The following is a 49,892-nucleotide window of genomic DNA, read 5'->3' on the forward strand; positions in this document are numbered from 1 at the left end:
CATGAAAAGCCTCCTGTTTCTTGGACTTTATTTTCGTTGTCCAAGAAACGGGAGGCAGTTCAGTAAGGCACCCTCCGGGGGCTTTCACGTATTGAGCTTATTAGCTTAGTCTTCGTTGATGAGGTCGCGGACCACGATGGTCTGGTCGCGGTCCGGGCCCACACCAATTGCAGAAATACGGCAGCCAGAAATCTCTTCCAGCTTCAGCACGTACTTGCGGGCGTTTTCGGGCAGCTCATCCAGGCTCTTCGCATCCGAAATGTTCTCGGTCCAGCCATCGTAGTACTCGAAAATCGGCTTAGCGTGGTGGAACTCGGTCTGAGTCATCGGCATCTCGTCGTGGCGCACACCGTCAACGTCGTAAGCCACGCAGACCGGGATCTTATCCAGGCCAGTCAGCACGTCCAGCTTGGTGATGAACAGGTCGGTGAAACCGTTGATGCGCACAGCCTGACGCGCCAGCACGGCGTCGTACCAGCCGCAACGACGCGGGCGGCCAGTGTTCACGCCGAACTCGCCGCCGGTGGTGCGCAGGAACTCGCCCATCTCATCGAACAGCTCAGTCGGGAAGGGGCCAGCACCCACGCGAGTGGTGTACGCCTTCTGAATACCAATCACACGGGAGATGCGGGTCGGGCCCACCCCCGAACCGACGCACGCGCCGCCGGAGGTCGGGTTGGAGGAGGTCACGAACGGGTAGGTGCCGTGGTCAACGTCCAGGAAGGTTGCCTGGCCGCCCTCCATCAGCAGGGTCTTACCCTCGTCCAGTGCCTTGTTCAGCAGCTGGGTGGTGTCCACAATCATCGGCTTCAGACGCTCGGCGTAAGACATGAAGTACTCGACAATCTCGTCAACCTCAACGTGGCGGCGGTTGTAGACCTTCACCAGCAGTTCGTTCTTCTGACGCAGTGCGCCTTCAACCTTCTGACGCAGGATCGACTCGTCCAGGATGTCCTGAACACGGATGCCGAGGCGGCCAACCTTATCCATGTAGGTCGGGCCGATACCGCGGCCGGTGGTGCCGATAGCGCGCTTGCCGAGGAAACGCTCGGTCACCTTGTCCATGGTCTGGTGGTAGGGTGCGACCAGGTGTGCGTTAGCGGAAATCTTCAGGCGGGAGGTGTCAGCGCCGCGGGCCTCAAGGCCGTCAATCTCAGCGAAAAGAGCCTCGGGGTTAACAACCACGCCGTTACCAATCACGGGGACGGCATTCTCGCTCAGAATACCCGCGGGCAGCAGCTTCAGCTCAAACTTCTGGCCGTTCACCACCACGGTGTGACCGGCGTTGTTACCGCCGTTGGGCTTGACCACGTAGTCTACGCGGGGGCCGAGCAGGTCGGTTGCCTTACCCTTACCCTCATCGCCCCACTGGGCGCCCACAATCACGACAGCTGACATTTTGTGCTCCTTGAAAGCCTTGAAGATACGCACCGGATTTCACGGCGCGGCGGCGACCTACCGCCTCATGATCCGGGTAGGCACACCTCTTCTAATGATACCGTGCCCGCCCCTTTAAGTCCCGTGTGACGGGGCGGTAGGCGTGCCGGATACGGTGCCGGTGAGCTTCACCGGGCACGGCAACGCCCCCATCCGATATTCGGACGGGGGCGCTACCGGTATGAGCTGATGAAGACTACTTGATGATCTCGATGAAGGTCATCGGGTAGGTGTACTGCTCACCGCGGTTTGCGGCCATAGCAGCCAGGCTGTGGAAGATAACCATCAGGATAGCCACAACCATCGGGACGACCCACAGGATGATGCCCAGGATGCCGAAGGTCAGAATAATCAGCAGCCAGGAAGCCATGCTGATGACCCACAGGGAGAAGTTGAAGTTGAACGCGCGGCGGGATGCTTCCTTAGTGAAACCGTAACCGGGCTTGTCCTTATAGATGAACCACATGACCAGCGGCGCGAGAATACTTGCGGATGCGAAGGACAGCAGAGACAGAATTGCAGAAGCCAGGTGCGCGAGCATCGCCATGTTCTGGTCGTCCTTGGAGGAGACTACGTAACCGTTGGGCTGCTGACCCGGCGCCTGCGAGTAGGAGGGTGCCTGCTGGGAGTACTGGTTGTACTGTTCAGGGTTCGGGTTCTGGGACATCGTTCTTTTCCTAATCTATCGATGAGTGGATACAGCTAATCGTTGAGGTGCGGCTAATCATTGAGGCGCGGCGGCAGGCTAACTCACCGTTTTCGGCGGGTGCCCGCCTCGCTCTACTTGGTCGCAACGCTCGTGATGGTTTCACCCTATCAAGGCAAAGTAAATGGAATATTAACCCTCGCCGGACAACAGACGAAGAAACCCGAATATGACACAAAAAGACGCCCCTGCCCCTCCACGCGGTGTTATGTACGTGGAGGGGCAGGTCGTTATACGGTGTGGGCTGGCCGAGGTTAGTCCTGTTTCTCTTCATCAGCGAGCGCAGGATGCGCGGCGGGCTTATGTAGTGCGGCAGCCTCGCGCTGTGCGGCGGCCTCGTGTAGCTTTGCGTGTTCTTGCTTTTTCAGAAACTCGTACACCGAGAAAGAATCCTCTTCTTCCTTCGTGAAGCCATTGACGCCCGTGTAGCCGTCCGGCAGGCGGTTGTACACGAGGTAGTACCAGAACTCGGCATGTGCCGTCTCTATTTTCTGGAGGAGTTCCCTCAGCTGATTCTTACGCTTCACCGCCTGAACAATACCCACAATCCATAGGATCGGCACCACAAACAACGATCCCACGCCGATAGTGATGAAGAAGAGCAGCATCGACATGCCAGCACTACTATCGAACATACTCACCAGAGGAACCAGCACAAACGGGTTCAGTATCAGCAGGACAATAAGCACGGTCTTCCAGAATGTGCGCTGACTCTCGATCTCTTCAATGTTGGAGCCAGCAAACGGATTATTGATGGGAACGTAGCCTACCGGCTGGATCATTGCCGCCCGCGAGGTGGGGTTCTCCTCATTCTTGACCGGGTTCAGGTGGGCAGCGCACGCCTGCATGGGTGCGGACTCGTCGTGGGAGCGGTCCAGTAGGCGCATTTCGATGAGTTTTGAGTCGGGGGTGCCGAAGAGCGGGTCGGGGATGACCGGCAGAATAGCGCCCGGTTGCAGACCGAGGTGTTCCAGCCGAACGTACTCGCCGTAGGCGTGCGTTGCCTGAGCCTGCTCTTGCTGAGCCTGTTCAGTGGAGGCGAGCGCTACCGGGTGGTTCGCCTCGTCGTCCTTGCGAGATTCGTGAGTATCTTCCGGGGTGTCTTCTGAGGTGTCTTCCGGCTCGTCGATTTTGTCGGTGTCATGAGAGTCTTCGGGTTCGTCTTCTGAGTCTTTCCGCGCGGAGTCGTAGCGCTTGGGGGCACCCGGGTAGACGTATTCATAATCGGGGTCGGGGTGTTCTAGCTCTTCGTCGTCGGATTCTTCATATAGCTCAGCGTCTTCATTTTTCTGCGTCTGCTCGCCCATGAGTAGCGTCATGTATTCCGGGACGGACTGGTCGGTGTCCCAGAGGGGCTGGTACGCCTCGTCCTTCTTTGCAGTTTCCTTCTTTTCAGTGGGGCGGTCTGCCATGGTCGTCTCCTTCGCTCACCAGACATACTCCTAGTGGCACCACCGTACCAGCGTGCGCTGGGCAGTCCCTTGAAACCTGCCTGATAAAAGCTGAGAAAAGCCCCCGACAAGCGCCAACACGCACGTGTTAACACTGCCGGGGGTTCAACGTTACCAGGGGTCTACTGGGGGCATTTGCGGGAAGCTACTCCGCCGGCACTGACACTCCCTCGGGCTCCCCCGCTTCGTCCGGGTGGGCACCCTCCTGCAGGGTGCGGTCGTACACCGGGTGGTACCAGAACGCACCGTACGTCGTTGCCCTCGCTACCGCCTCCCGCCGCTTCTGCGAGAGCTTCACCAGCGAATAAATCATCAAGCCAAGCCAGATAAAGGGCACCGTGAACAACGAATACAGCCAGACAAAGAAATAGGCGCCAAAAACCTGCCACGCAGACTGCTCATCCACCGCGTACAGAAGGGGCAGCACAAGGAACGGGTTAATCACCTGCAACGCCACACACAAAACCAGCCACCACGCGTACCCGAGACGAGCCTTAGCCCAATCCACGGTGGCTTCGGGTGTGGTTGCGGGGATGTAGCCAACAACCCGAGCTTCGCCGGTGTCTTCCCCCGGTGCTGACAGAGCCGGTTCAGACAGAGCCGTCGCGGTGCCGGGCTGATTCTGCCAGCGCACGGAAGCCACCTGCGTGGGTCCGGCATCCTTCGACAGCGCACTCAGTAGTTGCATGGGCTGCAGACTTGGGTCGGGAATACCGTAGACAGGTTCCGTCGCCACAGGCAGGGCGGCATCAACGGTGAAGGAATCCATACGCCATTGCGGGGTCTGCGCCTGCGCTCCGCCGGTCATGATGCGCCGCCCATATGTGAGTTCGGCGGCGCAGGGGTAGGAGCAACCGCCGCAGAGGACATCGAAGACGTTGCGCCCAGGATCCCCTGCATCTCCTCAGCGTTCTTGGGCAGACGGTCGTACACCAGATAGAACCAGAACGGCCCAAGCGGCATGGCCTCCTGCTTCAAGTCCTGGCGCTTCCGATCGAGCCGGTACAGCGTATAAATCAGCGCACTAACCCATAATCCCAGGGGGAGACCAAAAGTCACTACGGTAATCATCATGAAGACGTAGAAGACATACCCACCAGCTTCAGACCCCCCGGCGACAGAAGCCAAGGAGATATAGGTCAGGGGGTTGAACACCACACCAATGAAGAAAAGGGCGATGAGCTCAGGCCATGCTTTCCTCCGCAGGTCTGATCCGCTTACCCTACCCGCAACCGGTGCCGCAGGGATGTACCCGATAGGTCGCGGAGTACCGACTACTTTCTCATCCATCCAGGCAGGAAAAGCGGTCGGCACCTGCCGGTGTGCAGATGCGCCAGCATCCGTGCCCATGGGGGACATGCGGCGCATCGTGGGGCCCGGGCGGCCATACAGCGGCCGGTTCAGCACCGGGTGACCCATCGCCGAAGGGAAAAAGTACGCAGCCTGCACAGAAGGCGCAGGAGCCGAAACCGCCAGAGTAGACGCCGCAGAATTGGGCGCTGCAGGGTTGGGCACCGCAGAATCAGGTGCTGCAGGAATCGATGGGTCAGCAGGCGCGGATGCAGAACGAGCCTTCTGTATTTCCAGGACCTCCTTCACCGGCTCGGGAATCTCCCCGGTCGGCGCGGCAACCGGCGTTCCGTGAAGAAGCAAAGCCGAGTATTCGGGTGCGGGCTGCTCCATATCCCACAGCGGCTGATACTCGCTATCGCTCTTCTCGGTTGGGTTCTGAGGGTTTTTCGGTGCTTCGCTATGCTCCGCCACGGTAACCTCCTCCAATGCTTGTCTGCTTGTTAGTGTCTGTTGTGTTGTCTACATTGTGTGTTCGGTGCGCGGGGGCTCAATCCCGTAGCTGTTCTTTGAGCCAGTGGCTAGTCTGCTTAAGCCTCGGCCGCTTCGTTAAGCCGCACGATGCTCAGAATCCACGCCACAAACCAGATGATGCCGGGAATCCCCATGAGCCCTGCGCTCACCTGATTCACCATCATAAAGAGAGCTGCGACGAGTGGCCCCGCCCCGAACAGGCCCGTAATGGAGAGAATCCCCGCCGCAATATAAGGATTCAGTACGGAAACGGCAAAGAACAGAAGCTTCGCCTCCCCCTTCTGAGATGAATCAGACGAACCGCCAAAACTCGTCACCGGCTGAGTAATGCCACTACGATGCCGCGAAGCGTAGCGCTCCTGGTTTGTTTTAGAGGGCGGGGCGCAGTCATACACCAGCCGGAACGTGAACCTCTCCTCAGCTCCACGCCTCCAGATGGAATTCACCATCACAGCGAGAAAATTGATAACAGCGCCCAGGGAGAAGACGAGCAGTACCAGCGGAAGAATACCGATGCTCAGCACCGAAAACCCTATGCCCGCCAGATATAGAGAACCTAGAGTTTCTTCGCTCAGGCTATAAGAAGGCAACAAGAAATATACGAAAGGATTCGCCGCGATAGCCAACGCTAGGTACACCAGCACCTCCACCACGCGTCTACCAGTGTGGGGCTTGCGGTTAGGAACCGGCAGAGGGCAGTAACCAACCAGCTCGCCGCCGTGTTCCTCCGGCGATTCTCCATTGGGGAGAGTTCCCTGAACATCATCCGCGTGGATGCGCATCAGCTGCGGATTGGGGCGACCGTAATACACATGGGGCGCCACCTTCAAAACACGCTGACTAGGGGAAACAGATTGATTGTCGATGGGTTGCTTCTTATCGGCAGTCATGATTCCTCCTCAGCAGTGTGACGCAGTGATACCGCGGGTGAACTAACAGTGGTCGGGGTACACTCGTACACCAGCCGGAATTGAAAATCCTGCTGAATCTTGTGCTGCCTAACGAGCAGGCGCGTCGATTCGACAGCATCCCCAACAGCATCCAGAAACTTTCCTGCGCAGAGGAGCAGCAACCAGATTTCTGCGACGAGGCCGACAAAGCCCACAAGCAAAATCAGCGGAGGGAAATAAAAGAGCGGAATCAAAAAAATGACAAGTATCATCGCCATTTCCTCGCCCACTCCCCTGAAACCCAGGCTGAAAAGTATCGGGCTCATCAGCACGATAAAGAAAGATGACCAGAACACCATCCGCAGCAGTGGACCCAGCACGTACCAGGTGAAGCCGCTCCAATCAGTGAAGAAGCCCTTCGCATTGAAGGTTTCGCGGGGCTTTTCCATGGGGGCGTAGCCTACCACATCTCCAATCTGCCAGGCGGATGAGCTGTACTCGGTGAGGGTACCCTGCACCTCTCCCCTATGGATGCGTTCCAACAGTGAGCCGGGACGGCCGTAAACAACCTGGGACGACATCAGCAGAACAGAATCGTCACCAGAAACGCGTCGTTTGACCATGGTTCAGCCCTCCATATCCCAACATTTTTGATAGATGTTCAATAGATGGTTTTACAGTAACAACCGAACCTGAAAAGAACCTGAACCCGAGTGCAAATAAAAAGCATGAAAAAGAAAAGGGTCGAACATGTCCACAATTTGATGCATTTAGGAGTAATAAACGCTTCACAAGCCATTTTGAGGTGTATCCTAGTTCACATCTAGTGTGTTCAAGTTCAACTAGAACCCACCAGAACAACACCACAAGCCTCCCAGAAACACCCCGGGAGCCAAGCAAAGGAGCACCGTGACACACACCGCCTCCCCAAACCCCCGCGGCCGGTCGCATCGACGCCGAATCGGCAGCGGGCTACTCACCCTCAGCATGGCGCTGAGCCCCCTCGCAGCCCTGGGCACCACCGCCCACGCCGCAGAAGACCCCGACGCCGTCAAGCAGGTACTCAGCGAAAGCATGAAGAACGCCAGCGGCACCGTCACCGCCTTCGTCCGCTTCAAGGGTAAGGGCGCCTTTGAACAGACCCAGCCCGCAGGCGTACTCGCTGGCACGCAGGCACCCGTCAACCGCAGCTCGCAGGTGCAGGCAATCGCCTCCCAGGTGCAGAGCCAGGCACAGCAAGTCAGCAGCCAGTCCGGCGCGCAGGTCCTCTACACCACCCACAACGCAGTACGCGGCGTGGCAGTGCGCGGTGACGCCGAGTCCATCAAGGCACTCGCCAACCGCCCCGATGTGGAGAAGATCTCGCCCATCCTGCCCAAGTACCGCCAGAACGCGGGCGCCGCCGTTGACGCAGGCTCTCTCGCCACCTGGACCGGCACCACCAACCCCGCCGGCGCGGGCGGATACACCGGCAAGGGCGTGAAGATCGCCGTCATCGACTCCGGTATCGACTACACCCACACCGACTTCGGCGGTAGCGGCAAGCTCGAAGACTACGAGAAGGCATCCAAACTCACCGAGCTGCCCTCCGCAGACTCCGGGCTCATCAACCGCACCAAGGTTGCTGGCGGCTACGACCTCGTTGGTGACGCCTACGACGGCAGCAACACCGCAACCCCCGACGGCAACCCGCTCGACTGCACCACCGGCGGCCACGGCACCCACGTGGCGGGCACCGCGGCAGGCTACGGCGTGAACGCCGACGGCACCACCTTCACCGGCGACTACAGCAAGCTCACCGCAGAGCAGCTCAAGACCATGAAGATTGGCCCCGGTGTTGCACCCGACGCTGAAATCTACGCCTTCCGCGTCTTCGGTTGCAGTGGCAGCACCAACGTCGTTATCGAGGCGCTCGACCGTGCCCTCGACCCCAACGGTGACGGCGACTTCTCCGACCGCGTGAACGTGGTCAACATGTCCCTCGGCGGCGAATTCTCCCCGCAGGATGACCCCGAAGCCTACGCCGTTGACGCGCTCACCCGCGCCGGCGTGCTCTCCGTGATCTCCGCAGGTAACGCCAACGACTACAGCCTGCGCGGCGACACCTACTCCAACTCCGGTCACCCCGCCACCGCAGCCAGCGCAATCACCGTAGCTAACGCCTACGGCTCCACCCGTGCTGTGGATGCGGCAGAGCTGACCGACCCCGCCACCGGCACCACCCGCAAGGTACGCGGCGACTACAGCGTCTCCTACCCCTGGGCACAGGCAGGTAGCAAGGAATTCACCGGCGAACTCACCGCAATCTCCGAGAACAACCGCTACGCCTGCAACGCCCTCAGCACCGACGAAGCGGCAGCTGTAAAGGGCAAGTGGGTGCTCATCGACTGGGCTAAAGATGACGGTGAACTCGCCTGCGGCTCCAAGGTGCGCTTCGACAACCTGGAGGCGGCAGGCGCCAAGGGCGTGCTGCTTGCAGGCAATGACGAAGAACCCGGCCTGGGTATTGCCGGTAACGATACCCTGCCCGGTTTCCGCCTGGCAGCATCCGCCGCTAAGGACCTGCGTGCACAGATCACCGCAGCAGAAGCGGCAGGTAAGCCCCTGACCGTGCGCCTCGGCAACGAGCTGAAGTCCTCCCTGCGCGTGGACACCGATAAGCTGGATCAGCTGAACCCCATGAGTGCCCGCGGCTTCCACGGCAGCTACGGCTACACCAAGCCCGACATTGCGGCACCCGGCTCGTACATCACCTCCGCGGCGGTGGCGACCGGTAACAACTCCGTGACCTTCAGCGGCACCTCCATGGCGGCACCCTACGTTGCCGGTTCCGCTGCCCTGGTCATGCAGAGCCACCCGACCTACACCCCCGCACAGGTCAAGTCCGCCCTCATGAACACCGCAACCCACGATGTGCGCACTGAATCCGGTGCCGCATACGCGGTGGACCGTGTGGGTGCCGGACGAGTCGACACCCTCGCTGCCGTGCAGTCGAAGTCCCTCGTCTACAACGCTGACAAGAGCGGTACCGTGTCCCTGAGCTTCGGTGTGCTTGAGTACGCACCGGATGCTGGCGTTCAGGCCCTCACCCGCGAGGTGACGGTCGAGAACACTGACTCCGTGGCACACACCTACGCCCTGTCCTACGCTGAAAGCACTAATATTCCCGGTGTGGAATACTCCTTCCCCTCCGCGGTCACTCTCGCACCCGGTGAAACTAAGAAGTTCGAAGTCACCGTGCGCATCGACCCGTCCAAGCTGGAGAAGACCCGCGACGCGGCAATGGACACCACCCAGAACGCAACTGACTACTACACCGGCAACGAAACCGTTCCCGAACAGTACCGTCAGTACATTGCCAGCGCATCCGGCCGACTCGTCCTCACCGAAGACGGCACCAAGGCACTGCGCCTGCCCGTTCACGTGGCACCCAAGCCCGTGAGCACCATGCACGCTGCCGAAGACACCGTCACCTTCACCCAGAAGCCCTCCAGCGACGAGGCTCAGAAGGCAGACACCGGCTGGACCAAGTCCCAGATCTCGCTGCGCGGCACCGAGGTCAACCAGGGCGGCTACCGCTCCCTGCTCGGCGCGTTCGAGTACGGTGCGAGCGTGGACCGTGTGGCTCCCACCTCCCTGTCGCTGAACAGCAACGTTAAGGCAAACCTGCAGTACGTCGGTGCTTCCTCGGATGCGCCCGCGCTGAAGGCAGCCGGCGGCAACGCTGATGACGGCACCCTGCGCTTCGGTATCTCCACCTGGGCGAACTGGGATGTTGTCTCCTACGAGAACACCTTCACCGTAGAAATCGACACCGACGGCAACAACCGCGCCGACTACAAGCTGGTCACCGACCGCGCTAAGGGTCTGGACTACCCGCTGGTTCGCCTCTACGGCTACAAGAACGGCAACCTCGTCGAGCTCGGCTACTACCCGCTCAACGGCGCCTGGGGTGATGTGGACACCAACATGATGGACACCAACACCCTCATCATGAGTGCACCCCTCAAGGATCTGGGCCTGACCAGTGCAAACAACCCGGACATCCAGTACCGAGTCAGCGCAACCACCCAGTACGAGTGGGGTAACGTCAGCGAAACCGGCTGGATCAAGTACCGTCCCTTCAGCCCCAAGCTGTGGTTCAGCGGCGACTCCTCCGCCGTGGCTGGCCTCCACCCGGATGCCTCCACCACCACCCTGACGGCGCACCGCTCCGCTGACGCGATCCCCGCGCTCGGCGAATCCGGCGCACCCGCCAAGGCGCTGCTGCTGCACCTGCACAACGGCACCGGCGACCTCTCCGGCACCAACGGCGCCAAGGGCAACCGCGCCGAGGTGCTGAACATCAAGGAGCAGCAGACCGAGTACATCACTCCGTCCCGCTTTAGCGATGTGAAGAACACCGACCAGTTCTACACTGAGATTTCTTGGTTGGCTCAGCGTCGCATCACCACCGGCTACCCGGACGGCACCTACCGCCCGCTGGAGTCTGTGGAACGTGGCGCAATGGCGGCGTTCTTCTACCGCATGCAGGGTTCCCCGCAGTTCACTGCCCCCTCCACCCCGAGCTTCAAGGACGTGCCCACCACGCACCCCTTCTACAAGGAGATTGAGTGGATGAAGGCTCAGGGCATCACCACCGGCTACTCGGACGGCACGTTCCGCCCCTCCGCACCGGTGAACCGTGACGCCATGGCTGCGTTCTTCTACCGTGTAGCGGGTTCCCCGCACGTGGACCTGCCCGCAACCAGCCACTTCAGCGATGTTTCCACCGATAACCAGTTCTACCGTGAAATCACGTGGCTGGCTTCGAAGGGCATCAGCACCGGCTGGCCGGACGGCACCTACCGCCCGGCGACCCCCATTGCCCGCGACGCGATGGCGGCGTTCATCTACCGCTACACCGAGAAGGTTGCTAACCAGGCCGGCCGCTAGACGGTAGCTAACCGGTAGCGAACAGTTCGGGTCCCCTCCCGCCCCCTGCATGGGGTGGGAGGGGTACCCGGAACCGGCAGGGTCCGGGGCCTGAAGACCCCGGAACCTCTCAAGTTTTGGTGGCGGTTTCACCGGCGGATGCACTCACTCGTCGTCTGCCGGTGGGGCCGCCTCCGCACATCACCGATACACAACCACAGAGCACACAGCACCATCGAAAAATAGAAAATCCGAAGGAGGATTCCATGACAACGCCTCATGTGCCACGCCGCAGAATGAAGGCTGTCGGTGCGACCGGTTTGAGTGCGGCTCTTGCCCTTACTCTCGGCGTTCCCGCCACTTTCTCTGCAGCTCACGCTCAGAGCCCCCAGCAGGTCGAAGGAAGCACTGCGAGCGCATCCGGTGACGCTGCCTCGCGTATCAGCCCGGGCCTACAGAAGGCTGAAGGCCAAATCACCGTGTATGTGCAGTTCAAGGGCAAGGGCGCGTATGAGCAGACCCAGTCCGCGGCTGTTCTGGCACGTAAGGAGGCGCCGGCGAACCGTCAGGCGCAGGTGCAGGCTATTGCAGCTCAGGTGCAGTCGCAGGCTCAGTCTGTGGCGGCTGCTTCTGGTTCTAAGCTGATGTACACCACGCATAATGCAATGCGTGGTGCGGCGATTACTGGTGATGCTGCGCAGATTCGTGCGTTGGCGGAGCGCCCGGATGTGGAGCGTATTTCGCCGATTATCGCGAAGGAGCGTATGAACTCCGGTAGCGAGATTGATACGAAGACTCTTGCCACGTGGACTCGTGAGAATACGGGGTACACGGGTAAGGGCGTGAAGATTGCGGTTGTTGACTCCGGTGTTGACTATACGCACGCTGATTTTGGTGGCCCCGGTACGGTGGATTCGTACCTGAAGGCTAAGGCGATGACGGAGCTTCCGTCCGCTGATTCGGGTCTGATTGATCGTAATAAGTTCATTGGCGGCATTGACTTGGTCGGTGATGACTACAATGCGTCGGTGGCTGAGAAGTCGACTCCGCAGCCGGATAATAACCCGCTGGATTGCCGCCCGGATGGTTTCGGTTCTGGCGGTCACGGCACGCACGTGGCGGGTACTGCCGCCGGTTATGGTGTGACGGCGAACGGTACGACTTACCGTGGCGATTACAAGAACCTGACGGAGGAGCAGCTGAAGGGCATGTCCATTGGCCCCGGTACTGCTCCTGAGGCTCAGCTTCTGGCGATTCGCGTGTTCGGTTGCTACGGCAATTCGAGTGTTGTGATGAAGGCGCTTGATACCGTGATGGACCCGAATGGTGACGGTGATTTCTCTGACCGCGCCGACATTGTGAACCTGTCTCTCGGTGGCGAGTTCGCCCCGGCTGACGACCCTGAGTCGTACATGATTAATACGATGGCGCGCCAGGGTGTGTTCACTGTGGCTGCTGCCGGTAACGCCAACAACTACAACGGTGTGGGTGACACCTACTCCGATTCGGGTAGCCCGGCGAATGCGGCTGCGGCGCTGTCGGTGGCGAACGCCTACGGCTCCACTCAGCCGATTGACCGTGTCCGCGCAACCACGAAGACTGGTTTGGAGTGGTTGCAGGGTGATTATTCGGTGAACTTCGATTATTCGAAGGCATCCGCTGATCAGCTGCGCGGCGAGGTTGTTGCCGCACCGAAGCGTAACCGTTACGCTTGCGAGGCTTTCACCGCTGAAGAGGCGAAGGCTTTGAAGGGTAAGTGGGTTTACTTCGAGTGGGATCAGGACGATTTGACGTTCCCGTGCGGTTCGAAGGTGCGTTTCGATAATGTTCAGGCTGCCGGCGGTCTTGGCGTGGTGATGGCCGGTAAGGCTGAGCGCTACACCATCGGCATTGGCGGTAATGCGACCATTCCGGGTCTGCGTCTGACTGCTTCTTCGACGAAGGACCTGGAGAAGGCCCTGGCTGCCGGTCCGGTGACCGTTGAGATGAACCTGGATTACAAGGCTTCGGGTCGTAGCACCCACTCGCACGCTTTTGACCTGAATTCCTCGAGTGCTCGCGGTCAGCACGGTTCTGACGGCTTCATTAAGCCTGACCTTGCGGCACCGGGTACTGAGATTGTGTCTGCCGCTGTGGGCACGGGTAATAAGGGTGTTTCCTTCACCGGTACCTCCATGGCGACCCCGCATGTTGCCGGTGTTGCAGCTCTGGTGATGCAGGCGCATCAAGATTACAACCCGCAGATGATTAAGGCTGCGCTGATGAACGGCGCGTCCACCCCGATCAAGAATGAGCAGGGTGCGCAGTACGCGGTGGATCGTGTGGGTACGGGCATGGTGAATGCTCGCGCCGCCGTGGACGCGAAGGTTATCGCGTACGATGCGAAGACCCCCGAGCGTGTTTCGACCGCGTTTGGCGTGCTGGAGTACACCCCCGATTCGGGTATTCAGACTGTCCAGCGTGAAATCGTGCTGGACAACACCGATTCGCAGGCTCACACCTACACCCTGAGCTACGAGGCAAGCACGACCATCCCGGGTGTGGAGTACTCCTACCCGCAGCAGGTGAGCGTGGGTGCCGGTGAGCGTAAGAACGTGACCGTGACCGTGCGTATTGACCCGTCCAAGCTGGAGAAGACCATGGACCCGGCGATGAGCGCCGACCAGGTTGCTCAGGACTGGACGAACGGTAAGACTCTGGCTGCTGGTAAGCGCCAGTACATTGCGAGCGCTTCTGGTCGCCTGATTTTCTCTGAGAATGGTCGCGAGGCGATCCGCCAGTCGATTCACGTGGCGCCGAAGCCTGTCTCGAAGATGCGTGTTGATGCGTCCCGTATTGACTACAAGGGTATTGCCGATAAGGAGTCCACGGTGACTCTGCGTGGTACGACCCTGAACCAGGGCGGTTACCGTTCGCTGCTGGGTGCGTTTGAGCTGGGTGCGGTCAGTGACCGTATTCCGTCCGGTCAGCTGAAGCTGCCGTCGAACCAGTCTGTTGACCTGCAGTATGTGGGTGCATCCTCGGATGCTCCGGCGTTGAAGGCTGCCGGCAAGAACCCGAACGATGGTTCTCTGTTCTTCGGTATTTCGACCTGGGGCACCTGGGATAGCATGCACTGGGGCCGTCAGGTACAGGTGCAGATTGATACGAATAACGACTCCGCCGCAGATTACGTTCTGGAGGTGACCCGCGAGAAGGGTCTGGATTACCCGCTGGTGAAGGTCTGGTCCATCTCCGGTAACGCATCCACCGTGGTGGCTCGCTACCCGCTGAACAACGCCTGGGGCGACACCGACACCAACATCATGGACACCAACACCATGATTCTGGGTGTGCCGCTGAAGGACCTGGGCCTGACCGCTGAGAAGGCTCAGAGCATCAAGTACACGGTACAGACCGACACCTGGCACAACGAGGGTAACTCCTACGTGGACACCACCTCGGCTATCGAGTACTCCCCCTTCAACCCCGGTGTTTGGTTCACCGGTGAGGAGTCGGGCGTGCCCGGCCTGTTCGTGGACCGTGACGGCGGTCAGCTGACCGTTCACCGCAAGAACAACAACAAGGAGCGTCAGGCTCTGTTCCTGCACATGCACAACGCGACCGGTGACCTGAGCGGCCGTAAGACCGCTAACGGTGTTGCCGCTGGCGACCGTGCGCAGGTCGTGAAGGTGGCTCGTACCATCCACGATGCACGCTTCACCGACGTTCCGGCGGATAACCAGTTCTACCGTGAAATCACGTGGATTGCTGCCCGTCAGATTGACCGCGGCTACCAGGACGGCACCTTCCGCCCGCTGAACAACATGGACCGCGCAACCATGGCTGCGTACTTCTACCGTATGAGCGGCTCGCCGCAGTACACCGCACCGTCCACCCCGAGCTTCTCGGATGTTCCGCTCAACCACCCCTACTACAAGGAGATTGAGTGGATGAAGGCTCAGGGCATCACGACCGGCTGGCCCGATGGCACCTACCGCCCGGAGGGTTCGGTGAACCGTGACGCGATGGCTGCGTTCTTCTACCGTTACGCCGGTTCGCCCGAGTACACTGCCCCCGCGCAGGCTCGTTTCACGGACGTTCCGACCGACAAGCAGTTCTACCGCGAGATCTCGTGGCTGGCTGAGCAGGGCGTGACCACCGGCTGGCCCGATGGTTCGTTCCGCCCCGTGGAGCCGGTGCACCGCGACGCTATGGCGGCGTTCGTGTACCGCTACAGCACGGGTGTGCTGAAGGAAAGCCCTGAAATCTAAAAACCTGAATTCTAGGGTTCCGGAATCTAAGAACCTATAGGTTCTACCGAGGGAGCCGTACCGTTGCAGTTTATCTGCGGCGGTGCGGCTCCCTTTTTCTGTGGTCGGGTACTTTCTATTTACGCGTAATGTTCCGTAATACGAGTCTGACTAGGTTATATAAAGAATCGTTGAGACAATAAGTGAAGGTTTCTTCACCATCGGCATGAACCTTGACGTTTACGCCGCACAGACGCACTGGAGGCGCACTGGAAACACAGTGCAGACGCACCGTAGCACTCTCGGTGCAGAACCCTTGCCGTACAGCTCTCCGAGTAGAACTCTCGGCGTATAACTCTCCGCGCAGAACCTCGGTGCAGAAACCGCTAAGAAACGCACCATCACTAAAAAGGAGCATTCAGTGGCAACATTCCCTGAAGCTACCCCCGCGCGAGCCGCCCGGCACACACAGCCGGGCCGCCTCAAGCAGCTGGCACGCGGCTGCGGCGCACTCACCCTGGGGCTCACCCTCGGGCTGACCGCTCTACCGTTCGGTACCGCCGCCTACGCGGCACCGGGCGTAGTACGCGGCGCAGACCGGGACGCACCCCACCAGAACACCGGCACCGGCGAGAACAACAACGAAGTTCTCTCCCCCAGCCTGGACGGCGCCACCGGCGAACGCGCCGTGTTCGTCCGATTCAAGGGTCAGGGCGCGTACGCCCAGACCCAGCCGGACGCGGTCCGCTCCCGCGCGCAGGCACCCGTCAACGCGCAAGCACAGGTGCAGGCAATCCGCGCCAGCGTGCAGCAGCAGGGCGCCTCCGCGGCGAAGGAATCCGGCGCGCAGGTCCTGTACACCACCCACAACACGATGCGCGGCGTGGCGCTCTACGGTAACGTCGAGCAGATTCGTGCGCTCGCAAACCGCGACGATGTGGAACGCATCAGCATCATTGAGGACATGGCACCGCAGAACAGCGGCACCCTCATTGATACGGACACGCTCTCCGTGTGGGCGAAGAGCCCGGCGAACCCCGCCTCCACCGGCTACACCGGCAAGGGCGTGAAGATTGTGGTGCTCGATACCGGTATCGACTACACGCACGCCGATTTGGGTGGCCCCGGCACGCAGGAAGCCTTCGAGAAGGCGAAGGCTTCCGACACGATTCCCGAGGGCTCCTACGATCCGAAGAAGTTCCTTGGCGGCTACGACCTGGTCGGTGACGATTACAACTCCGGTAAGAAGGAAACCTCCACTCCCCACCCGGATAACAACCCGCTCGACTGCGGCGGCCACGGTAGCCACGTGGCCGGTACCGCGGCGGGTTACGGTGTGAACGCGGACGGCTCGACCTTCCGCGGCGACTACTCCAAGCTCACCGAAGAGCAACTCAAGGACATGAAGATCGGCCCGGGCTCCGCACCGGAGGCCCAGCTGATTGGCCTGCGCATCTTCGGTTGTAAGGGCACCACCGCGTTCGTTCCCCTGGGTCTGGACCGCGTGCTCGACCCCAACGATGACGGCGACTTCTCGGACCGCGCCGACATCGCGAACCTGTCGCTGGGCAACGAGTTCGGCGTGTTCGACGAGACCGTGAACTACGCGGTCGGTTCCCTCTACCGCGAGGGCGTCCTCTCCGTAGTCGCGGCGGGTAACGCCAACAACTACAACGCCGTGGGTGACACCTACTCCAACTCGGGCGGCCCCGGCACCAGCGCCTACAGCCTGACCGTGGCGAACTCGATTGGTTCGACCCAGATGGCTGACCGCGTGAAGATTCTCTCCCCCGCGAACGAGGCGGACACCTACGGCGACTACTCGGTGAGCTTCGACTACTCGAAGGCGACCGAGGAGCAGCTGCGCGGCACCGTGGTGCGTGCCGCAACCCGCAACCGCTACGCCTGCGAAGCCTTCACCGAAGAGGAAGCCGCAGCACTGAAGGGCAAGTGGGCTCTCATCGACTGGGCGGACGCTGACGGCACCGCACCCTGCGGTTCGAAGGTACGCTTCGACAACCTGCAGGCGGCGGGCGCAACCGGCGTGGTCATCGCCTCCGACACGGAGGTGGGCGACACCGCTATCGGCGGCAACTCCGCTATTCCGGGCGTGCGCCTGGCCAAGAGCCAGGTGGAGCGTCTCTCCTCCCAGATTGATTCGGGCAACCTGACCCTGCAGCTCGGCGAGAACCTGCGCGAGTCGATTCGCGTGCAGAACGGCAAGCTGGATCAGGCGAACACCTCGACCGCGCGCGGCCTGCACGGCTCGCACGGCATCACGAAGCCGGACGTTGCGGCACCGGGCACGAACATTTCCTCGATCCTGGTTGGCGGCGGTACCGAGGCGACCGTGAAGACCGGTACGTCCATGTCCACGCCCTTTGTTGCCGGTGTTGCGGCGCTGATCATGCAGGCGCACCCGGAGTACGGTCCGCGCATGCTTAAGACCGTCATCATGAACACCGCCGACCACCACATGCAGGACGCCTGGGGCAACCCCTACGCGGTGGACCGTGTGGGTACCGGCCGCATCAACACCCCGGCTGCTGTAGCCGGCAAGGTGCTGCTGTTCAACGCGGCACGCCCCGAACAGGTTTCGGACACTTTCGGCGTGCTCGAGTACACCCCGAACGCCGGTGTGCAGACCCTGCAGCACCGCGTGAGCGTTGAGAACACCGACTCGGTGGCGCACACCTACACCCTGAACTATGAGGGCAGCACGAGCATCCCGGGTGTGGAGTTCTCCTACCCGCAGTCCGTGTCTGTGGGTGCCGGTCAGACCGCAACGTTCACCGTGACGGTGCGCATTGACCCGTCGAAGCTGGAGAAGACTCGCGACCCGTCCATGTACCCGACCCAGGATTCGGTGAACTACTCGACCGGTGCGGTCACTATTTCGGGTGCCCGCCAATACATTGCGAGCGCTTCGGGCCGCCTGATCCTGACCGATGCTGACTCTTCGGCTGCGGTGAAGACCCTGCGCATGCCGCTGCATGTGGCACCGAAGCCTGTCTCCGCGATGCGTGTGGCTGGCTCCGATATCGCCTTCGACGCGGAGGGGTCCGGCGCGACCGAGCAGGCCCTGACCCTGCAGGGTACCGCGGTGGATCAGGGCGGTTACCGCTCCCTGCTGGGTGCTTTTGAGCTGGGCGCTTCGAGCCCGCGCATCCCGACCGCGAAGCTGGGTGTGGGTTCGGATTCCCGCATGGACCTGCAGTACGTGGGTGCCGCCTCGGATGTGGCGGCGTTGAAGGCTGCCGGTGCGGATACCTCCGAGGCGCAGCTGTCCTTCGGTATTTCCACCTGGGGTAACTGGCAGGAGGTGACCCCGCGCGGCACCTACTACGTGTTCGTTGATACCAACAAGGACGGCACGAGCGACTACCGTCTGCAGACGGTGCGTGAGAAGGGCCTGGACTACCCGCTGGTGAAGGTTTCTAAGCGCAGCAACGGCAAGTGGCAGGCTATCGAGAACGCCCTGTACCCGCTGAACGGCACCTGGGGTGATACGGACACCAACATCATGGATTCGAACACCCTGGTGATGACTGTTCCGCTGAGCGTTCTGGGCCTGGACCCCGAGGCTGAGTCGACCGAGATTTCGTACTCGGTGACCACTTCGAGCGCGTTCTCCGCTACGACCGTGGTTGATACGACTGATTCGGTGGTGTTCAACTATGCGGCGCCGAAGCTGTGGTTCAGCGGCGAGTCTGCCGGCGTGCCGAACCTGTTCGTGGACGCACCCTCCGCGCAGCTGGTGGCGCACCGTAACGGCGACGCGAAGAACGTTTCTGCACTGTTCCTGCACATGCACAATGCGACCGGCGACCTGTCCGGCGTGAACGGTGCTGCGGGTGAGCGTGCGCAGGTTCTGCGTGTCTCGTCGAACTCTGAGGCTACCGCCGCGAGCGCGCACTTTACGGATGTTCCGGCAGATTACCCGTTCGTGAATGACATTAACTGGCTGGCTCAGCGTCGTATTACGACCGGCTACCCGGACGGCACGTTCCGCCCGAACGGTTCGGTGGAGCGCGGCGCGATGGCGGCGTTCTTCTACCGCATGGCGGGTTCGCCGCAGTTCACCGCGCCGAGCACCCCGAGCTTCAAGGATGTGCCGCGCGACCACCCGTTCTACAAGGAGATTGAGTGGATGCGCGCCCGCGGCATTACGACCGGCTGGTCTGACGGTACGTTCCGCCCGAATGATGCGGTGAACCGTGACGCGATGGCGGCGTTCTTCTACCGTTACGCGGGTTCGCCGGCATATTCGGCTCCTGCGGTATCGCCGTTTAGCGACGTGTCGACCGGCAGCCAGTTCTACCGCGAGATTGCGTGGTTGGCCGATCAGCGGATTACGACGGGTTGGCCGGATGGTTCGTTCCGCCCGGTTCAGCCGATTGAGCGTGGCGCGATGGCGGCGTTCTTGCACCGCTACAACGTGCGCGTGCTGAATAACCGCTAGTCGGATGCGGATGTGAGGGCCGTGTCGGGGTAGAGTTTTCTGCCCCGACACGGCTCTTTCTGTGGGCTGTTATGTCTGCGGCGTAGACTTAGGTTATGCGTGAATTACAGGTTCAGAACGGCGAGGATGAGACGCTGTCAGCTACTCGGGACGCCCTCGACCAGGAGGAGCTTCTGAACGCGGCGGCGGACTTCGTTGACCGTTATGAGAGCGTCTTTGAAAATCTAAGCCACTGATATTCCTTTGAAAGAAATACCCCCGGTGGATGCCGTACGCATCTGCCGGGGGTATTTGCTTGCCTCACTCTGCCCGAGGCGGCCTAGTTAGCGTTGGCGGGCTTCTTTACGGTTGAGCTTCTCAATGGCGGCTTCCACCTTGGACTTGCGGTGACTCAGCTTCCAGAGGCTGAAAGACTGCGTCAAGGTACTCTTGCCGATCTCCACGAGGGAAGGCAGCCCCTGCCGGATGAGTGCCTCATTGATTTCTTCCTGGGTGGCGCCCTGCTCCTTCATCTGCTCGACGAGGATGTTCGCCTCCGCTATTTTCCCGGAGGTGAGCGGGTGGTTTTCGAGGCTGGTTTCGATGTCTACGAGCTCGTCGTAGAGTTCAGTTTTTGTTTTTGCCATGGTGCTGTCTTCACCGTCCTTGGTTGACGTGTTCTGTGGCATTGGGTGTGGGGGCGTTTTCCCTCATCACCGGCTGTTTTGAACGGTATTTGAACCGTATGTTCATGCTAACAGCCGCACGGGTTGTCGCACAGGGTTTTTACCGGTGAGTATGCTGTGTATTTTCAGGGCTGAAACGATACTGAACCCGCCGCGTACGCCGCGCTGAACGCACCGTGTGGAACACTACCTCGCCTCCCTCGGCGGTTCACCGCACGGGCTATAAGGTGGAGCGTACACTTAAGTCATGCGTGAATTACAGGCACAGATCATCCGTGAAATGGGCGTCAAGCCCAACATGACCGAAGAGCAGGCACGCGAAGAAGTGGAGCGCCGCATCCAGTTCATCTGCGACTACCTGGAAGCCACCGGAAGCCGCGGCCTGGTACTGGGCATCAGCGGCGGTATCGACTCCACCCTGGCGGGTCGCCTCTGCCAGCTGGCGGTGGACCGCCTCAACGAGCGCGGCCGCACCACCGAGTTCGTGGCGGTGCGCCTGCCCTACCGTGTGCAGCACGACGAAGAGGACGCGCAGGAGGCGCTGCGTTTCATCCAGCCCACCCGCTCCCTGACCTTTAACATTGCCGAAGCCGTGGACGGCTTCGACAGCGCCTACACTGCCGCGACCGGCGAGCAGATCAGCGACTTCAACAGGGGCAACGTGAAGGCGCGCGCCCGCATGATCGCCCAGTACGCGATTGCTGGCGACCCCGGCTACCTGGTGGTCGGCACCGACCACGCAGCGGAGTCCATTACCGGCTTCTTCACGAAGTTCGGTGACGGCGGCGCGGACCTGCTGCCGCTGGCTGGTCTGAATAAGCGCCAGAACCAGCTGCTGCTGCGTGTTTTGGGTGCGTCTGAGCGTCTGTGGGCTAAGCCGCCGACGGCTGACCTGCTGGACGGCGTGCCCGGCCGTACCGATGAGGATGAGCTGGGTCTGACCTACCCGCAGATTGATGACTACCTGGAGGGTAAGGAAATCGAAGAGGCGGCCGCTGCGAAGCTGGAGCAGATTTACCTGCGTAGCCGCCATAAGCGCACTACTCCGGTGACGATTTTTGATTCCTGGTGGAAGAACTAGGTGGAAGAACTAGCGCCGAAACACTAGCGCTTTAACCGCCATAGAACTAACGTAAATGCCCCGGCTCCCTTGGTGGGAGTCCGGGGCTTTTACTATGCTTTCGCAGACCGAGGACTACGCCTTCTGCTCGGGCTGTGCGCCAGAAATCTGGGCAGCCTGAGCGTCAGACTCCTCAGAACCTTCAGCTTCTACCTCAGGCTCAGCGGGCGGTACCTTCGAGCCGCCCGTAGCAAGGAACAGCACCAGACCCAGCACGCAGGCAAGCACCTGAGTGAAGGGGAACGCCCAGGTCAGACCCTTAAAGCCGAACCACATGTTGCCGAAGTACACGGCGGGGAAGAACAGCAGCGCAATGCCGAGGGTCATCAGCATTGCCGGGCCGCCCTTACCGGCCGCCTGGAACCAGGAAACGAACACGATGCTGACCGCGTTGAACACGGCGGCAAGCATCAGCGCGACCAAGACCTCTTCGCCGGTGGAGACCAGGCGCTCATCACCAACCACGGCAAGCAGTTCGCGGCGGAAAATCAGCACCGGGATAGTGAGCGCCACGGAAGTTGCCACAGACAGAATCGTTGCAGTGCGCAGCGCCTCCTTCACGCGGGCACCGTTGCGGGCACCGTACGCGTAGGCGTACAGCGGGATACCGCCCATGCACAGGCCCATGCAGAGCATTTCGGGCACCATGTTCAGGCGCATTGCCAGGCCGAACGCCGCGACGGTGTCGTCACCGTAGGAGGCGGCGAGGTTGTTCAGCAGCAGGGCGGCGAAGATCAGGTTGAGGCTCTGAATGAGCTCGGCGGCACCGACCGCGACCACGGGCTTGATGATAGCGGGGTCGAGGGAGAAGTCGCGGATGTTTGCGGAGAAGTTCTCGCTCTTGCGCATCAGGAACAGCAGGTAGTACAGCATGGATGCGCCGTTCGCCAGCAGCATCGCCCAACCGGCACCGGCGACGCCCATGCCCATGATGGCGATGAACAGCACGTCGAAGATGCAGGTGACGACGGTGCCGACGATAATGCCGTACATGGACTGCTTGGCGTAGCCTTCGGATCGGACGAGCTGTTCGAGGGTGAACATGCCGATAGCGAGGGGCGCGCCGAGGAACATGAGGTGCACGTAAATGCGGGTCGGTTCGTAGGAGCCGCCGGATGCACCCATGATGCTGGTGATCGGGTCGGCGAGGATGAAGCCGATAGCCGCCGCGACGATACCGGCACCGAGCGCCGAGTAGAGGGCGAAGGAGGTGACACGGTGAATTTCGTGTGCGGGCTGGCCTTCGCCAAGCTTTCGGGAAGCGAGGGTGGAGGCGCCCAGACCGAACAGGCCCGCAATTGCCATGATGACGCCGAAGACGGGCACGCCGTAGCCGGTGGCGGCGAGCTCTTCGACGCTGCCGTAGTGGCCGACGAAGTAGGAGTTCACCACGTTGTAGATGCTGGTGATGGCGAGGCCGAGTGCCATGGGTACGCCGAGGGAGAGGAGCGCCTTGAGGATGGGGGCGTCTTTGAGCAGGTAGATGTTCTGCGGATCTTCGCTTGCGCCGTGGGCGCCGTGCGGGCCGTGTCCTGCGGAGGGTGCGGTGTTGTTGGGTGCGCCGTTTTTGGGCGCGTTGTTTTCAGTCTGGTGGGACGTCATAGGTTCCTGTGGTTCTGGTCTGTGTCGTGTCCGGCGCGCGGTAAGAAGCGTGGTCCGCACAAAAAACGGGCTAGTGTATTGTACCGTTTCCACGTAGTGGTTGGGCTAGGGGTTTAGACAAAAAAGTAACGAGGCGCCCCTCCCCGTTTAGGGGTGGGGCGCCTCGCCTCATACGTATCGCATGTAGGAGTGTGAGCTATTCGAGCTCAACCGGACCAAGCACGCGAACCTCCTCAATATCCAGGATTTCCTGAATCGCGTGGAGCACATTCGTGTCGATTATGCGCTCATTACGCAGGCGCTTGAGCACGCTGCGTTGCTTCTCCAAATGCCGCAGGCGCAGCTCTTTCTCAAGGTCGCCCGCTTCAATAATGCGGCGGGCTTCTTCCGGCGCATTCGCACCGTCTTTACGAACGGCGTGCAGGTTGCGGTGTATACTCGCGTTGTACATCTGTTCGTCGGCAATGCGGTCGATAATCCACTGTGGTGCACCAATTTCCTGGCCGATCTCAGCCACAGAGTCGAAGGACTCGGCAATGATCGTGCGGATTGCTTCATTAATCTCATCTTCTTCGGTGGTATCAACCGGAATTTTCGCCCACCTAATAACGAGCGGCAGGAGCATCCCCTGAACCACCATCGACAGCAGAACCACGCCCGCAACAACAAAGATAATAAAGTCACGCGCGGGAACATCAGTCGGCACGGAGAGAGCCACCGCGAGGGAAACACCGCCGCGCAGTCCCGCAAAGGTACTCACTACACGGCCACGGAAAGTTGTGCGCAGCTGCTTCTGCTTTTCTGAACGGTCAAGGGCACGAATAATACCGATCGAGACGTGCAGGAAAATAAAACGCGCCGCAATGGAAACAAGCCATGCCACCACAATCACGGCGAACGTCAAAGCCCACGCATAGTTGTATTCACGAAGAACATCATCCACAGGCGCTGTGGCGCTGGGCAGCTGAACACCCACGAGCACGAAGAGCGCACCGTTCATGACATAGGAGACAAACGACCAGATGGGCAGACCGTAGAAACGGTTTTGGGGTTTGATGGTATCCGGTCCGCGATAGGTCAGGTAGAAAGCGGCGACCACCACAGCCACCACTCCGGAACCTTTCATGCCCTCAAAAGGCTCGATCTCTTCAGCCAGGAAGAAAGCAATAAACGGCACGGTAAACATGAACACGCTGAAGTTCATGGGGTTGCCGATGTGCGCACGCAGCTTATCTACACCCCATCCGACGGCCAGGCCAACGAGAGTTCCAATCAGGAACGAGAAGAAGAACATTCCGGATGCAGTCCCCAGGGTAAGTTCATGACCACCCGCAAGCTGCAGGGCGAGTGCGAAAAGAACTAGGGTGGTGCCGTCGTTAATGAGTGCTTCCGCTTTAAGGGTGGTGATGGAAGATTTGGGGAGTTTGCCGTTGAGCGTTGCCACGGCCACAGCATCGGTGGGGGCGAGCGCCACACCGATAATCAGCGCCACATGCCACAGGTAGACGCCCATAAATGTGTGAAGCACCCAGGCGATAACGAACGCCGTGAAAATTACGAGCACCGTGCCCGAGAGCAGAATGCCGCGCAGACGGGCGCGCGCTTCACGCCATGAGGTGTTGCGGGCTTCCCAGAAGAGCATGATGGGCAGGAAGATTTCGAGGATGACGTGCGGCGGCAGGCCGATACTCTGAACTTCGTGCAGTTCGTGGGCGGGCATAATGCCGATAGCCAGGCCAATGAATATCAGCACAATGGCGGGGGTTATCCGTATTTTATGGGCGAGGATATTACCCAGAAGAATTGCCAGCGATAGGGCAATGATGACTTCAAGCAATTTGGTGTGTTCCTTTTGGATGTGGCGGCTGGTTCATGGTGTGCGTCTGATAGACGGCTGATGTCCGCGAGTGTGCGGGTGCCAGGGTGCCCAAAATGTTTTGCTCGTTCCCTGGGCCGTGAGGCTTCCGCATGAGGACGAGTGCGGGCGTAGCTTCTGTATTTTACCGATGTTCTGTGCGGGTGAGTAGATGCTCACCGTGAGCAAAATCTTGCCTTATGGCCGCTCGGGGTGTGAGTTTATGGGAGGCGACCTGCGTGCATCCGGCGGGTCTGCTCAGCCGGGCCTGCTCAGCCCATGAACCGCCCTACCCTGACCGCTTTTCATGACGTTTTGTGTCATTCTGACGTGAACTTGGGGTCGTACTGTGTCAGAGAACAGAAAATCCGACCCCGTGAGTGCGCGCGAACACTCAGAACGTGAGAAGATAAGGTCATGACTGATAACAACACCGTAACCGGCAGCCCGCTTGTTAAGCGCGGCCTGGCCGACATGCTCAAGGGCGGCGTCATCATGGACGTCGTCACCCCCGAACAGGCTAAGATCGCTGAAGATGCTGGCGCTGTTGCCGTCATGGCTCTCGAGCGCGTTCCCGCGGATATTCGTGCGCAGGGCGGCGTGGCTCGTATGTCTGACCCGGACATGATTGAGGGCATCATTGATGCTGTTTCGATCCCGGTCATGGCGAAGGCACGCATCGGCCACTTCGTTGAGGCTCAGATCCTGGAGACCCTGAAGGTCGACTACATTGACGAGTCTGAGGTTCTCTCCCCCGCTGACTACGTGAACCACATTGACAAGCACCAGTTCAAGGTTCCTTTCGTGTGCGGTGCTACCAACCTGGGTGAGGCTCTGCGCCGCATCACCGAGGGTGCCGCTATGATTCGCTCGAAGGGCGAGGCTGGCACCGGTGACGTCTCTGAGGCGACCAAGCACATCCGCACCATTAAGCGTCAGATTGCTGAGCTGCAGGGTCTGTACAACACCATGCCCGATGAGCTGTACGTGAAGGCTAAGGAACTGGCTGCACCGTACGAGCTGGTTCGTGAGGTTGCTCAGACCGGCAAGCTGCCCGTGGTCATGTTCACCGCTGGTGGCGTGGCTACCCCCGCTGACGCTGCAATGATGATGCAGCTCGGTGCTGACGGCGTGTTCGTTGGTTCCGGTATCTTCAAGTCGGGCGACCCGGTTGCTCGTGCGAAGGCTATTGTGAAGGCTACCGCTTTCTACAATGACCCGGAGAAGGTTGCTGAGGCTTCTCGCGGCCTGGGTGAGGCTATGGTCGGCATTAACGTTGCTGACATTCCGGCACCGCACCGCCTGGCGGAGCGCGGCTGGTAATTCGTGCGCGCACCCCACGTTTGGGGTGAGTGTTTGATGAGGGGGTGGGGTTCGCTGAGGCGGGTCCCACCCTCCTTGTTTTTGTTGATTTTCTGAAGGGAGCGGTGATGGTTGAGAAGGTTCAGCCTACCGGTGTTTTGCCGGGTGAGGGTTTGACGGTTGGTGTTTTGGCGCTGCAGGGCGGTGTGCGTGAGCATGCGCTGATGCTGGAGTCCCTGGGTGCGCAGGTGCGCTGGGTGCGTACCGGTGAGCAGCTTCAGGGTCTGGATGCGCTGGTTCTGCCGGGTGGTGAGTCGTCGACGATTGACCGCCTGACCCGTATTTTTGGTGTGCGTGAGCCGCTGATTGAGGCGATTTCTTCGGGCATGCCGACTCTGGGTACGTGCGCTGGCCTGATTATGCTGTCGAAGCGTATTGATGATCCGGCACCGGGTCAGCAGTCGCTGGGTATTTTGGATGTTTCGGTGGGTCGTAACGCTTTTGGTTCGCAGGTTGATTCTGCGGAGGTGCGCCTGCCGTGGCTGACCCCTGCCGGTGATGAGGTGGTTATTGATACGGCGTTTATTCGTGCGCCGATTGTGACCGGCACTGGTGAGGGTGTGCAGGTGACGGCTCGTCATGAGGGGAAGATTGTGGGTGTGCGTTCGGGCAACCTGATTGGTATTTCTTTCCACCCGGAGGTTACGGGCGATACGACGGTACATGAGGAGCTGCTGGCTCTGGCACGCGAGGTGAAGGGCAAGTAGCCCCTCCCCCAAAAAATAAGCCCGGTAATGAGCCTTTAAAGAGTTGTGGCGGTGACCGTTGTTCGGTCACCGCCACAACTCTTTTTGCGCGGGTTTATGCGTGAGTGGACTTATGGGCGGGAGCTGCTGGGGGTTTGGGGCTGGGCCTTCCACTGCTGGTAGGCGCTTGTGGCGAGGAATCGTGCACGGTTGCCGTCGCTGAGCGTCTTGATGTCTGCGGGGGCTGCCTCGTACCACTTTTCGTAGAGACGAATAATCATCTCGGGGTAGGCGGCTTCTTCCAGGTCTGCGCGGTGGGGGATGAATTCGTTGCGGTCATTGATGTCTCGGTACTCGCTACCGGCGAAGGGGTCGGTGAGTCCGACGCTGGGCTGAGCGTTGTAGGCATCGATGTTTTGAACGTATTCAGGGAGGGTGCTCCGCCCTGCTTTGAGTGCGGCGTGGCACTTGCTGTCGATTTCGCTGGGCTCAATGATGTGGGCGCCGTCTGCGAGGATGTGCCGGTACTGGATGTACGCGGGGTATTGTTCATCGGTGCGTGGGACGGGCTTGGCGGCTTCTGCTGATGCGAGATCTTCAGCGGAGTATGAGGAGCAGCTGATGTGCGGCGTGGTGCTTGCCGTTGCTGAGGCGCTCGCCGTGGAGGGTGAGGAGGTGCTGCTTGCCGCGGTGTTTGCACCACCGCAGGCGGCGAGGAACAGGGGCAGGGTTAAGAGAGCGGCACCGTATCGCAGTGCGCTATAGCGGGGGTTCGAGGTCCTGGAATTCAGGGTCATGATGTCACCTCATTGTGGGCTGGAACATACCGAATTGACCCTCACTATACGGGCAGTTTTGATACATGGTCAAGAGAAAAATATGTTTATTTTTTAAAATCCAACATCTCGGAAGAAAATCGATAAACAAGTTTGTTCAGCGCCTTGACTTGCGTAAACATGCAAGCCACCGGGCTCTTGAGGCAAATATGTCACTAAAACACCAGCACTAGATATTGCTATTTGCCTGATAATCAGCGGAAGCCAACATGCCCGGAGGAGCACGGTTAGGGTGCCGATGGCGCAACCTCCAGCTCCGTAAAAGCCTGCACCTCAACGGCCCAACGCTACTGCAGGAGGAAATAGATAAGTCCCCTAACGTATTCCCAGAGCAGTACCAAGATGACGCACTGCACAACAAATGCGGCTATAGCTGCGAGGGTTGGTATCCAGTAGCTACGCTTAGAACATGCAATAAAAACTGCTATAAAAATAACGCATGAGATAATATCGGGACCCCAGAGAATGAATGCCTGTAGATCATATGGCCACAATATTCCATGCATATATTCTGTAGGGACTTTACATGAACTTAAGATATTGCCTTTTAAAATTTCATAAGTCCCATACATTTTAAAAACTAAATATAGCGACGCAATCCAAAAAATGCCTATGCGAAGCTTTACACCCAGCCACATACTAAAAGTCTGCCATAAGCTAGCTGATACAACTCCCACCACAAAGAAGGGTATATAGTCGAAATATGCACTTTGCCACCTATCACATGGCGAGACAAATCCATTGAACTCTATATACAGGCTAGTTGGGAAAATATAGAAAAATTGCAATACAATGAGAAACAAGATATATAAAATTATTTTCTCATTTACGGCAAACATCTTATAAGTAGAATTCATGATGCCATTTCCTTTCAGTAGCATAAAACGCTAGTAGCGGAACACCGAATACATAGCCTCAATGTTGTTTTTCTTATCTACTAAGCCCCAAAACCAAAGCTAAAACAGTAAGTGACCCGCAAAATCTCCGCACTCTTACCCCATCTACCACATATTTAAGCAGGTCAGAACTTTAAGACTACTGGGTTGCACATCTTGCGTCTAGAGTGTTGGTTTTAAACTAAGATGATATTTTCCATTGACCATCTATCAAATATTCGGGTATGTTTAGACGCAATATATCGTTCCATCCCTCTTGTGAGGTGGTCTCATGACCCACACCCCTGTTTTTCTTTCGTTCCGTTCCAGCGGTCTACGACGCAGTGCCGCACTGGCGATTCTTCCCCTATTTCTTGCCTCCTGCGGTAGCTCCACCAGCACGGCATCAAACACTCCCGCACCCTCGAACACGACTGTGACTTCCTCCCCGTCAGCTTCAAGCGCCACCGGGTCCGCTTCCTCTTCCGCGGCGAAGAAGACCTCCACCCCCTGCCTTGAACCTGACGAAGCCGCGAAAGCTGAAACCCTCAAGCAGCAGGAAGCCCTCAGCGCCGACCGTGGTACTGCACTGCCCTCCTACGTCTCCGCACGGCATGTTGTACGCAACCAGGCGAACTTCCCCACCCGCGCCGAAGCTGAATCAGCAGGAGCCGAGTGCCTGGCACTGTACGAGAAGAACAAGGCCGATCACGCCTACGCCGCGGCGTGGGTGCGCGCTATCGATGACAATAACGTGGCAAGCGGAAAGGTAGCCTCCGGCCCGCGCACTGACATCCAGAGCGCAGACCCCTACAAGGCAAGCAACTACGTCGATATTCGAGAGGGTAAGGAGTACTTCCCGACCCGCCAGGAGCTACTCGCGGCAAACTACCCTGAGAACTACATTGTTGCTTTTGAGGCGTGGGCGCAGCAGGCACCAGCCGATGTGAAGCAGAAGAGCGACGTGAACCGTGCGGCCGCTCAGGATACGCGCTGGCCTGAGGTGGTAACCCTGCCCAGCCCCGACAACCCCGTCTAATCTAACCCTTTCCAGTCCTAAAAATAGTTGTGGCGGTGACCGTTGTTCGGTCACCGCCACAACTGTTATAGGGTGCAGGTTAGGGCAGGAACACCAACCCATACTCAATAACGATCAGGGCTACAGCACACGCGAAGAGCATCCCACGCGACACATTGAACTTCTGCCAGAGCCTATACAGCTGCCGGGGAACCACCCAAATAACGAACGCCTGAAAGGCAAGCGATAACGCGGGGTTACCCCACTGAATAATCATCAGGGCAAGAGCAAAACCCACGCCGAGCACATCCAGGATGCGCAGATGCTTTCGCATCTGCTCCCTCTCCTTCTGATAGCTGGGGTTGTTTAGCAACCTTGGTGGTGCTTTTTTCAGCTGACCCACAATAATCAAAACCGCCAGCGGGATCAGAGAAATATCGAAGAACATGGGAACCGCCTTTCATGTTGGGGTTCGCTCGCTACGCCGGTGACGAGCTGATGGTGCACCATCATTGGTGAAAACTTCTCAAAAACAAGTAGTGTGCAACACGTGTATAACGTATTGTGGGTTACTTTACAGCACAACTAGACCCTATTCAAGGGGTAGATACCCCGAAAAAATCCTTAAAAAATAAGGGCGCCGGGAACCATACGTTCCCGGCACCCTTAATGCAATTTCAACCAAGAAGTCTATAAACTACCATTCATTATTCAGAATTCATAAAAGTTTATCATTTACATATAGGGGAATCAATACCACTGAGCAAATTACTAATATTTTTTAACTCACCTATATCTACATTAATTTCGCCAGTAATGGGTCGCTGAAGATTAGAGTCCGTAATGGAATATCGAATAGCCGAATCCCCACTATTTCCAACCATAAAAATCCCAACTTTATCTTCAAATGATGTTACTTTTTCTCCGGGATTTATAGAACCAGGTTTCCACTTTATCACGCCAGAGTCGCTAATTTTTTCAAAATTTGAAGGGAACAAGGAGGGATGGAAATTATAGATGGCATGAATCCCTGAAGGACGAGGGAGAAATGGGAAAATATCAGAATTCATTAATTCCTCATCATCCCTTAGCTCCAACAAATAGACCTCACCCGGAAATTTATATTCAATACATGGATTTTTCAATCCCTTAGTGCCATTATTTCTAATTGAAAACAAAACTGGAGGAAGAACCACACTCAGTAATCTCTCAAAGCATTCTTCAAGACGAGTTTCATAGTTTTGCAATGCATTAACCCTATCCTCGTTGGATACACGAGTACCAGGAATATCATAATATGGGATTTTAAAATTAAAACTCTTTGATTCAGCCAACCTGCGCTCATTGTTAATCTTTCTTTCGAGAGATTCAGCATACTCATTCATCGACTGAGAATACAAATCTTTAAGCACTTCAGCATCAATACGAGGAAATCTAATAAACCGAGAAATACCCATATCAACTGTTATATTTCCGCCAAGTAGGCGATTAATCATGTCGCGAAGTTGAACCGAGTTTGCCTCGATAGTTTGCGTTGATTCACGACAATAAATCGCACCATCCCTAAGCTGATCAACACGTTTATCAGCATCGTAACTCCCGGAGCATATGTAAATCTCTTGCCCATTCACTGGCGGATCAACGATTACAAACAGAAGATTTTTACCCTCGAAGGTATGAGGCACAAAGCGATACTTTGGAACTGCGGATCCAAAATAGCTCTTTACAGCTCCTTCAAACTCATGCTGCTCCGGTACATTTTCAAGACCACGTACCTCATCTTGGGTAACACCAATGAGCATCACTCCATACCCTTGGTAGTCTCTCATTGCCTGATTTTGGTCACGGTTTGCGGATGCCAAAATAAACTTAGTTATTTTCGCAAATGATTTCTTGCGCTCACTTCTAGAAAAATCAAGACTACGTTTAACTTCTAGCCCCTGTGATTCTGCCTTATCCCCCGCTGTTTTAACCCATGCAGCAATCCTATCCCGTGATTCTGGAATATTTGGGTCAATATTAGTATCGAGATTCTCCATAAAGTTTCTCTCCTCAGAAGAACAAAATATTTAGAAATTCAATCTAGCGTTTACTCTTACTTGCTCTCTATTGTATGAGGAAAACCCAGATATTACTTCTTACCTCGTCACTCTTCACGGAGTCTTCCCCAACACCTACATGTTGAGCTCGAGGTTTCTAATAGCAACGCAGCTAAATACTTGTAGTTCAGCTTAAGTCAAAGGGCGCCGGGAACCATACGTTCCCGGCGCCCACTCCCCAGCTGTTCATACCTCAGCGGGGTTCAATTTAGAGGCGGAAGAAGCCTTCCACCGCGCGCGTCATGTACGCCATATCGTCCACATGGCACATCTCGCGCATCGAATGCATCGACAGCAGGCCAATACCCACATCCACGGTGCGCATGCCCAGGCGGGTTGCCGTAATCGGGCCAATCGTCGAGCCGCACGGCATATTGTTATTCGACACGAACTCCTGATACGGCACACCGGCCTTCGCGCACGCCGCGGCAAACACGCCAGCACCCACCGAATCTGTCGCGTAACGCTGGTTCGCGTTAATCTTCAGCAACGGACCACCACCGGGCAGCGGCTGCACGGTCGGGTCGTGGTGACCCTGATAGTTCGGGTGCACCAGGTGACCGGCGTCAGCCGACAGGCAGAACGACGCCGCCACCGAACGGCGGTACTCCTCTGTGCTCTCACCGCGCGCAGCGGACAGGCGCACCAAAATATCCTCCAGGAACGGGCCAGCCGCACCACTACGCGACTCCGAGCCGAGCTCCTCGTGGTCGAACGCCGCAAGCATCACGGTCTCGGTGGCCTGCTCGTCCGCGTTATCGGCAACGTAACGCTCCAGGGCGGTCAAACCCGCGTGCACCGAAGACAGGTTATCCAGGCGACCGGAAGCGAACAGCTCCTGATCCGCACCAAAACGGCGCGGCGGCTGCGAGTCAGCGAACAACAGGTCGTAACCCACGATGTTCTGCGGGTCGACCGGCTCGCCGTCAATCACGTGCTTCGCCATGTAGTCGAGCACGTCGTTCTCCGCGGGGTCCACACCCCACACGGGGTACATGTTGAACTGCTTGTCCAGCACCAGTTCGTTACGCTTGTGGTCCAGGTGCGGCGCCAGCTGCGGGATGCGCGCAATCGGACCGGTACGCACCAGGCGGTCCTTCAGCTCGCCGTCCTCCATGACGGTGATGCGACCCGCCACGCACAGCTCGCGGTCCAGGAAGGAGTTCAGCAGGGCGCCGCCGTAGTTCTCGACGGCAATCTGGTGCCAGCCCTTCGTGGTGATGGAGGAGGAAGGCTTGACCTTCAGAGAGGGCGAGTCGGTGTGCGCACCCAGCACGCGGTAACCGCTTGCCTTCTGCGCCTTCGCGCCGCCAGCCCAGGCGATAATCGCGCCGTCACGGACGACGAAGTGACGGCCGGTTGCGATCTGCGGGTCCCATGCTTCGGTCTCTACAAGCTCGGTGAAGCCCGCTGCTTGCAGGCGGCGCGCTACCGTGCGCGCGGCGAGGTAAGAGACCGGCGACTCCGCCACGAATGCGGCGAGGTCTTCAATATTTTTTACAGCATCAACAGTCATGGTTTAACCCTACCTTTTCTTGGGTGTTGATGGGGTGACCGGGGCTGGTAGTCCACGCGGCGTGAAGTATGAGCCCTGGTGAGGCTCGAATGGAGCGGGGCGGGCGGGCCGGGGTAGCTGAGCTAGAACAACCCGCCAAATAGCCTATTTATCAACCTTGAGCGGTTGTGTTTCACGTGAAACCTCGCCGCGGCGAGCGCGCGCATTGAAGATCAGGCAGGCGAGCACCACGTACACGCCTTCCAGGGCGATGCCCTGTAGTGCATCCACGGGGGTCACGCCCTCGGAGGCGAACGGATCCAGACCAGCCACCATGGACAGCAGCATCAGGATCACGTTATTTGCCACGTGCAGGCTGATGGAGGCCTCCAGACCGCCGGTGTACCAGCAGAGGAAACCCGCGTAAATACCCATCGCGAGAATCGTGCTCTGACCCCAGGGGTCGTAGGCGTGGGAGAGCATGAACAGCACGGCGGGCAGCACAATCGGCAGCCAGGGGGTGCGGAGCCAGCGGCCCAGCATCTGCATCTGAAGCCGCGGTAGGCGAGCTCTTCGGCGTAGCACTGCACGGGCACTAGGAGCAGCATCATCGCCACATAAACCCAAAATTCAACCTGTGGAGGTTGAAAATAGCGGTATTCGGGCAGGGTTTCACCGCTCAACGCCAGCATCACAGCGTAGTAGATGCCGTAGACAGCGAAGCTCAAACCCAGGTACGGAAGCAGCAGTGAGCGGCGCAGGCGACCCGCCACCGAATGGATTAGACCCCAGGGCTTCGGACCCACGACCAGGCGCGCCAGAAAGAGCGAAGGCACAATCGCGATAAGGGAGAGGAACGTCAGCGCGAACAGCGCCGGGTGTTCCATAATGACGGCGCGGTTCGTAGCTACATCCTGGAGGGAAAGTCCCGAACCCATAATCGTCGCAGCCAGGGCAACTGAAATGATCAGGTTGAGGCCAATAAATACGGCGACGCCGAGCAGACCTTCCAGCAGGGGTGAGAACCAGCGGGATTTCGGGTCGGCGTGGGAGAGACGGTGGTAGGCAAGACCTGCAACAGGCGCAGGAGCAGCGGGGGTTCCGGCGGCTACCTGCGGGGGTGCGGGAGGCGGTGTCGTGTTCATTCTTTAATCCTAGCCTCCGCGGGCTCGATGGTGACCGGGCATACGGAAACCTTCAAGTACTGATTGATACGGAATGTTCCAAAACCATTGAAAAAGCCGTGAATAAGGCTAAAAACCCACCATTCACGGGGTTCATTTTCTGAACCTATGCCATAATTTGTAGCGATAATACGCTCATACACATAGTCGCTGATGACCGCTCTTCCGGGGTGTTTTTTCAGCACCAGAAAGGCTGCTTTCTTATGGCACTCGTCTTCAATCCGCCGCCCAACTGGCCCGCTCCTCCTGCTGGATGGGCCCCCACTCCTACGTGGCGTCCTGACCCCGCGTGGGGTCCCGTTCCTGAAGGTTGGCAGCTGTGGGTCGAAGAGCCCGAGCCCGAACCCATTCAGGTTGAAGAGGCTACTATTGAGCCGCTGGTTCCCGAGGAGCCCGCTGCTGAGGCGGCTCCCGCTGAGCAGGTTGCTGAGCCTGTAGTTGCTGAGCCCGCTGTTGAGGCTGAGCAGCCCGCCGAGGCTGCGGCACCGCTGACCGTTGAGGACGTTGACCTGGAGCAGCTCGCCGCTGAGCTCGAAGGTGAGCAGGTCGTCGAGGTTCCGGAGGTGGCAGCACCCCAGGCTGAGGCATCCCACGTTGAGGCGCAGCAGGTAGAGGCACCCCACGTTGAGGCGTCCCAGGCTGAGTCCGCTGAGGAGTCCTCCGAGCCCAAGCCGATGCGTCACCTGACTCAGGTTCCGCTGACCGGCACCGCTCTGCCCGAGCAGGTTCTCGCATCCCAGTCTTCCGCAGTTGAAGAGCCCACTGTTGAGGCTCCCGTTGCTGAGCAGGCTGCTTCCGAGCAGCCCGTTGAGGCGCACGTTGTTGAAGCTCCGGTTGCCGAGCCCGCGCTCTCTGAGCCTGCCGCTTCTGAGCCGGTCGTTCCCGAACCTGTTGCAGAGCCTGTTGTTGTTGAGCCCGTCGCCGAGGTTGCCCCCGAGGCACCCGCTGCCGCTGAGCCGGCAGTCGAGCCGGTCGCTGAGGCTCCCGCGGCTGAGGCACCTGTTGCTGAGGCTCCCGCCTCCACCGAAGAGGCTCCCCACACCATCGAGAACTCCCCGCTCGTTGAGTTCCACACCCCGGAAACCGAGCGCACCGTCAACCTGTCCGAGCGTACCGTGAACCTCTCGGAACAGCCCGGCCAGAATGTGCAGCCCGGTCAGAACGTGCAGGGTGACCAGAACGCACAGTTCATCCCGGCGGGTCAGGCACCGAACGGTTTCCAGCCGAACCAGGCTGATGGTTTCCAGGGCCAGAACTTCCAGGGTGGCAACTACCAGGACCAGGGTTTCCAGGGTCAGAACGCTCAGGGCGGTCAGTACCAGGGCAACCCCTACCAGGGTCAGCCGTACAACGCTCAGCAGCCCTACCAGGGTCAGGTTTCCGATCAGGACCAGGCAACCGTAGCGCTCAGCAACCCTTACATGACCGAGCCCGGCAACCAGGGCAACGGCGAGGACGGCTCCGAGAAGAAGGGCCTGCTCTCCGGCACCAAGCTGTGGGGTGTTATCGGCGGTGCGTTGGCTCTGCTGATTGTCATCATCCTGGCGATTGTCATGCTGATTCCGCGCGGTAGCTCGAACCCCACCTCCGACTCTGCTGCAGCATCGAGCGCGGCGGCTACTTCCGCTGAGGCTTCCTCCGCGGCGGCATCCTCTGAGGCTTCTTCCGCAGCGCCCGCATCTGAGAGCGCGGCAGCAGGTACTTCCGCTTCTTCCGCAGCGCCGGTTGCTGCTGCTGAAGCGAAGATGCCCGAGGGTGAGTTCAAGGAATACAAGAAGACCGTCGCCGATAATAAGGACACCATCGACATTGAGAAGATCAAGGGCGATGTGTCCGCAGGCCTGCTCTACTACGAGTTCAAGCCCGCAGACGGTGTGGTTAACGCCTTCATCACCAGCCGTGACGACAAGGGCAACATCACCGCAGGTCTGAGCGTTCTCGACTCCACCCACGACGGCAAGGAGCTCAAGGGCACCGCATGGATTGACGCGAGCGGCCACTCCACCCCCACCCGCAAGCTGGAGCTGACCGGTAAGGGCGAGTGGACCATCCGCGTCTACGACGCAGACTCCGCACCCCACTACAAGAAGGGTGAGAAGTTCCAGAGCACCATGAACTACTACGCTTTCACCTACGAAGGCACCGAGGCAACCATGGAGTTCCAGACCAGCGGCCCGACCACCCGCGGCTTCACCGTTCTGAACGCGACCAAGAACGACCCGTTCTTCTCCTCGACCATTCCGACCGTGAAGAGCAGCATGCAGTGGGTTCAGAGCAACAAGAGCTACATGCAGGTTCGTACCGACTCCAACATTACTTGGAGCATCGGCACTAACTAACAGCGTGACTGACTAGGTCAGCAGGCTGGGTATAAAAGTATCCCCCGCATCCGTGATGGGTGCGGGGGATACTTTTATGCCCGGTGAGGTTTTATACCCTGCTGGAGGCGCCCGCCGCCTTAACGGGAGTACTTCGCCTCCGCCAGCTCGTCACCTGCGGCGCGTGCCGCACGCTCCACCAGCTGACGATTCGCCAGGTACACAAAGAACGTCACCAGAATAAACAGGTACATCAGCTGGTACGGCATGGTGCCCGCCATCAGGCCCAGGGAGCCTTCGGGCACCATCAGAATCTGATCCGCGTTGAAGTGCGGGGAGAACGCCAGCACAATCCAGAACGGCGAAATGTACATGCCCACCAGCGCCGCAGTCGCCAAGATAACAGCCAGCGTGAAGACGAAGGAGCTGACCCGCTGGTACATGAGCGGGAAGATTTCCATAACCACGGCGGCGAGCATCAGCGGGTACCAGGTGTTGTGGTGCGACCAGCTAATCGGCGAAATCTGCAGCATCATGAACGCGGTCAGCGCCAGCTGCGCCATGAGCGCGCGGGCACGAATCAGCGGAACCAGCAGAACCGCGGTGACCAGCACAATCAGCAGAGTCAACGCCACCTGCACCACGGACAGGGCGGTCGCCGTCAGATGATGCTGCAGGCCCGCGTGGGTCAGCGTACCCATAATCGACACGTTATCGAAGTAGCTGAACCAGCCCACACGCGAAGTGTCACGCACCGCGTGGAACCAGAACGTGAACGACTCCTCACGAATCACCAGGAAGCCGATACCCACAGTCGCGGCGAAGCTCGCACCCAGGGTCGCGATGCCCTTCCAGTCCTTACGCATGAGCAGTAGCAGACCGAACGCGAGCGGGGTCAGCTTAATACCCGCCGCAATACCCAGCAGCACACCGCGCGGAACGCGGGTTGCCGGGCGCATAAAATCGGCAAGAACCAGCATCAGAATAATGGCGTTAATCTGCCCAAAATGGGTGGTCAAACGCCACGGGCCGCACATCCAAATCAGCGCCGCAATCAGCGACACCATACCCCAATGACCCACGTGCTTCTGCAGCGGCAGACGCCACGAGCGGCTACGCGCGTAGGAGTACAGCAGGTACGCACACCAGTAGCTGAGCGCGCAAATAATGGCGGTAATCAGCAGCATGCTCTGCGGTTCGGTGAGGAACGCGAGCGGGTAGAAGAGCAACGCCGCAAACGGCGGGTAGGTGAACGGCAGGCCGCGCGTGCGGAAGCCGTAGAGCTGGTAGCCGTCCGGGCCATCCGCGAGGGAGACAGCACCCAGGCGGTAGACGTAAATATCGTCAGCCGCCGCGTGCGTCACGTAGTCGAAGGCGTAGAGGGCAACCAGGATGAACAGCAGGTGCGCCCAGAGAGCGCCGCTACGCAGACCGGGGATGCGGTCAAAGAAGCAGGGACGCGCAGGCTTTGCGGGCTCTGTGGTGGGTTCCTTGACGGCTTCTTCCTTTGCCGCTTTTTCCGCGGTGGCTACAGAGGATGCGGCAGGCTCCGCGCTTTCTACAGCGCTTTCAGCAGCCGGTTCCGCAACCGGTGCAGTAGTAGAGCCAGCCGAAGCCCATGGGATTATAGGCGCTACCGCCTCGGCATTCTTCTCACGATTCTTCTCGCGGCTCACGCGGTTGCCTCACGAGAATCAGCGGCACGCACAGACTCGGCACTCTCGGTCACCAGGGCACTCTGGGTCACCAGTGCACGGGCGCCCCACCAGCCCAGAGGCGCGTCGCTACGCACGGAACCGTACTGTACGGGCTCAACCTTCGCGCCACGCACCGGCGCGCTCAGGGCGGCAATAGACCAGAGCGTCATCGTCACCCACAGGCAGAACGCGGGAATAGCCGAAACCGCCAACGCGCCCGGAGCCAGCTGCTCCAAACCATCAGCGCTACCGTGGAACCAGGACGCAATCCTAATCGGCGACAGGTACAGGCCCAACACCGCAACCACCGCGAACACGGTCGCTGTCACCCGCAGCCACGCCGGCTGAACCGCAAAATAGGTCGGGAACGCGTCCATGATGAACACGGCAGCCAGCAGGGGCAGCAGCACGTTGTGGTGCGACCAGCTAATCGGCGACAGCGCCACCATCAAGGAGGCGGTCACCGCCACCTGCGCCAGCGCGGCACCGCGGCGTTCCAGCTGGTACAGCAGCGCGGCGGTCAGCACAATCGTGACCAGCGCCAGGGCGTAGTAGACGGGCTTCGCGGCGCTCTCAGAAAGACCGAAGTGTAGCAGCCAACCCTGAATCGAGACGTTATCCACAAAGTTCAGGCCACCCACACGGGAGGGGTTCGTCAGCGCGGAGAACCAGAACTCCGGCGCGTCCTTAGGCATCAGAATGAAACCCAGCGCAATGGTGCCGAAGAACGTCGCACCCAGGGTCGCAATGCCCTTCCAGTCGCGGCGGACCAGCAGAATCAGGCCAAACACGAGCGGGGTCAGCTTCACGCCGCCCGCAATACCAATGAGCACGCCACGCGGCACGCGGGTCGCCGGGCGCACAAAATCGGCAAGAATCAGCGCCGTAATGAACGGGTTAATCTGAATCAGGTCCAGGGTGCGCTGCCACGGGCCCGCCGCCACCACCAGAATGGTCAGCATCGCAATCGTGCCGGCACGACCAAAGTACTGCTGCAGGGGCAGTTCGCGGCCGCGCGCATTCACGTAGTTGTAAATGATCGTGGAAATCCACCACGCCACCACAGCCGAACCGATGACCATAATGACTTTGCCGACTTCCAGCGGAATAAAAGCGAACGGCAAGAACAGCATCGCCGCGAACGGCGGGTACGTGAACGGCGGCTTGATGACGCCGTGATCGTTCAGGGTCGGGGAGTATAGGTCCTGGGTAAAGCCCTCGTTATCGAAAATGGTCATTGCGCCCAGACGGTAGATGGAAAAGTCCATACCGGAGAAGGGGTTGGTGAGCATTTTGATGACGTATCCACCGCCAACAATGAGGATGAGTGCCACAATAGCGATTTTTCCCCAGATGGGGGTGGTGGAGTCAGTCCTTGTCACGAGGTGCTTGTCCTTACCTTGGTGCCGGCGGATGCGCGCGTAGGGTGGGCGGGCATCTGATTTTGGAATCCTAATAGTTTATCGCGCGCACCTGTGAAAGGTGCATTGGGGAGCAGGTTCACAGGGGGAGAACCGCTCGAGCGCGCAGGCACAACTATCACGATATGAGCCGCCTTCATATGCACGTCATGTCTTCAAAATTGGTACTATCCGGGCAATATAATGGGCTTATTGGCACCCACCCCACCGCAGGGGTACCGGGTGCCGACCCGCACACCGACGTCCACGAACAACCAGCAGTGAAAGCAGTGATCACGTGAGTGAACATCTCGGCACCCCACCCGAAGGTGAGAACACGAGCGGCAAGCCCGCAGGCGTAAACGTCTCCGGAGGCGGCTCCTCCGGCCTGAGCATTGGCGCGCGTCCGGCTGATGTGCCCGGCGCGAACCTCACCCCCGAAGAGATTGCACGCCGCGCATCCGGTCGCGGTACGTGGCATCGTCGCGCCTCCAAGCCGGTCTCCCACTGGATGTTTACCCTTGTCGGCGTACTTCTGTTGCACAAGTTTATTCCGAATAGCGGCTGGCTGATGGTGCACATTATCACCCTCGGCCTGATTACGAACTCGATTCTGATTTGGTCGCAGCACTTCACCGAAGCGCTCATGAAAATCAAGATTCCTGACGAGCACCGCGGAACCCAGGTGCGCCGCATCTTCATTCTGAACGCCGGTATCCTCCTGCTCATGATCGGCATGGTCGGTCAGCTGAGCGTGCCCGGCCTCTACGCCGCCACCGTGGTTGGTGCGCTCATTGTGGGCTCCATGGTCGCCTGGCACGGTATTTCCCTGCTGAAGCAGGTGCGTCAGGCTCTACCGTCGCGGTTCGGTGTGACGATTCGCTTCTACATTGTTGCGGCGCTGCTGCTGCCCCTCGGTGCGGCGTTTGGCGGCATGATTGCCTACCCGAACCTGTCCGGCACCCTGCATTCGCAGTTCCTGCTCGCGCACGAGGCAGTGAACGTGCTCGGCTTCGTCGGTATTACCGCGGTGGGTACGCTGGTGACGTTCTGGCCGACCATGCTGCGCACCAAGATGGTGGATAAGGCGCTCACCCACAGTCTGCGCGCCCTGTACCTGATGTGCGGTGGCTTAGCGTTGACCGTTGTCGGCGCGATTTTAGGGATGCGTCCGCTCGCCGCAGCCGGCCTGGTCGTCTACCTGGTTGCCCTGCTGATTGTCGCCTGGGTGATGGTGCGTACCCTGCGCACCAAGCGCCCGAACGAGTACCCGCCCATGAGCGTGGGTATGGGTTTCCTCTGGCTGATTGTTGGTGTGGCGGCCACCGCGTACATGGTGGCGACCACCCCCTTCGCGCAGCTGGATATGCGCGCCGTGACCCCCATCTTCGTGGTTGGCTTCCTGCTGCAGCTGCTGCTCGGCGCGATGAGCTACCTGCTCCCCCAGCGTATGGGCGGTGGCCCTGCGGTGGTTCGCGCCTCCAACAAGGAGTTCAGCCGTTTTGCTGCTGCCCGCGTGACCGCCGTGAACCTGGCGCTGCTCATCTTCATGATGCCCAGCTCCATGGTGGGCCAGTCCATTAAGATTGCCGTCGCTATCGTGGGTGCGTTGGCGCTCATGGCGTTCATTCCGCTGATGGTGCGCGGCGTGAAGGCGTCCGTGAATACCCGCAAGGAAATGATGGCAGCACGCGCCCGCGGCGAGAAGCCCGTCTTCAACCAGGAGGCGCTCACCCCGGAGCCCGTCCCGCACGCCAAGCAGAGCTTCCAGGCGGCACTCGCGGTTGCCATGGCGTTCCTGCTGGGCTTCGCCGTGAACCCGTCCGCGTTGAACCTGCCGTCGTTCTCCTCGGCGGGCTCTGTGGCTGCGACCGGTCAGACCACCACCGTGCAGGTGAAGGCGACCAGCAACTACCGCTTCACCCCCGCTGAGGTGGAGGTGCCCGCAGGTAACCGCCTGGTCGTCGAGGTCACCAACGACGACGAGGGCATGACCCACGACCTGACCTTCGACAACGGCGCAACCACCGGCACCATCAACCCCGGCGAAACGAAAACCGTTGACGCCGGCGTCATTACCGCCGACCAGGAAGGCTACTGCTCCGTGGCGGGTCACCGCTCCCTGGGCATGGTGTTCAAGGTGAAGGCGACCGGCGCCTCCGCAAACCAGGTGGCGCAGGGCGGCCATAACCACGGTTCTACGGGCACTCACAACCACGCCGCGTCGGGTAGCACCCCGACCCTCATGACCGTTGCGAACAGCAGGATTGACATGTCCGCAGCGCCCGGCAGCGGCTACAAGTACCGCGACCCGAACATCCCGGCACCGAACACCGCCACGCAGGTGAACGGCAAGACCGTCCGCAAGGTCACCCTGGAAGTTGAGGAAGTCGACCGCGAGGTAGCACCCGGCGTGACCGTTCACATGTGGACGTTCAACGGGCAGAACATGGCACCGATTCTGCGCGGCAAGGTCGGCGATATTTTTGAAATTACACTCGTCAACAACGGCACGATGGGCCACTCGCTGGACTTCCACGCGGGCATGGTCTCCCCCGATAACACGATGAAGACCATCGCCCCCGGTGAGCGTCTCGTCTACCGTTTTGAGGCGAAGGGTGCCGGTATCTGGCTGTACCACTGCGGCACCGCCCCGCTGAGCCTGCACATGACCCAGGGCATGTACGGCGCGGTCATTATCGACCCGGCGGACCTTGACCCGGTCGATCACGAGTACGTGATGGTTCAGGGCGAGGCGTACCTGCACGACACCGGCAAGACCGCCTCCGACGGTAACAAGCTGGCGGAGAACTCGCCGGAACTGATCGCGGCGGGCACCCCCACGCTGACCATGTTCAACGGCCACGCAACCCAGTACAAGGCGAAGCCGCTGCAGGTGAAGAAGGGCGAGCGTATCCGTATTTGGGTGATGGCTGCGGGCCCGAACCACGGCACGAGCTTCCACGTGGTCGGTTCGCAATTCGACACCGTCTACAAGGAGGGCGGCTACCTGATGCGCCGCGGCGCAGATGCGTTCGGTAGCCGTGACGGCCACAGCCAGGCACTCGATTTGGCGCCCGCTCAGGGCGGCTTCGTGGAGATGCAGTTCCTAGAGTCTGGCACGTACACGTTCGTGAATCACTCCTTCTCGGAGATGGAACGCGGTGCCGCCGGCAAGATCGTGGTCACTGACCGCTAGTAGTCAATGATCGCTAGTAGTGGCTGCCCGCTAAACCCTCACGCTAGGCGCTTCTAGCGCCCTGTGAGAGGTCGACCCTGCCCGGTGCATCCTGTGAATGGATGCGCCGGGCGGGGTCTTTCTGCACTGTCTTTCTGCACTGTCTTTCTGCGCCGCCTTTCGGCACCGTCTTTCTGCCCCGCACAAGCCCCTACAGAGCCAGCCCAGAGCCCCTGCACACGCCCCGGCAGGAGCCTGCACGCACCACGGCGAACTATGCTTTTAGCCTCATGGGCGAACTTTTCTTAGCCAGGAGCGGGCATGGTGCGCTAGTCTATAGGAATGGCAGATAGCACTTCGAGCGCCTCTTCCGAGCGCAGCGCTACGGGCGCCAACAACCACATCCCCGCTTCGGCGGACGCACAGACTTCCCCTCGGCAGCGTAAAGCTTTCCCGCTTCGCTTTCTCGCCGGGGCACTTGCGCATTGGCAGATTATTGCCTCTGCGGTTCTTTTGGGTGGCGGTGTTGCCGGCCTGGCAGCCACCTATGACGACTATTGCGGTATGACGGAGCTTTCGTATGCTCCGGCGGCTCTCCGACCCGATTTCGAGGAGGGCTCTAAGGTGGCGGGTTTCCGTCCCGGCGTGCTGGCGGCGCAGATTGAGACTGAGAGCCACTGGCGTGTGGGCGTTGTGTCCCACCAGGGCGCTAAGGGTATTGCACAGTTCACTGATGATGCGTGGAGCGGCGGCCACTACAACTTCGGCAATGGCGGTAATGTTCTGAACCCGCACGATGCGATTGCGGCGCAGGCACGCTACCTGGGTGAGTTGCGTACTCGTTTGGCGAAGTACGCCTCCAATGAGGATGAGCTGCAGGATGTGGTTCTCGCCGGTTATAACGCGGGTCCGGGTTCTGTGGAGAAGTACGGCGGTGTTCCCCCGTATGAGGAGACTCAGAATTATGTGAAGTCGATTCGCGAGCTGGCGAATTCGAAGTACAAGCTGACCTGCTCTCCCGAGTACCAGTTCAAGCAGGCGAAGTTGAGCTTCGTGAATGGTGTGACTCCGGCGATGGCTGGTGTTCATGCGGATGGTACGGCTCTGTCCCCGGAGGAGTCGGCATCAGCTGCGGCGGAGGCTTCTGCGAGTGCTTCGGCTCGTGCGTCTGCGAGCGGCTCTGCGGGTTCTTCGGTGAAACCTTCGGCAACGAGTTCCGGCCGCTAAATTCATTTTTGGATAACCCACTAGGCTATATAGCCGTCTTGGAATATTCCGTTTTATCTATAGTGCGCGGCTGATACCGGCCACCACTACCCTACTATTCACTCTTATATGTACTCTTAACAGCGCGAGGCGCCGACCCCCATTCTCAGGGGTTCGGCGCCTCGCCCTTTTTAGGGCTGAATCGTGCCTAGTTGAAGATGGCGCGCACGACCGAGTAGCCGGAGACCGGGTACACGGCGTTCACGGTTGCGGGCTTCTCGCTCTCGTCCGCGATCTCAATGGACTCGGTGCCGCGCAGCAGCTCCTCGAGCAGGATGCGCAGTTCCAGGCGTGCCAGGGGCGCGCCGGGGCAGACGTGGATGCCGTCGCCGTACACGAGGTTGCGGGACTGGTCGCGGTGCGGGTTGTAGGTGAGGGCGTCTTCGAAGGCGTCCTCGTCGCGGTTGGCGCTTGCCCAGTTGATGGTCACGCGGGAGCCGGCGGGCAGGGTGCGGCCGCCGAGTTCGGTGTCCTGGGCGGTGATGCGGCGGTTGGTGACGAGGGTGTCTTCGAGTCGCATGATTTCTTCGACGGCGAGGGCGATTTCGCTGCGGTCGTCGAGTGCATTGCCGTCGGCGAGGGATGCGCGCAGGCGGTCCTGTTCGGCGCGGTTGCGTGCCAGGAAGTTGACGAATACGCCCACGGTTGCGGAGACGGTGGACAGCTCGCCCACGGTCCAGTTGCGGATGAGGCTGACGATTTCTTCGTCGGTCATGGTGCGGGGTTCTTCGCCGGGCAGCTGCACGGTGTCGGTAAGCAGTTCGGCGGTGACGTCCTTGGGGTTGCCGGCGGCAGCGTCCTCGCGGCGTTCGTCGAGCAGCTGACGGATGTAGCCGTCGAATTCGAGGGCGACCTTAGCGATTTCTTCGCGGTCGCGGCGCAGGGTGGCGACGCGGTTCTTTTCGATCCATTCGGTGAGGGGCTGTTCGAGGCATGCGGGCCAGCCCATGAAGGCGTTCTGCACGCGCATTGCGTATGCCTGACCGAAGCCCTGCATGACGTCTACTTCTTCGCCGCGGGGCAGTTCTGCGATGAGGGTCTTCACGGCGTCGCGGATGACGGGTGCGAACTTTTCGAGGCGTTCGGGGGTGAAGTACTTGTCGTTGACCGCGCGGAAGGTGGTGTGTTCGGGGGCGTCCATGCCGTTGGGGACGGCGATGTGGCGGGTGGAGACGACGTTGGAGTAGATTTCGGGGTGGTCGAGTACGTGCTGTACGTCGGCGTTTTTGAAGACGGAGTAGCCCATGAATTCGTCGTGGGCGACGGGGCAACGGCGGCGCATTGCGTCGTAGGCAGCTACCTGGTTCTTCTGGACCTCTTCGCTTCGGAGGTCCCAGTCGTTGTGTACGTTCTCAGTCATTGTTCACCCGTGTTCGTTATAGAGTTGTGGCGTGCTGGATGCGGGCGTCCGGGCGATGCGTATGTGCAGGGTCGGGCGTGCATTTCAGCACGTGAATCCATTAGTTCTTCTTTGACCGTATCATTTATGGGTTGGTGGCGCAGGGTAGGGGTTCCTTGCTTCTCCTTCAACGAACAGTGCGGTGGGGCGAGGGGCGGCGGGTCACGAGACGCACGAGGCGGGCGGCACCTCCACCGGGGAGGGGCCGCCCGCCTCATTCATACCTAAAACCGTCGGGTCTAGTGCTTGCGCGCGAAGCACGCCGTATTCACACTACAGGCCGCGGTAGACTTCTCGCCGATGAGCAACTCGGAAAACCTCAACGACAACCGTGACATTATCAATGGTGTACAGAACGCGGTAATTCCCTACTCGTGCCCTGTACCCTTCTTCGCCCTGTAGCTTCTTGACTCCCGTCATATATGGGTCATCGCCAAGGAATCGGAGGCAGGCGATAATTTTCTCGAAGGCTGTCCGGTCTTCTCGTTGGATTTTCTTTAGTTCTTTCGCTGCTTTGCGCGTCAATTCGACCCGGTACGCGGGGTTTGAGACATGGTTTGCAGTCATCTGCACCCTTCAGGCAGAGCTTTAAAAATCTTACCCTCAACCTTAGCAGAAAAAGTGTACACTTTTTACACACTTTACATTGTTGTACCATGTAAGTAACTCCCCTGGATAGAACCTACGCAGGAACTATCCTCGGAGCTAACGGACAAACCCCAGAAAGGAACCAGTCATGACTGTCACCACTCACCGGACTCGTTCCAATGTCACGACTCTTAAAGAACTCCGCGACAACCTCGGCACCAAGGTCAACGAAGCCGTGTTCTCCGGCGAACGTCCCCTCATCAGCCGCAATGGTAAGACTGTTGCCGCGCTCATCTCCTACGAAGATTTGAAGCTGCTGGAAGAGTACGAAGAGCTCCTCGACATTGAGGCTCTTCGCAAGGCACGCGCCGAAGATGACGGCTACCGCATCGGCCTCGACGAGTTCCTCGCAGAGAACCCTGCAGACTAGTCTTTCAACGCATATTGCGAGGCGGGCGACACCTCCACCGGGGAGGGGCCGCCCGCCTCATTCATACCTAAAACCCGCCGAATCTAGCGCTTGCCTGCGGAGGGGTAGATGCTGCCGTCCATCACGCCGCGCTCCACCTGCTCCAGGCTCACGCCGCGAGTCTCCGGCAGGTTGCGGAACATCAGCAACGCAATGACCACGTTCACCACGGCAAAGCCGATGAAGGAGCCGGTCAGACCGACCGCACCCAGAATCACGGGGAACGCCAGCGACAGCACACCGTTCATCATCCAGCCGCTAAACGCCGAAATACCCATACCCGCCGCACGCACGCGCAGCGGGAACAGCTCACTCATAATCACCCAGGTGGACACATTCAGGCAGGTCTGCATCGCACCCACAAAACAGACGATGAGCACCAGCAGAATCCAGGGACGCGCCGCATTATCGGCGGGCAGAAGCATGGATGCGCCCGCAATCAGCACGTGGAAGAACGCGGTCGAGCTGTAGCCGGTAATGACCATGACGCGGCGCGGCACACGCTCCATCAGGCGCAGCGACAGGATGGAACCAAGCACCGCAATCGTACCCGGCGCAATGTTCGCGATGAGCGCCGCGGATTCGCTGAAACCGGCTTCCTTGAGCACCTTAATGCCGTAGTACATAATCGAGTTGATGCCGGTCAGCTGCTGGCCCGCGCCGACCAGAATACCGACGAGCAGGATGCGCACAAACCAGCCGCGCACGCCCACGCTTTCCTTACCCGCCGCGTCGTTCTGGGTGGTTGCCTCCGCCTGCAGGGTGCGTTCAATGTCGGCGATCTCAGCTTCGGCACGCTCGGTGGAGCGGATGCGCTTCATCACCTCAAGCGCCTGCTCACGCTTGCCGACGCGCAGCAGCCAGCGCGGCGACTCGGGTACTCGCAGCATACCGACGAACAGGCCGATGGCGGGTAGGGTGCAGATGGCGAACATCCAGCGCCACACGCCGTCGTGCTCGCCCCATACGTTGCCGATGAGGGCGTTCACGATGAACGCGGCAAGCTGACCGCCCACGACCATGAGCTCGTTGCGGCCGGAGAGGGAGCCTCGAATTTCGTAGGGTGCGAGCTCTGCGAGGAACACGGGCACCACGGCGGAGGCGCCACCGACCGCCAGGCCGAGCAGGGTGCGTCCGGTGATGAGCACGGCGACGTTGGGTGCGAAGACGCACGCCAGGGCGCCGAAGAAGAAGATGGTGGACAACCCAATGATGGTGGTTCGGCGGCCGAACCGGTCAGAGATGCGGCCGCATCCGAGCGCGCCAATAGCGGCGGCGAAAGCGAGCGATCCGGTGACCCAGCCTTGGGCGGTGGAATCCATGCCGAGTTCGCGGCTCATGGGTTCGAGCGCGCCGTTGATTACTCCGGTGTCGTAGCCGAAGAGCAGACCGCCGAAGGTGGCGATGAGTGCGATGATGCCGAGGTATCGACTGTGCTTCCCGGTGCCCAGAGGGGGCAGGGTGGAGGCGGTGCTCTGTGCGCTCATGGTGTCCTTTATGCCGAGGGGTTAGGTGAGATTACACCGACATTGGTGGTTCTTCAGCACTGTCAGTGGGCTAGGTGAGGTGCGTCAGGTTAGACACACCTCACCTAATCCTAGCGAAAACGTGCGGCGGGTGATATTTATTTCTCACCACGGACATTTTTCAGCGTATATTACGGCCGACACGTGCGACCGCCTGAGTGTCCCTTTGAGAGGGAGCCGGAGTTTAGAACAGCGCGATCTTCTCGGGTGCCGGGAAGATGGCGTCCAGGGCGGCGAGGTCCTCAGCGTCGAAGCGCAGGCATGCCGCCTGTGCGTTGGCGCGCACCTGCTCGGCGCTGGTTGCACCGGCAATGACGGAGGTGACCGGCGACTGCTGTGCGAGCCAGGAGAACGCCGCCTGCACCTCGGTAATGCCGCGCTCGGTGCAGAAGGTGTGGAAGGCTTCGAGCTGGTCCCAGTTGGCGGCGTCGAGCACGTTCTTCTTGGAGTGGGACAGGCGCGAACCGGCGGGAATGTTGTCGCGGCGGTACTTGCCGGTCAGCAGGCCGTTAGCGAGCGGGAAGTACGGCAGCACACCCATGCCGAAGTGCCGTGCGGCGGGCAGGATTTCGAGTTCTGCGCGGCGGTCGAGCAGGTTGTAGTGGTTTTCAGCGACGATGAACCGTTCGGTGCCGAGTTCATGGGCGCAGTGTTCGGCGTGGGCGAGCTGCCAGCCGGAGAAGTTGGAGTGGCCCAGGTAGCGGACCTTACCGTCGCGTACGAGCTGGTCGAGGGCGCTGAGGGTTTCTTCGATGGGGGTGTTGGGGTCGGGGCTGTGGTAGAAGTACAGGTCGATGTAGTCGGTGCCGAGGCGGCGGAGGGACCCTTCGACGGCGCGCATGATGTAGCGGCGGGATCCGCGAGCGTTGCGGTCGTTGCCGTTGAGGTCGCCGACGGGCAGACCGAATTTGGTGACGATGGTCAGTTCGTCGCGGTCGAGGCCGAGCTGGGTGAGGGCGGTGCCGAACATGGTTTCGGAGAGGCCGGGTTCGGCGCCGTAGAGGTCGGCAATGTCGAAGAAGCTGATGCCGGCGTCAACTGCGGCGGCGATGACTTCGTTGGTGCCTTCTTGGGTGCGGGTGGGGGTGCCGGGGCGGCCGAGGTTGTTGCAGCCGATGCCGACGCTGGGTACGACGAGGCCGGAGTTGCCGAGCCTGCGGTAGACGGGAGATTCAATACGTTCCATGCTTTTAACTCTACGTTGTGCGGGTATGTTGCGTGGTTATTTCCCCTCCAGTTGGGAGGCGAAGAGCTTCCTGAAGCGTGATGTGGGGTCGGTCGTTAGGTCCCGGTAGGTTCCTTGTTCCACCACACACCCACCATCCAACACCACCACAG

34 protein-coding genes are annotated in these 49,892 nt (G+C 59.6%); 12 read left to right on the top strand and 22 right to left on the bottom strand.

Translation table 11 applies throughout. The features are described from left to right. Positions 1–105 precede the first annotated feature (105 nt). From HMPREF2879_RS00005 to HMPREF2879_RS00035, 7 genes are all read right to left on the bottom strand, one after another. Positions 106–1,398: an adenylosuccinate synthase gene (locus HMPREF2879_RS00005; protein ID WP_049340360.1), complete on the bottom strand. Its 1,293-nt coding sequence runs from the start codon at positions 1,396–1,398 to the stop codon at positions 106–108. A gap of 235 nt (positions 1,399–1,633) precedes the next feature. Continuing rightward, positions 1,634–2,104 (bottom strand): DUF4870 domain-containing protein, encoded by a 471-nt coding sequence (locus HMPREF2879_RS00010; protein WP_070634515.1) that lies wholly within the window; start codon positions 2,102–2,104, stop codon positions 1,634–1,636. Between the two features lie 293 nt (positions 2,105–2,397). Next, positions 2,398–3,555: a pyruvate ferredoxin oxidoreductase gene (locus HMPREF2879_RS00015; RefSeq protein WP_070634516.1), complete on the bottom strand. Its 1,158-nt coding sequence runs from the start codon at positions 3,553–3,555 to the stop codon at positions 2,398–2,400. A 184-nt stretch (positions 3,556–3,739) separates the two neighbouring features. Continuing rightward, on the bottom strand, positions 3,740–4,402 hold the full coding sequence (locus tag HMPREF2879_RS00020; protein ID WP_070634517.1) for a hypothetical protein: 663 nt from the start codon (positions 4,400–4,402) through the stop codon (positions 3,740–3,742). Continuing rightward, on the bottom strand, positions 4,399–5,358 hold the full coding sequence (locus HMPREF2879_RS00025) for a hypothetical protein (protein ID WP_070634518.1): 960 nt from the start codon (positions 5,356–5,358) through the stop codon (positions 4,399–4,401). Before HMPREF2879_RS00025 ends, HMPREF2879_RS00020 begins: the two co-directional genes overlap by 4 nt. Positions 5,359–5,474: 116 nt before the next feature. Next, complete coding sequence (locus tag HMPREF2879_RS00030) at positions 5,475–6,308, bottom strand: type VI secretion protein (RefSeq protein WP_070634519.1); 834 nt, start codon at positions 6,306–6,308, stop codon at positions 5,475–5,477. Continuing rightward, positions 6,305–6,931: a hypothetical protein gene (locus HMPREF2879_RS00035; RefSeq protein WP_070634520.1), complete on the bottom strand. Its 627-nt coding sequence runs from the start codon at positions 6,929–6,931 to the stop codon at positions 6,305–6,307. Before HMPREF2879_RS00035 ends, HMPREF2879_RS00030 begins: the two co-directional genes overlap by 4 nt. 364 nt (positions 6,932–7,295) lie before the next feature. Here HMPREF2879_RS00035 and HMPREF2879_RS00040 point away from each other — a divergent pair, with 364 nt between their 5' ends. From HMPREF2879_RS00040 to HMPREF2879_RS09390, 4 genes are all read left to right on the top strand, one after another. Further along, complete coding sequence (locus HMPREF2879_RS00040; protein ID WP_141753012.1) at positions 7,296–11,243, top strand: S8 family serine peptidase; 3,948 nt, start codon at positions 7,296–7,298, stop codon at positions 11,241–11,243. 245 nt (positions 11,244–11,488) lie between these two features. After that, positions 11,489–15,475 carry a S8 family serine peptidase gene (locus HMPREF2879_RS00045; protein WP_070634522.1) on the top strand — a complete coding sequence of 1,329 codons (3,987 nt, stop codon included), beginning with the start codon at positions 11,489–11,491 and terminating at the stop codon, positions 15,473–15,475. Positions 15,476–15,875: 400 nt separating this feature from the next. Then, positions 15,876–19,916 (top strand): S8 family serine peptidase, encoded by a 4,041-nt coding sequence (locus HMPREF2879_RS00050; protein ID WP_070634523.1) that lies wholly within the window; start codon positions 15,876–15,878, stop codon positions 19,914–19,916. A gap of 95 nt (positions 19,917–20,011) precedes the next feature. After that, complete coding sequence (locus HMPREF2879_RS09390; protein ID WP_161799349.1) at positions 20,012–20,152, top strand: hypothetical protein; 141 nt, start codon at positions 20,012–20,014, stop codon at positions 20,150–20,152. An 87-nt stretch (positions 20,153–20,239) separates the two neighbouring features. Here HMPREF2879_RS09390 and HMPREF2879_RS00055 read toward each other — a convergent pair whose 3' ends face one another. Beyond that, positions 20,240–20,584, bottom strand: a complete 345-nt coding sequence (locus HMPREF2879_RS00055; RefSeq protein ID WP_246822874.1) for a recombinase — start codon at positions 20,582–20,584, stop codon at positions 20,240–20,242. Positions 20,585–20,828: 244 nt separating this feature from the next. On the opposite strand from HMPREF2879_RS00055, the gene nadE reads away from it, so the two are divergent. Then, complete coding sequence (gene nadE / locus HMPREF2879_RS00060; RefSeq protein ID WP_070634524.1) at positions 20,829–21,662, top strand: ammonia-dependent NAD(+) synthetase; 834 nt, start codon at positions 20,829–20,831, stop codon at positions 21,660–21,662. A 114-nt stretch (positions 21,663–21,776) separates the two neighbouring features. Here nadE and HMPREF2879_RS00065 read toward each other — a convergent pair whose 3' ends face one another. Together HMPREF2879_RS00065 and HMPREF2879_RS00070 are read right to left on the bottom strand one after the other, a co-directional pair. Beyond that, positions 21,777–23,303: an MATE family efflux transporter gene (locus HMPREF2879_RS00065; RefSeq protein WP_070634525.1), complete on the bottom strand. Its 1,527-nt coding sequence runs from the start codon at positions 23,301–23,303 to the stop codon at positions 21,777–21,779. A 196-nt stretch (positions 23,304–23,499) separates the two neighbouring features. Then, positions 23,500–25,140, bottom strand: a complete 1,641-nt coding sequence (locus HMPREF2879_RS00070) for a Na+/H+ antiporter (RefSeq protein WP_070634255.1) — start codon at positions 25,138–25,140, stop codon at positions 23,500–23,502. Between the two features lie 435 nt (positions 25,141–25,575). Here HMPREF2879_RS00070 and pdxS point away from each other — a divergent pair, with 435 nt between their 5' ends. Together pdxS and pdxT are read left to right on the top strand one after the other, a co-directional pair. Next, entirely contained in the window at positions 25,576–26,481 is a 906-nt protein-coding gene (gene pdxS / locus HMPREF2879_RS00075) for a pyridoxal 5'-phosphate synthase lyase subunit PdxS (protein WP_005507298.1), read from the top strand. A 107-nt stretch (positions 26,482–26,588) separates the two neighbouring features. Then, complete coding sequence (pdxT, locus tag HMPREF2879_RS00080; RefSeq protein ID WP_049346049.1) at positions 26,589–27,227, top strand: pyridoxal 5'-phosphate synthase glutaminase subunit PdxT; 639 nt, start codon at positions 26,589–26,591, stop codon at positions 27,225–27,227. 110 nt (positions 27,228–27,337) lie between these two features. Here pdxT and HMPREF2879_RS00085 read toward each other — a convergent pair whose 3' ends face one another. Beyond that, a complete protein-coding gene (locus HMPREF2879_RS00085) occupies positions 27,338–28,003 on the bottom strand; it encodes a hypothetical protein (protein WP_070634526.1) in 666 nt (221 codons plus the stop codon). A 326-nt stretch (positions 28,004–28,329) separates the two neighbouring features. Beyond that, positions 28,330–28,899 (bottom strand): hypothetical protein, encoded by a 570-nt coding sequence (locus HMPREF2879_RS00090; RefSeq protein ID WP_070634527.1) that lies wholly within the window; start codon positions 28,897–28,899, stop codon positions 28,330–28,332. Between the two features lie 310 nt (positions 28,900–29,209). Between HMPREF2879_RS00090 and HMPREF2879_RS00095 the strand changes: the two genes are divergently transcribed. Then, positions 29,210–29,956, top strand: coding sequence for a hypothetical protein (locus HMPREF2879_RS00095; protein WP_070634528.1), 747 nt, complete (start codon positions 29,210–29,212; stop codon positions 29,954–29,956). Between the two features lie 79 nt (positions 29,957–30,035). Here HMPREF2879_RS00095 and HMPREF2879_RS00100 read toward each other — a convergent pair whose 3' ends face one another. From HMPREF2879_RS00100 to HMPREF2879_RS09470, 4 genes are all read right to left on the bottom strand, one after another. Beyond that, the gene (locus HMPREF2879_RS00100) at positions 30,036–30,383 is read right to left on the bottom strand and encodes a hypothetical protein (protein WP_070634529.1); all 348 of its coding nucleotides are present in this window, start codon (positions 30,381–30,383) and stop codon (positions 30,036–30,038) included. 283 nt (positions 30,384–30,666) lie between these two features. Next, entirely contained in the window at positions 30,667–31,974 is a 1,308-nt protein-coding gene (locus HMPREF2879_RS09260; protein ID WP_141753011.1) for an RNA-binding domain-containing protein, read from the bottom strand. Between the two features lie 268 nt (positions 31,975–32,242). Beyond that, positions 32,243–33,550: a M18 family aminopeptidase gene (locus HMPREF2879_RS00105; RefSeq protein WP_070634530.1), complete on the bottom strand. Its 1,308-nt coding sequence runs from the start codon at positions 33,548–33,550 to the stop codon at positions 32,243–32,245. 144 nt (positions 33,551–33,694) lie between these two features. Beyond that, positions 33,695–34,078: a CPBP family intramembrane glutamic endopeptidase gene (locus HMPREF2879_RS09470; RefSeq protein WP_246822875.1), complete on the bottom strand. Its 384-nt coding sequence runs from the start codon at positions 34,076–34,078 to the stop codon at positions 33,695–33,697. A gap of 838 nt (positions 34,079–34,916) precedes the next feature. Between HMPREF2879_RS09470 and HMPREF2879_RS00120 the strand changes: the two genes are divergently transcribed. Continuing rightward, positions 34,917–37,052, top strand: coding sequence for a hypothetical protein (locus tag HMPREF2879_RS00120; RefSeq protein ID WP_070634532.1), 2,136 nt, complete (start codon positions 34,917–34,919; stop codon positions 37,050–37,052). A 119-nt stretch (positions 37,053–37,171) separates the two neighbouring features. On the opposite strand, the gene HMPREF2879_RS00125 is transcribed toward HMPREF2879_RS00120, so the two are convergent. Together HMPREF2879_RS00125 and HMPREF2879_RS00130 are read right to left on the bottom strand one after the other, a co-directional pair. Then, positions 37,172–38,707 carry a glycosyltransferase 87 family protein gene (locus HMPREF2879_RS00125; protein WP_070634533.1) on the bottom strand — a complete coding sequence of 512 codons (1,536 nt, stop codon included), beginning with the start codon at positions 38,705–38,707 and terminating at the stop codon, positions 37,172–37,174. Further along, complete coding sequence (locus tag HMPREF2879_RS00130; RefSeq protein ID WP_070605185.1) at positions 38,704–40,110, bottom strand: glycosyltransferase 87 family protein; 1,407 nt, start codon at positions 40,108–40,110, stop codon at positions 38,704–38,706. The genes HMPREF2879_RS00125 and HMPREF2879_RS00130 overlap by 4 nt, the downstream gene beginning before the upstream one ends. Before the next feature lie 316 nt (positions 40,111–40,426). On the opposite strand from HMPREF2879_RS00130, the gene HMPREF2879_RS00135 reads away from it, so the two are divergent. Next, positions 40,427–43,327, top strand: coding sequence for a multicopper oxidase domain-containing protein (locus HMPREF2879_RS00135; protein ID WP_070634534.1), 2,901 nt, complete (start codon positions 40,427–40,429; stop codon positions 43,325–43,327). 321 nt (positions 43,328–43,648) lie between these two features. Beyond that, positions 43,649–44,533 (top strand): lytic transglycosylase domain-containing protein, encoded by an 885-nt coding sequence (locus HMPREF2879_RS09475; protein WP_070593120.1) that lies wholly within the window; start codon positions 43,649–43,651, stop codon positions 44,531–44,533. Between the two features lie 187 nt (positions 44,534–44,720). On the opposite strand, the gene HMPREF2879_RS00145 is transcribed toward HMPREF2879_RS09475, so the two are convergent. Both HMPREF2879_RS00145 and HMPREF2879_RS00150 read right to left on the bottom strand, forming a co-directional pair. Beyond that, on the bottom strand, positions 44,721–45,932 hold the full coding sequence (locus tag HMPREF2879_RS00145) for a cytochrome P450 (RefSeq protein ID WP_070605188.1): 1,212 nt from the start codon (positions 45,930–45,932) through the stop codon (positions 44,721–44,723). 312 nt (positions 45,933–46,244) lie between these two features. Beyond that, complete coding sequence (locus tag HMPREF2879_RS00150; protein ID WP_070634535.1) at positions 46,245–46,538, bottom strand: type II toxin-antitoxin system RelE family toxin; 294 nt, start codon at positions 46,536–46,538, stop codon at positions 46,245–46,247. A gap of 169 nt (positions 46,539–46,707) precedes the next feature. On the opposite strand from HMPREF2879_RS00150, the gene HMPREF2879_RS00155 reads away from it, so the two are divergent. After that, positions 46,708–46,989, top strand: a complete 282-nt coding sequence (locus HMPREF2879_RS00155; RefSeq protein ID WP_005509047.1) for a type II toxin-antitoxin system prevent-host-death family antitoxin — start codon at positions 46,708–46,710, stop codon at positions 46,987–46,989. An 83-nt stretch (positions 46,990–47,072) separates the two neighbouring features. Here HMPREF2879_RS00155 and HMPREF2879_RS00160 read toward each other — a convergent pair whose 3' ends face one another. Both HMPREF2879_RS00160 and HMPREF2879_RS00165 read right to left on the bottom strand, forming a co-directional pair. Beyond that, a complete protein-coding gene (locus HMPREF2879_RS00160) occupies positions 47,073–48,515 on the bottom strand; it encodes a sugar porter family MFS transporter (protein WP_070634536.1) in 1,443 nt (480 codons plus the stop codon). Positions 48,516–48,738: 223 nt separating this feature from the next. Beyond that, complete coding sequence (locus HMPREF2879_RS00165) at positions 48,739–49,740, bottom strand: aldo/keto reductase (protein WP_049327436.1); 1,002 nt, start codon at positions 49,738–49,740, stop codon at positions 48,739–48,741. Positions 49,741–49,892: the final 152 nt, after the last annotated feature.

Source organism: Rothia sp. HMSC069C04 (assembly GCF_001812895.1).
GTDB lineage: Bacteria > Actinomycetota > Actinomycetes > Actinomycetales > Micrococcaceae > Rothia.

What these genes read in the sequence shown, in the direction of transcription:
- HMPREF2879_RS00030 (WP_070634519.1), bottom strand. Translation starts at nt 6,308, where the DNA reads ATGACTGCCGATAAGAAGCAACCCATCGACAATCAATCTGTTTCCCCT.
- HMPREF2879_RS09260 (WP_141753011.1), bottom strand. Translation starts at nt 31,974, where the DNA reads ATGGAGAATCTCGATACTAATATTGACCCAAATATTCCAGAATCACGG.
- HMPREF2879_RS09475 (WP_070593120.1), top strand. Translation starts at nt 43,649, where the DNA reads ATGGCAGATAGCACTTCGAGCGCCTCTTCCGAGCGCAGCGCTACGGGC.
- HMPREF2879_RS00020 (WP_070634517.1), bottom strand. Translation starts at nt 4,402, where the DNA reads ATGACCGGCGGAGCGCAGGCGCAGACCCCGCAATGGCGTATGGATTCC.
- nadE (WP_070634524.1), top strand. Translation starts at nt 20,829, where the DNA reads ATGCGTGAATTACAGGCACAGATCATCCGTGAAATGGGCGTCAAGCCC.
- HMPREF2879_RS00010 (WP_070634515.1), bottom strand. Translation starts at nt 2,104, where the DNA reads ATGTCCCAGAACCCGAACCCTGAACAGTACAACCAGTACTCCCAGCAG.
- HMPREF2879_RS00160 (WP_070634536.1), bottom strand. Translation starts at nt 48,515, where the DNA reads ATGAGCGCACAGAGCACCGCCTCCACCCTGCCCCCTCTGGGCACCGGG.
- HMPREF2879_RS00045 (WP_070634522.1), top strand. Translation starts at nt 11,489, where the DNA reads ATGACAACGCCTCATGTGCCACGCCGCAGAATGAAGGCTGTCGGTGCG.
- HMPREF2879_RS00100 (WP_070634529.1), bottom strand. Translation starts at nt 30,383, where the DNA reads ATGTTCTTCGATATTTCTCTGATCCCGCTGGCGGTTTTGATTATTGTG.
- HMPREF2879_RS00085 (WP_070634526.1), bottom strand. Translation starts at nt 28,003, where the DNA reads ATGACCCTGAATTCCAGGACCTCGAACCCCCGCTATAGCGCACTGCGA.
- HMPREF2879_RS00145 (WP_070605188.1), bottom strand. Translation starts at nt 45,932, where the DNA reads ATGACTGAGAACGTACACAACGACTGGGACCTCCGAAGCGAAGAGGTC.
- HMPREF2879_RS00015 (WP_070634516.1), bottom strand. Translation starts at nt 3,555, where the DNA reads ATGGCAGACCGCCCCACTGAAAAGAAGGAAACTGCAAAGAAGGACGAG.
- HMPREF2879_RS00040 (WP_141753012.1), top strand. Translation starts at nt 7,296, where the DNA reads ATGGCGCTGAGCCCCCTCGCAGCCCTGGGCACCACCGCCCACGCCGCA.
- pdxS (WP_005507298.1), top strand. Translation starts at nt 25,576, where the DNA reads ATGACTGATAACAACACCGTAACCGGCAGCCCGCTTGTTAAGCGCGGC.
- HMPREF2879_RS00120 (WP_070634532.1), top strand. Translation starts at nt 34,917, where the DNA reads ATGGCACTCGTCTTCAATCCGCCGCCCAACTGGCCCGCTCCTCCTGCT.
- HMPREF2879_RS00150 (WP_070634535.1), bottom strand. Translation starts at nt 46,538, where the DNA reads ATGACTGCAAACCATGTCTCAAACCCCGCGTACCGGGTCGAATTGACG.
- HMPREF2879_RS00055 (WP_246822874.1), bottom strand. Translation starts at nt 20,584, where the DNA reads ATGCCACAGAACACGTCAACCAAGGACGGTGAAGACAGCACCATGGCA.
- HMPREF2879_RS09470 (WP_246822875.1), bottom strand. Translation starts at nt 34,078, where the DNA reads ATGCAGATGCTGGGCCGCTGGCTCCGCACCCCCTGGCTGCCGATTGTG.
- HMPREF2879_RS00005 (WP_049340360.1), bottom strand. Translation starts at nt 1,398, where the DNA reads ATGTCAGCTGTCGTGATTGTGGGCGCCCAGTGGGGCGATGAGGGTAAG.
- HMPREF2879_RS00090 (WP_070634527.1), bottom strand. Translation starts at nt 28,899, where the DNA reads ATGAATTCTACTTATAAGATGTTTGCCGTAAATGAGAAAATAATTTTA.
- HMPREF2879_RS00095 (WP_070634528.1), top strand. Translation starts at nt 29,210, where the DNA reads ATGACCCACACCCCTGTTTTTCTTTCGTTCCGTTCCAGCGGTCTACGA.
- HMPREF2879_RS00105 (WP_070634530.1), bottom strand. Translation starts at nt 33,550, where the DNA reads ATGACTGTTGATGCTGTAAAAAATATTGAAGACCTCGCCGCATTCGTG.
- HMPREF2879_RS09390 (WP_161799349.1), top strand. Translation starts at nt 20,012, where the DNA reads ATGCGTGAATTACAGGTTCAGAACGGCGAGGATGAGACGCTGTCAGCT.
- HMPREF2879_RS00065 (WP_070634525.1), bottom strand. Translation starts at nt 23,303, where the DNA reads ATGACGTCCCACCAGACTGAAAACAACGCGCCCAAAAACGGCGCACCC.
- HMPREF2879_RS00035 (WP_070634520.1), bottom strand. Translation starts at nt 6,931, where the DNA reads ATGGTCAAACGACGCGTTTCTGGTGACGATTCTGTTCTGCTGATGTCG.
- HMPREF2879_RS00155 (WP_005509047.1), top strand. Translation starts at nt 46,708, where the DNA reads ATGACTGTCACCACTCACCGGACTCGTTCCAATGTCACGACTCTTAAA.
- HMPREF2879_RS00165 (WP_049327436.1), bottom strand. Translation starts at nt 49,740, where the DNA reads ATGGAACGTATTGAATCTCCCGTCTACCGCAGGCTCGGCAACTCCGGC.
- pdxT (WP_049346049.1), top strand. Translation starts at nt 26,589, where the DNA reads ATGGTTGAGAAGGTTCAGCCTACCGGTGTTTTGCCGGGTGAGGGTTTG.